The sequence below is a fragment of the uncultured Campylobacter sp. genome, from assembly GCF_944323605.1.
GTDB lineage: Bacteria > Campylobacterota > Campylobacteria > Campylobacterales > Campylobacteraceae > Campylobacter_D.
Window position 1 is genome coordinate 1 of the sequence record NZ_CALUTC010000011.1, and the last position, 54386, is coordinate 54386.

63 protein-coding genes and 4 pseudogenes are annotated in these 54386 nt (G+C 31.2%); 42 read left to right on the forward strand and 25 right to left on the reverse strand.

The window, feature by feature from the left end:
• The 4 genes and pseudogenes from Q0J35_RS06630 to Q0J35_RS06645 form a co-directional block, all read right to left on the reverse strand.
• Window positions 1-197 (reverse strand): annotated as a pseudogene (locus Q0J35_RS06630) (hypothetical protein); the annotation flags it as partial.
• Window positions 198-246: 49 nt separating this feature from the next.
• The gene (locus Q0J35_RS06635) at window positions 247-777 is read right to left on the reverse strand and encodes a hypothetical protein (RefSeq protein WP_297194376.1); all 531 of its coding nucleotides are present in this window, start codon (window positions 775-777) and stop codon (window positions 247-249) included.
• An 84-nt stretch (window positions 778-861) separates the two neighbouring features.
• Entirely contained in the window at window positions 862-1131 is a 270-nt protein-coding gene (locus tag Q0J35_RS06640) for a hypothetical protein (protein WP_297194378.1), read from the reverse strand.
• 10 nt (window positions 1132-1141) lie between these two features.
• Window positions 1142-1834, reverse strand: coding sequence for an AAA family ATPase (locus Q0J35_RS06645; RefSeq protein ID WP_297194381.1), 693 nt, complete (start codon window positions 1832-1834; stop codon window positions 1142-1144).
• Window positions 1835-2323: 489 nt separating this feature from the next.
• Here Q0J35_RS06645 and Q0J35_RS06650 point away from each other — a divergent pair, with 489 nt between their 5' ends.
• The 13 genes from Q0J35_RS06650 (at window position 2324) to Q0J35_RS06710 (ending at window position 10485) form a co-directional block, all read left to right on the forward strand.
• A complete protein-coding gene (locus tag Q0J35_RS06650; protein ID WP_297194383.1) occupies window positions 2324-2878 on the forward strand; it encodes a hypothetical protein in 555 nt (184 codons plus the stop codon).
• Window positions 2875-4023 carry a hypothetical protein gene (locus tag Q0J35_RS06655; protein ID WP_297194385.1) on the forward strand — a complete coding sequence of 383 codons (1149 nt, stop codon included), beginning with the start codon at window positions 2875-2877 and terminating at the stop codon, window positions 4021-4023. The genes Q0J35_RS06650 and Q0J35_RS06655 overlap by 4 nt, the downstream gene beginning before the upstream one ends.
• On the forward strand, window positions 4020-5195 hold the full coding sequence (locus tag Q0J35_RS06660) for a hypothetical protein (protein WP_297194387.1): 1176 nt from the start codon (window positions 4020-4022) through the stop codon (window positions 5193-5195). The genes Q0J35_RS06655 and Q0J35_RS06660 overlap by 4 nt, the downstream gene beginning before the upstream one ends.
• A 32-nt stretch (window positions 5196-5227) precedes the next feature.
• A complete protein-coding gene (locus Q0J35_RS06665) occupies window positions 5228-5377 on the forward strand; it encodes a hypothetical protein (RefSeq protein WP_297194389.1) in 150 nt (49 codons plus the stop codon).
• 60 nt (window positions 5378-5437) lie between these two features.
• Window positions 5438-5770 (forward strand): hypothetical protein, encoded by a 333-nt coding sequence (locus tag Q0J35_RS06670; RefSeq protein WP_297194391.1) that lies wholly within the window; start codon window positions 5438-5440, stop codon window positions 5768-5770.
• A gap of 10 nt (window positions 5771-5780) precedes the next feature.
• Complete coding sequence (locus tag Q0J35_RS06675; protein ID WP_297194393.1) at window positions 5781-7631, forward strand: TraM recognition domain-containing protein; 1851 nt, start codon at window positions 5781-5783, stop codon at window positions 7629-7631.
• A 73-nt stretch (window positions 7632-7704) separates the two neighbouring features.
• Window positions 7705-8361, forward strand: a complete 657-nt coding sequence (locus tag Q0J35_RS06680) for a PBECR2 nuclease fold domain-containing protein (protein ID WP_297194395.1) — start codon at window positions 7705-7707, stop codon at window positions 8359-8361.
• Window positions 8358-8627: a hypothetical protein gene (locus Q0J35_RS06685; RefSeq protein WP_297194397.1), complete on the forward strand. Its 270-nt coding sequence runs from the start codon at window positions 8358-8360 to the stop codon at window positions 8625-8627. Before Q0J35_RS06680 ends, Q0J35_RS06685 begins: the two co-directional genes overlap by 4 nt.
• Window positions 8624-8809, forward strand: coding sequence for a hypothetical protein (locus Q0J35_RS06690; RefSeq protein WP_273403735.1), 186 nt, complete (start codon window positions 8624-8626; stop codon window positions 8807-8809). Before Q0J35_RS06685 ends, Q0J35_RS06690 begins: the two co-directional genes overlap by 4 nt.
• 3 nt (window positions 8810-8812) lie before the next feature.
• Complete coding sequence (locus Q0J35_RS06695) at window positions 8813-9076, forward strand: hypothetical protein (RefSeq protein ID WP_297194402.1); 264 nt, start codon at window positions 8813-8815, stop codon at window positions 9074-9076.
• A gap of 16 nt (window positions 9077-9092) precedes the next feature.
• On the forward strand, window positions 9093-9518 hold the full coding sequence (locus Q0J35_RS06700) for a hypothetical protein (protein WP_297194404.1): 426 nt from the start codon (window positions 9093-9095) through the stop codon (window positions 9516-9518).
• Window positions 9515-9820, forward strand: a complete 306-nt coding sequence (locus Q0J35_RS06705; RefSeq protein ID WP_297194406.1) for a hypothetical protein — start codon at window positions 9515-9517, stop codon at window positions 9818-9820. The genes Q0J35_RS06700 and Q0J35_RS06705 overlap by 4 nt, the downstream gene beginning before the upstream one ends.
• On the forward strand, window positions 9817-10485 hold the full coding sequence (locus tag Q0J35_RS06710; protein WP_297194408.1) for a hypothetical protein: 669 nt from the start codon (window positions 9817-9819) through the stop codon (window positions 10483-10485). Before Q0J35_RS06705 ends, Q0J35_RS06710 begins: the two co-directional genes overlap by 4 nt.
• 16 nt (window positions 10486-10501) lie before the next feature.
• Here the strand turns inward: Q0J35_RS06710 and Q0J35_RS06715 are convergent, their stop codons facing one another.
• The 3 genes from Q0J35_RS06715 to Q0J35_RS06725 form a co-directional block, all read right to left on the reverse strand.
• The gene (locus Q0J35_RS06715) at window positions 10502-11752 is read right to left on the reverse strand and encodes a transposase (protein ID WP_297194501.1); all 1251 of its coding nucleotides are present in this window, start codon (window positions 11750-11752) and stop codon (window positions 10502-10504) included.
• 12 nt (window positions 11753-11764) lie between these two features.
• Window positions 11765-12220, reverse strand: a complete 456-nt coding sequence (gene tnpA / locus Q0J35_RS06720; protein WP_297194504.1) for an IS200/IS605 family transposase — start codon at window positions 12218-12220, stop codon at window positions 11765-11767.
• A 139-nt stretch (window positions 12221-12359) separates the two neighbouring features.
• Window positions 12360-12932 carry an arginase family protein gene (locus Q0J35_RS06725; protein WP_297194409.1) on the reverse strand — a complete coding sequence of 191 codons (573 nt, stop codon included), beginning with the start codon at window positions 12930-12932 and terminating at the stop codon, window positions 12360-12362.
• An 83-nt stretch (window positions 12933-13015) separates the two neighbouring features.
• On the opposite strand from Q0J35_RS06725, the gene Q0J35_RS06730 reads away from it, so the two are divergent.
• The 5 genes from Q0J35_RS06730 (at window position 13016) to Q0J35_RS06750 (ending at window position 16318) form a co-directional block, all read left to right on the forward strand.
• Complete coding sequence (locus Q0J35_RS06730) at window positions 13016-13147, forward strand: hypothetical protein (protein WP_297194411.1); 132 nt, start codon at window positions 13016-13018, stop codon at window positions 13145-13147.
• Window positions 13148-13369: 222 nt separating this feature from the next.
• On the forward strand, window positions 13370-13855 hold the full coding sequence (locus tag Q0J35_RS06735) for a DUF2147 domain-containing protein (protein ID WP_297194413.1): 486 nt from the start codon (window positions 13370-13372) through the stop codon (window positions 13853-13855).
• A gap of 3 nt (window positions 13856-13858) precedes the next feature.
• On the forward strand, window positions 13859-15511 hold the full coding sequence (locus Q0J35_RS06740; RefSeq protein ID WP_297194415.1) for an NAD(P)/FAD-dependent oxidoreductase: 1653 nt from the start codon (window positions 13859-13861) through the stop codon (window positions 15509-15511).
• A 61-nt stretch (window positions 15512-15572) separates the two neighbouring features.
• Window positions 15573-15974: a hypothetical protein gene (locus Q0J35_RS06745; protein ID WP_297194417.1), complete on the forward strand. Its 402-nt coding sequence runs from the start codon at window positions 15573-15575 to the stop codon at window positions 15972-15974.
• 86 nt (window positions 15975-16060) lie between these two features.
• Complete coding sequence (locus tag Q0J35_RS06750) at window positions 16061-16318, forward strand: hypothetical protein (RefSeq protein ID WP_297194419.1); 258 nt, start codon at window positions 16061-16063, stop codon at window positions 16316-16318.
• 98 nt (window positions 16319-16416) lie between these two features.
• On the opposite strand, the gene Q0J35_RS06755 is transcribed toward Q0J35_RS06750, so the two are convergent.
• Window positions 16417-17130, reverse strand: a complete 714-nt coding sequence (locus Q0J35_RS06755) for a toxin-antitoxin system YwqK family antitoxin (RefSeq protein WP_297194421.1) — start codon at window positions 17128-17130, stop codon at window positions 16417-16419.
• A 269-nt stretch (window positions 17131-17399) separates the two neighbouring features.
• On the opposite strand from Q0J35_RS06755, the gene Q0J35_RS06760 reads away from it, so the two are divergent.
• On the forward strand, window positions 17400-18908 hold the full coding sequence (locus tag Q0J35_RS06760; protein ID WP_297194423.1) for an ABC transporter substrate-binding protein: 1509 nt from the start codon (window positions 17400-17402) through the stop codon (window positions 18906-18908).
• Here the strand turns inward: Q0J35_RS06760 and ybeY are convergent.
• Window positions 18905-19300 (reverse strand): rRNA maturation RNase YbeY, encoded by a 396-nt coding sequence (gene ybeY / locus Q0J35_RS06765; RefSeq protein ID WP_297194425.1) that lies wholly within the window; start codon window positions 19298-19300, stop codon window positions 18905-18907. The two genes, Q0J35_RS06760 and ybeY, sit on opposite strands and share 4 nt — an antisense overlap.
• A gap of 308 nt (window positions 19301-19608) precedes the next feature.
• Between ybeY and Q0J35_RS06770 the strand changes: the two genes are divergently transcribed.
• Together Q0J35_RS06770 and metA are read left to right on the forward strand one after the other, a co-directional pair.
• Window positions 19609-20886, forward strand: a complete 1278-nt coding sequence (locus tag Q0J35_RS06770; RefSeq protein ID WP_297194427.1) for an aminotransferase class I/II-fold pyridoxal phosphate-dependent enzyme — start codon at window positions 19609-19611, stop codon at window positions 20884-20886.
• A 34-nt stretch (window positions 20887-20920) separates the two neighbouring features.
• The gene (gene metA / locus Q0J35_RS06775; RefSeq protein ID WP_297194429.1) at window positions 20921-21823 is read left to right on the forward strand and encodes a homoserine O-succinyltransferase; all 903 of its coding nucleotides are present in this window, start codon (window positions 20921-20923) and stop codon (window positions 21821-21823) included.
• A 32-nt stretch (window positions 21824-21855) separates the two neighbouring features.
• On the opposite strand, the gene Q0J35_RS06780 is transcribed toward metA, so the two are convergent.
• From Q0J35_RS06780 to Q0J35_RS06805, 6 genes and pseudogenes are all read right to left on the reverse strand, one after another.
• Complete coding sequence (locus Q0J35_RS06780) at window positions 21856-23202, reverse strand: anaerobic C4-dicarboxylate transporter (RefSeq protein WP_297194431.1); 1347 nt, start codon at window positions 23200-23202, stop codon at window positions 21856-21858.
• Window positions 23203-23211: 9 nt separating this feature from the next.
• Window positions 23212-24198: pseudogene (locus Q0J35_RS06785) on the reverse strand (aspartate ammonia-lyase); the annotation flags it as partial.
• Window positions 24191-24325: a hypothetical protein gene (locus tag Q0J35_RS06790; RefSeq protein ID WP_297194433.1), complete on the reverse strand. Its 135-nt coding sequence runs from the start codon at window positions 24323-24325 to the stop codon at window positions 24191-24193. The gene Q0J35_RS06790 and the pseudogene Q0J35_RS06785, both read right to left, overlap by 8 nt.
• Window positions 24326-24448: 123 nt before the next feature.
• Complete coding sequence (locus tag Q0J35_RS06795; protein ID WP_297194435.1) at window positions 24449-25795, reverse strand: anaerobic C4-dicarboxylate transporter; 1347 nt, start codon at window positions 25793-25795, stop codon at window positions 24449-24451.
• Between the two features lie 9 nt (window positions 25796-25804).
• A complete protein-coding gene (gene aspA / locus Q0J35_RS06800; protein ID WP_297194437.1) occupies window positions 25805-27211 on the reverse strand; it encodes an aspartate ammonia-lyase in 1407 nt (468 codons plus the stop codon).
• 217 nt (window positions 27212-27428) lie between these two features.
• Window positions 27429-27908, reverse strand: a complete 480-nt coding sequence (locus tag Q0J35_RS06805; RefSeq protein WP_297194439.1) for a hypothetical protein — start codon at window positions 27906-27908, stop codon at window positions 27429-27431.
• Between the two features lie 139 nt (window positions 27909-28047).
• Between Q0J35_RS06805 and Q0J35_RS06810 the strand changes: the two genes are divergently transcribed.
• Window positions 28048-28668: a TIGR00730 family Rossman fold protein gene (locus tag Q0J35_RS06810; protein ID WP_297194441.1), complete on the forward strand. Its 621-nt coding sequence runs from the start codon at window positions 28048-28050 to the stop codon at window positions 28666-28668.
• Complete coding sequence (mnmA, locus tag Q0J35_RS06815) at window positions 28665-29681, forward strand: tRNA 2-thiouridine(34) synthase MnmA (RefSeq protein WP_297194443.1); 1017 nt, start codon at window positions 28665-28667, stop codon at window positions 29679-29681. Before Q0J35_RS06810 ends, mnmA begins: the two co-directional genes overlap by 4 nt.
• Here the strand turns inward: mnmA and Q0J35_RS06820 are convergent.
• From Q0J35_RS06820 to Q0J35_RS06835, 4 genes are read right to left on the reverse strand one after another with little or no spacing between them, the layout of a single operon-like run.
• Window positions 29678-30169: a phosphatidylglycerophosphatase A gene (locus tag Q0J35_RS06820; RefSeq protein ID WP_297194445.1), complete on the reverse strand. Its 492-nt coding sequence runs from the start codon at window positions 30167-30169 to the stop codon at window positions 29678-29680. The two genes, mnmA and Q0J35_RS06820, sit on opposite strands and share 4 nt — an antisense overlap.
• A gap of 4 nt (window positions 30170-30173) precedes the next feature.
• Window positions 30174-31328, reverse strand: a complete 1155-nt coding sequence (locus Q0J35_RS06825) for a sulfate adenylyltransferase (RefSeq protein WP_297194447.1) — start codon at window positions 31326-31328, stop codon at window positions 30174-30176.
• The gene (locus Q0J35_RS06830; protein WP_297194449.1) at window positions 31306-32190 is read right to left on the reverse strand and encodes a response regulator; all 885 of its coding nucleotides are present in this window, start codon (window positions 32188-32190) and stop codon (window positions 31306-31308) included. The genes Q0J35_RS06825 and Q0J35_RS06830 overlap by 23 nt, the downstream gene beginning before the upstream one ends.
• Window positions 32187-33302, reverse strand: a complete 1116-nt coding sequence (locus Q0J35_RS06835; RefSeq protein WP_297194451.1) for a bifunctional 2-C-methyl-D-erythritol 4-phosphate cytidylyltransferase/2-C-methyl-D-erythritol 2,4-cyclodiphosphate synthase — start codon at window positions 33300-33302, stop codon at window positions 32187-32189. The genes Q0J35_RS06830 and Q0J35_RS06835 overlap by 4 nt, the downstream gene beginning before the upstream one ends.
• A 100-nt stretch (window positions 33303-33402) precedes the next feature.
• Here Q0J35_RS06835 and Q0J35_RS06840 point away from each other — a divergent pair, with 100 nt between their 5' ends.
• The 4 genes from Q0J35_RS06840 (at window position 33403) to Q0J35_RS06855 (ending at window position 37093) form a co-directional block, all read left to right on the forward strand.
• Window positions 33403-34497 (forward strand): Mrp/NBP35 family ATP-binding protein, encoded by a 1095-nt coding sequence (locus Q0J35_RS06840; protein WP_297194453.1) that lies wholly within the window; start codon window positions 33403-33405, stop codon window positions 34495-34497.
• Window positions 34475-35668 (forward strand): tetrahydrodipicolinate N-succinyltransferase N-terminal domain-containing protein, encoded by a 1194-nt coding sequence (locus tag Q0J35_RS06845; RefSeq protein ID WP_297194456.1) that lies wholly within the window; start codon window positions 34475-34477, stop codon window positions 35666-35668. Before Q0J35_RS06840 ends, Q0J35_RS06845 begins: the two co-directional genes overlap by 23 nt.
• A 100-nt stretch (window positions 35669-35768) precedes the next feature.
• Entirely contained in the window at window positions 35769-36617 is an 849-nt protein-coding gene (locus Q0J35_RS06850) for an HDOD domain-containing protein (protein ID WP_297194506.1), read from the forward strand.
• On the forward strand, window positions 36617-37093 hold the full coding sequence (locus Q0J35_RS06855; protein ID WP_297194458.1) for a cysteine permease: 477 nt from the start codon (window positions 36617-36619) through the stop codon (window positions 37091-37093). Before Q0J35_RS06850 ends, Q0J35_RS06855 begins: the two co-directional genes overlap by 1 nt.
• On the opposite strand, the gene Q0J35_RS06860 is transcribed toward Q0J35_RS06855, so the two are convergent.
• The gene (locus Q0J35_RS06860) at window positions 37068-38285 is read right to left on the reverse strand and encodes a multidrug effflux MFS transporter (RefSeq protein WP_297194460.1); all 1218 of its coding nucleotides are present in this window, start codon (window positions 38283-38285) and stop codon (window positions 37068-37070) included. The genes Q0J35_RS06855 and Q0J35_RS06860 overlap by 26 nt on opposite strands.
• Window positions 38286-38409: 124 nt before the next feature.
• Here Q0J35_RS06860 and Q0J35_RS06865 point away from each other — a divergent pair, with 124 nt between their 5' ends.
• Genes Q0J35_RS06865 through Q0J35_RS06920 form a run of 12 tightly spaced genes read left to right on the forward strand, consistent with a single transcriptional unit; the run spans window position 38410 to window position 48485 of the window.
• Window positions 38410-38682: a NifU family protein gene (locus Q0J35_RS06865; protein ID WP_297194462.1), complete on the forward strand. Its 273-nt coding sequence runs from the start codon at window positions 38410-38412 to the stop codon at window positions 38680-38682.
• Window positions 38663-39211, forward strand: a complete 549-nt coding sequence (locus tag Q0J35_RS06870) for a histidine kinase (RefSeq protein ID WP_297194464.1) — start codon at window positions 38663-38665, stop codon at window positions 39209-39211. Before Q0J35_RS06865 ends, Q0J35_RS06870 begins: the two co-directional genes overlap by 20 nt.
• Window positions 39195-40472 carry a UDP-N-acetylmuramoyl-L-alanyl-D-glutamate--2,6-diaminopimelate ligase gene (locus Q0J35_RS06875; RefSeq protein WP_297194466.1) on the forward strand — a complete coding sequence of 426 codons (1278 nt, stop codon included), beginning with the start codon at window positions 39195-39197 and terminating at the stop codon, window positions 40470-40472. The genes Q0J35_RS06870 and Q0J35_RS06875 overlap by 17 nt, the downstream gene beginning before the upstream one ends.
• Window positions 40473-40514: 42 nt before the next feature.
• Window positions 40515-40814: a YbaB/EbfC family nucleoid-associated protein gene (locus Q0J35_RS06880; protein ID WP_297194468.1), complete on the forward strand. Its 300-nt coding sequence runs from the start codon at window positions 40515-40517 to the stop codon at window positions 40812-40814.
• Window positions 40811-41917: a PDZ domain-containing protein gene (locus tag Q0J35_RS06885; protein WP_297194470.1), complete on the forward strand. Its 1107-nt coding sequence runs from the start codon at window positions 40811-40813 to the stop codon at window positions 41915-41917. The genes Q0J35_RS06880 and Q0J35_RS06885 overlap by 4 nt, the downstream gene beginning before the upstream one ends.
• Entirely contained in the window at window positions 41914-42765 is an 852-nt protein-coding gene (locus tag Q0J35_RS06890) for a polyprenyl synthetase family protein (protein ID WP_297194472.1), read from the forward strand. The genes Q0J35_RS06885 and Q0J35_RS06890 overlap by 4 nt, the downstream gene beginning before the upstream one ends.
• Window positions 42766-42767: 2 nt before the next feature.
• Entirely contained in the window at window positions 42768-44657 is a 1890-nt protein-coding gene (gene tkt / locus Q0J35_RS06895; RefSeq protein ID WP_297194474.1) for a transketolase, read from the forward strand.
• On the forward strand, window positions 44658-45761 hold the full coding sequence (locus Q0J35_RS06900; RefSeq protein WP_297194476.1) for an ABC transporter permease: 1104 nt from the start codon (window positions 44658-44660) through the stop codon (window positions 45759-45761).
• Window positions 45758-46483 carry an ATP-binding cassette domain-containing protein gene (locus tag Q0J35_RS06905; protein WP_297194479.1) on the forward strand — a complete coding sequence of 242 codons (726 nt, stop codon included), beginning with the start codon at window positions 45758-45760 and terminating at the stop codon, window positions 46481-46483. The genes Q0J35_RS06900 and Q0J35_RS06905 overlap by 4 nt, the downstream gene beginning before the upstream one ends.
• 3 nt (window positions 46484-46486) lie before the next feature.
• Window positions 46487-47302: an MlaD family protein gene (locus tag Q0J35_RS06910; RefSeq protein ID WP_297194481.1), complete on the forward strand. Its 816-nt coding sequence runs from the start codon at window positions 46487-46489 to the stop codon at window positions 47300-47302.
• Window positions 47303-47947, forward strand: a complete 645-nt coding sequence (locus Q0J35_RS06915; RefSeq protein WP_297194484.1) for an ABC-type transport auxiliary lipoprotein family protein — start codon at window positions 47303-47305, stop codon at window positions 47945-47947.
• A 40-nt stretch (window positions 47948-47987) separates the two neighbouring features.
• A complete protein-coding gene (locus Q0J35_RS06920) occupies window positions 47988-48485 on the forward strand; it encodes a flagellar FLiS export co-chaperone (protein WP_363315712.1) in 498 nt (165 codons plus the stop codon).
• Here Q0J35_RS06920 and Q0J35_RS06925 read toward each other — a convergent pair.
• The 5 genes and pseudogenes from Q0J35_RS06925 to Q0J35_RS06945 form a co-directional block, all read right to left on the reverse strand.
• Window positions 48477-49357, reverse strand: a pseudogene (locus Q0J35_RS06925) (ATP-binding cassette domain-containing protein); the annotation flags it as partial. The gene Q0J35_RS06920 and the pseudogene Q0J35_RS06925 overlap by 9 nt on opposite strands.
• The gene (gene modB / locus Q0J35_RS06930) at window positions 49357-50031 is read right to left on the reverse strand and encodes a molybdate ABC transporter permease subunit (protein ID WP_297194488.1); all 675 of its coding nucleotides are present in this window, start codon (window positions 50029-50031) and stop codon (window positions 49357-49359) included. The gene modB and the pseudogene Q0J35_RS06925, both read right to left, overlap by 1 nt.
• Window positions 50032-50075: 44 nt before the next feature.
• Complete coding sequence (gene modA, locus Q0J35_RS06935) at window positions 50076-50825, reverse strand: molybdate ABC transporter substrate-binding protein (protein WP_297194490.1); 750 nt, start codon at window positions 50823-50825, stop codon at window positions 50076-50078.
• Window positions 50826-50924: 99 nt separating this feature from the next.
• A complete protein-coding gene (locus Q0J35_RS06940; protein ID WP_297194493.1) occupies window positions 50925-51521 on the reverse strand; it encodes a cysteine peptidase family C39 domain-containing protein in 597 nt (198 codons plus the stop codon).
• Window positions 51506-52363 carry a hypothetical protein gene (locus tag Q0J35_RS06945; protein ID WP_297194495.1) on the reverse strand — a complete coding sequence of 286 codons (858 nt, stop codon included), beginning with the start codon at window positions 52361-52363 and terminating at the stop codon, window positions 51506-51508. The genes Q0J35_RS06940 and Q0J35_RS06945 overlap by 16 nt, the downstream gene beginning before the upstream one ends.
• Before the next feature lie 107 nt (window positions 52364-52470).
• On the opposite strand from Q0J35_RS06945, the gene Q0J35_RS06950 reads away from it, so the two are divergent.
• The 3 genes and pseudogenes from Q0J35_RS06950 to Q0J35_RS06960 form a co-directional block, all read left to right on the forward strand.
• A complete protein-coding gene (locus Q0J35_RS06950) occupies window positions 52471-53061 on the forward strand; it encodes a hypothetical protein (protein WP_297194497.1) in 591 nt (196 codons plus the stop codon).
• A 1-nt stretch (window position 53062) separates the two neighbouring features.
• Window positions 53063-54052, forward strand: a complete 990-nt coding sequence (locus tag Q0J35_RS06955) for a Cj0814 family flagellar-dependent secreted protein (RefSeq protein WP_297194499.1) — start codon at window positions 53063-53065, stop codon at window positions 54050-54052.
• A gap of 98 nt (window positions 54053-54150) precedes the next feature.
• A pseudogene (locus tag Q0J35_RS06960) lies at window positions 54151-54386 on the forward strand (hypothetical protein); the annotation flags it as partial.

Consider the following 54386-nt stretch of genomic DNA (forward strand, 5'->3'; position numbering starts at 1 on the left):
CTTTGCATAGTGCTTGAATGAATTTTTATATCAGTAGGAATATTTGCAGCCTTGTTAAAATCAGATGTAAAATATCCTTCTTTATCAACCTTATAGCCTAATACTTCGTTTGTATTGTTTGTGGCATAACTTTTTGTATTTATTTTGTTGGATATATAATAATTATTATGTTGATTTGCTACATTTTTTATATACATAAAATATCCTTAACTTTCTTATACCTTTAGAGCATATTTTACAATCTTTTCACACTTTCAAATCCACCTTACTCTCACCCACCTTAAATAACTTTTCTAATAATTCTAATACATCAGTCCCCTTTTTTCTTTCATTCTCTAAGAAAGTTAAAAAGAAATTCTTAGCTATATCATCATAAGTAAAAGTTTCACTTTTACTTTCAGCTTGTATGGGGGTGAAAGCTTTTTTCTCATCATTTAAATCTTTTTGAATTTTTATATTTAAATTTCCATTATTATCTTTATCTATACTTATCTTAGCTCCATTTAATGCTTCTTTATATAAAGCTACAAAGCCGTCATGTCTTTGTTTAAAATCAAGATATTTTTCTTTAAATTCATCTAAGCTTATATTTGAATTTACTAAGCTTACATACTCATCTCTTAAGCTTTGAGCTAGATTTATTATATCAGAGCCTAGGTTGTGAGTTTGAGAGGATTTTGCATAAAGAGCTAAGCTAAAATTGTCAAGCATAAAATGCCCATCCCAAGTCCAAGTTTCGTTTAGCGATGATATACTTTGCAATTTATTTGCTTCCATAAAATTTGCAAAGTCTTTTATCTCTTTTTTATTAAAAAGTACAAGTATATAGTATTGTAATTTTAATACTATATACCAACTATATTATTTTTCAAAACCTTTATTATCTAGCCACATATTTATAGCCTCATTTGTTATATAAGCTTTACTTTCTATTCTTCTCGCTTCTGTTTCTATATATCTTGTTAATCTTTTATGTGTTTCTTCTCTTATAATTACATGTAAAACCTTGCCATTTTTTGTGATTTTTCTGCTGTCATTATCTGTTTCGCCTCTTCCACCGTTTATAAAGTCTTCATTGATATTATTATTTCTTTTTTTTGTATTTTGTTTTGGTTTTGCAAATCCACCCATATTTTATCCTTTATATATTTTGTATCATTTTATTTCCTATGCTTATTAATTCTTTATAGAACACCTCAAAATCCTGTGCAGGTTTATTATCTCCTTTTTGTGCAAATTCTTTTAAACTTTTACCCTCCTGTATGCTTTTTTTACAAGCTCTCCTATCATATATCAAAGAATTTAGTATATAAACATCTTGCATTTGTCTTTCTTGCAATGAACTTTCTACATACTGCTTTAAGTCATCTATATCTTTTTTGAGAAATTGATTAGGAGATATTTTGTTAAATAATATTAATGTTTTTAATTTTTGGTTACTATCTTTTGCAAAATCGATTAAATCTAGCATTCTATCAAAAACAGAAATATCTAATTGGCTTGGTATGGTAGGTATTATGGTTATATCAGATTTTACTAAGGATATACGCATTTCTTTTGTATCTCTACCACCTGTATCGATTATAATTACATCGCTTTTGTTCTTTTGAATATCTATCTCCTCTCTCAAAGATTGTCCTGTTTTTGAAATATTAGAAAATAAAGGTTCTATATTATTTTCACTCCTTATGTTTGTAAAAACTGATGTGGAATTTTGTGGGTCGGCATCAATTAATACAACTTTTTCCCCATCTTCTGCCAACCTGCAAGATAGGTTTATAGCTATGGTGCTTTTTCCAACTCCGCCCTTTTCATTTACAATAGATATAATCATCTTTATTCCTTTAACTTTTTGTTAAAATTAATTATATCAAATAATAGTTAATACTATTATATAATATTTAATACTATTTTATAGTACTATATTATATACTATAATATAGTATAATACTATATAATATTTTATAAATACATACACTATAATACAACATATATTTACATCTAAATTTATTATAAAAAAATGGCACAAACATTTTTATAAAACTTCCTATATATACATACTTTGTAAGAAATACACTTTGCCATATTAAGCATTTTTTAAATAAAAACTATGACAAATGTCATATATTAAGCAAAGTTTTATTTTTAAGCTTTTTTTCTTTGTTAGAGTTTTTAGAAAAAGATGGGAGAAAGAAATATGTCTTTTGATTTTGTAAATTTTAATGATATGCCTGATTCTGTTAAAGCAATAGAAGAGTTTGCAACTAAGCATAATTGTGAAGTTAATGAATGAGATTTTTGGGAAGAATTAAGACGATATGAAGTGCCTGATTTTGCAGATTCTACTAATTTATATCTAGGTATGCTTTTTGAAAATGTGAAGCAAGAGCTTGTAAATCAACGGCTTGATGAAGATAACATATCCTACTATACAAACTGCCTTGATAGCCATTTTTATATAAACGATATAGAAATAAAAGAATACGAGCATATTGAGAAAGCACTAAAAGATTCTTTTAAAGTCGAAATTGAAGTTTTAGATTACAAAATTTTAGATGACTTAGAAAATGGTGCGGACTATGATAAGACTATGGGTGGAAATGATTATTTTTTTGAGAAACTTAAAAATAAAATGGAAGAGGAATTTTTTCAAGTTAATAACATAAGAGCTGTATATCAACCTAGCATAGACTTTCCTGATGAATATGATAATGATGCTCTATACTTCATCTTTTATCCTGAAGAAAAGATGAGCGAAGATGAGGTTGAATTACTAGAAGAATATATAAATAAAGAAATTAAGCCTATGTTTATAGAAAATATAAATAAGGCAAAGCAAGAATCTAAAGAAATATCACAGAGGAGATTAAAAAGATGAATTTTTATGATATAGATGAATATGATTTTATAACAAATATGAGTCCTAAAGAGCTTGATAGGTTTGAAGATTTTTTATATAAAGAAGATGATAGAGAAGAATATTTAAAATTTTTGTATAACTTTAAACAATTACCCTACGGCGAAGATTCTTTGTCTTATTTTAAAGAAAAAGAAATAACAGAGATTCAGAAAGAATATTTCATATTTTACTTATCCACCATAAAAGATTTTTATTCCGGTGGACTAAAGGATGTTACAACCTATTTGCATCACTTAGAGGAATGTGGTCTTGATGTAGATAAGATATTTGATGAAAATTTTTCTATGCTTTATGAATGGCTTGAAAATGAGGCTTTTGAATTAGGGCATGACACCATATATGATTTACTTTATGAAACGGCAAAGATAGATTTAGATAAAGATTTTTTCATAAAAAGTGCCTTACAGCCAAATTCAGTTGATAAAGATGATAGAAAGTATTTACAAAACTTTATAGTGAGTGCATATCTGTATAGTAATTCTCATATAATAAGTGAGCTTGATAGCGAAGAATTTTTTGAATATTCAAACAATAAAAATTTACAAGAACAGACAGATTTGTTTTTAGAAAATCTAAGACAAGATAACCTTAGCGAGAAAGATTTTTATTGCAAAGAAGCTATTGAAAACGCTTTAAAGCTAGGTATAGAATCGGCTCTTTTTAGAAAAGAAGAAGCTTGTGATGGATTGCTAAAAATTGTTTATGATGAGCTAGAAAATTTTGATTGCGATTATACTGAGGGCATTCCTAGAGAGATAGATTTAAATTTCATAATAAAAAATAAAATACTAGATGAAGCTAGGGGAGAGTTAAAGTCTTTACAAGCTTTAGGAGATGTTTATTTTTCTTCTAGTGAAATATATGAAGATACAATAATAAATAATTTTGAAGCAAATGATATAGTTTGCGATGCTTTAGATAAGGAAATAAAAGAAAACATTCTTAACAACCAAGATTCTTATAGCAAACCCACTCTGTCATTTTTAAATCTATATCTTAGCAGATATAAAGGATGGGCTTCTTACGAGGAATATAAAGAGGGAATATTAACTAATGCACAAAATGATGAAAACAAAAATATTAATCTAAGGAAGCAAAGATGAATATAGATTGGGACAATATCACATATCAAGAAGCTTTGGAAAAATTAGATAAGTCTTTTATATTTTTAGAAGATAGACTGCTTATAAAGCTTACTGATAATTTAAAATCATTTTTTGATTATTATGGGATAAAAAATGAAGCAGATTATATGGAAAAATTTGATAGAGATGATTTAAGAAATTTTGCTATCCCAATCATAACATATTTTGATACTAACAATAATACAGATAGTTACATATATGAACCATATAGAACTGTCGTCTTTGATAGCCTAAAAAATGATGGTAATACTATTTTAGATTACGATTTATATTTTCAAGAAGAATATATAAAAGAACTGTTAAACGCTAATGTATCATTAAAAAATATCTTTGATAAAATAGAAAGTGAATTTTGTGCTGAAAATACTGCCAAGTCTTATTTTGGTCGTCCTAATCAAGATATTATCACAAGTCTTTTAAAGGATAAGGAAATATGTCTTGCAAGAGAAGATAAAACGCTAGAGTTAAGAGAAACTCTCAAAGGAATAGCTTTAAATTTAAACGAAGCAAAGAATGCACTTGACAGTAAAGTCCGTAGCAGAGAACTTTCATATGAGGAAAAGCTTTTTGAAGAAGCTTTGGTTAATGTAGAAAGTTGCGAATATAATTGTGTGTCGTTAGATTTTAAGAGAACTATTATAAATTCTCAAAATCACCCTAACGCATACAAAATTTATCCTGAAGATAATTTTAGGAGAACAGATAAACTAGATTCTATATATCTTGAGCCTTATCCCGTGCATTTTATTGCAGAAGAATTTAGAACAGATTATGAAGTTTGTTCTTACATTACATATAAGGATAAAGAATATTTTATTGGTGCAAGTATAACAGAATTTATGAATTTGATTATGGAGCAAGATTATGGAAGTATTACTTATAATATAGATAAATACATTATAGAGCAAGATTTTTTTGTCGAAACAGGAGTGATAAATGTTTATGATAAAGAGCTTGGAGAACATATTTACAGTGGATACTACAGTGATGATAATTGCCCTAAGATAGTAAAAGATGCTTTAGATGATTACTATTCAAATAAAATAACCATAAATGCAAACGGAGATTTATTAACAGATTCACAACACAAAAAAGAGTATAGGTATAAACTTAAGACAAATAAAAAATGAAAGAAAATAAAAAAATGTGAAAAAGGTTTAAAATGTTATATTTTCTTATGAGCATAGTGCCTTATATACTTATCATTCTTGTTTGTCTCATATATACCGCATTCGGTATTATGGTGTTATATATGATACAGTTGTTAATAATAAACTTTTATAAAGAAGATGAGGAGACTAACAATGATTAATGCTTTAAGTGTAGCGATTGAAAAGAAGCTTGAGTTTTTACGAAAACAAAGGAATAAGTTATGAGTTTAATGACAAGATATTTTTTTATTTTTTCTTTTTTTCTAAGTTTTGGATACTCCTGCACTGGTTGCATGGATTCTTTTTTATCTGATGTATATGCTCAACAAGCAATTCAACAATTTAAAAATGTCGAAAATAATACAGCAGATTACATGAGTAATACTTTAGCTATGTTAATTTCTGTTGCTCCCATAGAAGCACATAATACAAAACACATTGAGGAGAATAATTCTTTACAATATTATATATTGCTTAAAGAAAAAGAATTGGTTTTTTTAAATGAAATAAGTTCTAAATTGCAATCAAATGTAAATCAAATAATTTCTAAATAAGGACATTAAAGTGGAAAATTCGTATTCTGTAAAAAACTCAAGAGTTGTTTTGCATAGACCAAATTTTTACACCACAAAAGAATTTATTGAAAAAGATTTAGGTTTTGCTTATGGTATTAAAACATTGATATATATAAATATATTTTTATGCTTTTTGTCTTGTTTTTCTTTTGGTATAAACATGAGTGTTTTTATGAATACTTCTTTAGCCTTTTTGGCTGTGTTGATGTTTATGATACTTTTAAGCAATGACAAACAAGATAATAATAAAGAAGTTATTATAAAAAATAATGAAAAAGAAGAATATATGCTTTGTTTAGGCAATGAGGTTAAAAAATTTTATGGAGATGCCGTAAAATCCTCTAGAGTAAAAGGCAATCAAACTAGACCAATTTTGGTTAATGCAGAGACAGTAAAAAGGCATTTTTTATGTATGGCTACCATAGGTGCCGGTAAATCTGTCTTAATGAAAGGTTTAATAGAACAGCACGCATTACTTGGTGGAGGTTGCTTAATAGTAGATGGAAAAGGCACTGATGAATTTGCTAAGGAAATTTATGGACTTGTAGCTTCTTTGGGTAGAGAAGATGACTTTATACATTTAAATTTCTTAGATATGGATAATACACATACCATTAATCCTCTTTTAAGTGGTTCTGCACTTTCTATATATGAAATTTTAATAGCTCTTTTGATTGGCGAGGAGAATGAATGGAAAGCAAAACAAAAAGAATTCATGAAAAACATACTTAAATTAATGGTATATAAAAGAGATAATGAAAAAGATTTCTTATTTAATTTTTCATCTTTGACAAGTATGATGAATTTAAGCACCTTAGTGAAAGAAGCCATAGAATATAAACATTTAGCACTTGAAAATTCAGGTATCAGAGACTTTGTTCTTTTTGTAAGCTCTAGTATAGGCGAAGATTATAATGACTTTTTAAAAGGCAATAAAGACGATAAGGAATGGGTAGCTAAGATGATGAAAGCTTCTCAAAATACAGACTTACAAGGAGTATATGATGCTTCTATGAGTGCTGGTGCTTGGAGGGGCGTTATAACTAATTTATCTAGTGATTATGGTAAGGTCTTTAATGTTGCTAATCCAAGCATATCACTTTGGGAAGCTACACAAAAAAATAAAATTATTTTTGTAACTTTACCAACAATGGATAGTGATACCACACCAAAAGAACTTGGTAGATTAATATTAGGACTTATAAAAGGTGTTGCTGCACAAAAGGCTAAGTATGCAAGAGAACCTAAAATACCTTTTATTTGTTTTTTAGATGAGCTTGGTTCTTATGTGGTTGAAGGATTTGGAAGACTTGAGAGCAAATCTAGGTCATTAGGAATGTCTATTTTTCCATTTTTTCAATCTCCAGCTCAAATCGATGTTTTGTCAAAAAATGACTATGAAAGAAAAGAAATTATAGATGTTACAGGTGTTCATATACTTATGAAAAATATGCACCCTGAAACAACTGAATTTTATGCAAAAATGATAGAAAAAGAAACTGTAATATCAAAGGATTATACTCAAAAAGTAGATTTTCATTCGGGACAAGGCTCTGCTGAAGCTAATTTTAAAACAGAGGAAAAAGATGCCATTATGCACAATGAGGTAGTAAATATGAATAATGGAGAAATGATAGTCTTTGCTAATGGCAAAATGCACAAAGCTGTGGCTAGAGCCGAGAGCTCCTTGCTTAATGAGGGCAAAAAGACTACCTATATGGCAAAGAGCTCTGATAAAATACCACTTACTCAATATATTTCTAAACAATATTTTTTTACAGAAGTAGCTAAATATATGAATAATCCTATAATGAAAGATATATTTAAAGAGGCTATTTAATTGCATATAAATGTTTCAAAAGATATAATTAATATAACTAAAAAAGCATTACGAAATGTATATAGGCTATATAATGTTAAAAGATGAAATTTTTCTGGACCAAAAAAACAAAAAACATATACTTACAAAAGAAACACAAGAACAATGGCTAAAGACGTTTAGCTTAGAAAATTTAGAGCAAAGCTATATACCTAAGCACAATGAAGCGATAAAAGAGGCTTTAGGTGGTAAAAAGATAAGGCTACAAAAAGGAAGCTTATTAAAATTAGTTTCGCAAGGTAGGCAAGAATTTATCCCACATATTAAAGCTGTGCTTGATGAGCCTGATGTAATTTTTTATGATATAGATGATGGATATTTGCTTACAAAACACATAAAAGGAGATGATTACTTTGTAAATGTTAGCTATGATAAAGGAGAATATTTAGTAAGTGTTTCAAATGGAATCAAAGAGAGAAGAAATTTACAAAACAAGATGAATTTAGGAGCTAAAATACTTTATCAATCTCCAAGCTTCAGATCATCTCGTAACAAGCTTTTACAGGCTTCACAATTCTCCGCCAACAAGATTGATATGTTAGATTATAATGAAAAAAATATGAAAAGTCAAGCCATACAAGGAGAACAAGCTATGGATATGTTAAGGCAGGAGTATAAGGAAAAAGATATAGACAAAGAAAAAGAATTTAATAGGGATAAAATAAACAGATTTGGAGGCAAGAAGAAATGATTAAAGCTATTATTTTTATATTATTTACTACTTTGCTTGTATATGCCAATTCTGCTTCAGTTTTAAGTTCTATGTCTAAAACACAAGCACAGCTAGTTCTAACATATGAAGCACAAATAAAAGAATTAAATAAAACTGCACTCATGCAATCACAAAATTTTGTAGAGGAAAGAAATAATATATTTTTAACCTTGCGTAAAAACAAGTTATTGTTAAATAATGCTTTAATCAAATCTAATGAGAATGATGAGGAGAATATAAAATGAACAATAAGGCACTTGAAATTTTAAAACTTTACGATGAGCTAGGTAAATTACTAAAAGATGATGAGACTATTGCTGATTTGAAACGACTTTATAAGCATAATCCTGAAATGTTTAAAAATATGAAAAAGGTATTAAGGATTATCAAAGAGCTTGAAAATAAAAACATACTTAAAAAAGGTTAAACCATGAGTGAAAAAGAGCAATTAAAAGCAAAAATAACAGAACTTGAAAACTATGTAAAAGAAGCTAAGGAAAACATGCAAAAGTGTGAACAAGTTATTGAAGCTTTAAAAGATATAGTTTGGGATAGGCAAAGCAAAAAGGAAAGTTCACAGATGTATAAGGTTTTAAAAGATGATAAAGCTCATACTCAAGTAAAAAGTAATATAGGAGATATAAAGATAGATAAGGACTTTATGCAAAAGGAGATTAAAAAAGCATTTAGATAATCCTAAGTTAAGAGGAATGATAAGCACAAAAGAAATGCTTTCTTTTCCAAAGGTGGCTAAGAATGTGAGGGCTAAATATAACACAGAACACAAAGATTTTACTTGGAGAGTAAAAGCTAATGATGGAAATATTCTCATATATGGAAGTAGAGAGTATATACAAAATATCAAAAAAATTAATAGGCTTTTAACAGCTCATAGTAAAACGGAATACGGAGAAAGAAGAGAAAAAGGTGGAGATGGGCAGACAAAGTCAGCTCTGCCTCCATTGTTTAATGACTCCGATTTTCGCAAATCCACCGATGATGTGATTGTAGCAAATTCAAAGCTTCAAAGTCAAGCCGCACAAGGAGAAAAAGCTATGGATATGTTAAGGCAGGAGTATGAGGAAAATTCTAGCAACAAAGATAAAATAAATAAAACAAGAAAGGATAAAAAATGAACGGAATAGAGGTAAAAGTATCAAAAACATCTTATGAAAATTTGAATATAAATACTTTGAGTTGTATCCCAGTTCTTTCAGCTTTAAAAGCTTTTTGGCAAGGAAGCGATGAGGAATTTGAAGAATATATGTTATCTATCAACATAGATATAAATCAAAAACATTATGAAAGCTTAATGCACTTACATAACGAGGCTAATAAAAACATAGATAAGATACAGGAAGCCTTTAATAATAAAAATGTTGGAAAATTTGATTTTAGATTAGCATCTGTTATAAAACCTAGATTTTTAGACATTTGAGCGAGGATGAGTATTCTTGTATAGAATTTTCTTTAAGAGAATATACTAGCGATATTGAGAAAAACAAAATTAAAGATTTCTTCTTCAAGATAAAAACTAGAAGTTTAATTGATTTTAGAAGTATAGAAAATGATACATTAAAAATATTTTACAATAAAAGAGCTTTAGGCTTAGAAGATGGAAGAATTGTCTTAGCTAATGCTAGAGACAAAATAAGTTTAGCTGAAAATTTTAAAGTAGCTAAGGATAATAATTTTATTTCAAGTCATATATGCACTCAATTTGCAAATTTTATGCTAGAAAGCGATATGAAAGAGGACTTTTTCTTTTACAGATATATGCTTAGCAATGGAGCCATAAACGAAAAAAAGATGAGTATGAGAGAGATTATTCAGATAGACAAGATGACTTCAGAACAAAAAGATGAGGCTAAAAGAAAAGATGAGATTAGAAATATGGCTAATGAAGAAGTTAAGCAAGAACTCTCATTAAATAGAGCATCATTAAATCCTGAGGAAAATGAAACACAAATACTAAAACCATCTTCTAGCACTGTAAAATTTGATTCTGCTATCTTAAAAAATGATACAGATTTAAATACCCTTGTAAAATCATTATTTGATGAATGTGAACCACTCCTACTTAAAGAAGTAGGAGCTTCCTAACTAAAGCCAAGCAATCTCAGCTAATAAGAAAGGCTTTTTGTTTATAGTCTAATAGGCTAATTCCTAACCCAAACGACTTTAATCCACGCTCTAAGATATTATTAGCCGCATTTATATCTCTGTGTATTTCATTTCCACATTCATCACAGATATATACTCTATCTTTTAGCGTTAGATTTGTTTTTATACTCCCACATTTATTGCAAGTTTTGCTTGTATATTGCGGATTGATTTTAGTAAATAGTTTGCCGTTATGCAAAGCTTTATATTCTAAAAAGCTTAAAAATTGATAGAATGAAGTATCTAAGATAGATTTATTTAAGCCACTTTTTACTTTTACATTTTTTAGTTTGGCTCGTTTGGTCATATTTTTGGTTTTTAGATTTTCAACTACTATCAAATCAAATTTATCTACTATCTCTTTTGAAATCTTATGATGTAAATCTTTTTTGATATTACTAGCTTTCTCGTAAATTTTATTAAGCCTAGTTTGCGTCTTTTTAAAATTTACACCTAATTTAATTTTTTCTTTTTTTGCTTTTAAAATTCTTTTAGATTGTTTTCTTTGAAGTCTTTTAAAAGCTTTATCGTATTTGGCTTTGGCTAATAGTTTTGAGTTTGTCTTTATAAGCTCACCACTACTTAAAGCGTATTCGTTAATATTTAAATCAACTCCTACTGCTTTTTTAATATCTAAATTTGAAGTAGATATTAAAGAAACATTAGGCTTAGTATAAGTTACGCTAAAAGAAACAAAATATTTATTGTGTGATTTTGAGATAGTTATTTGATTTATTTTATAATTATTTGGTAAATCTCTATGATAACGCATTTTTAAAGGCATTTTCATAAGATGGAATATTTTAAATTTAGAGTTATCGCTATCTTTGATTTGATAGCCTTGATTATTCCAATTAAAGCTTTGTTTAGCCATTTTTGAGTTTTTAAATTTAGGGAAGCCTTTATTTTTATCTTTTATAGCTTGTTCTAAGGCACGATTAGCATTAATCCTTGCTTGTTGAGCTACTACTGATTTAAAAGGGAGTTCTCTTTGATTTAAAGCTAATTTTACTTTTAAATCAATTTCACTTGCTTTTAAATAAGTCTTATCTTTTTTATCTTTGTCTTTGTTTTGTTCATAAGTTTCTTTTTGTAAATCTAAAATAATATTATAGGCTTGATTGTAGATAAAACACTGATGATTTAAGAGCTTTTGTTGTTCTTTGTTTGGATATATTCTATATTTAAAGCCTTTTGTAATTAAAATTTCAGCCATTATTTAAGAGCCTCTTTTTCTTATAGTTATACTCTTTTTTACACGATTATCTTCTAAGCCTTGATTTTGCACATATTGTTTTAAAATTTCAAGCGTTACTCCGCCTGTTGTAGCTAAGAAATAACTACCACTCCAAAAATACTCTTTCCAAAGATATTTTTTAATTTCAGGGAATTCTTTTTTAATCAATCTACTACTTGCTGATTTATAGGCATTTATGAATTTTAAAAGTTCGCTTTTAGGTTTAGCCTTAAAAAGTATATGTAAATGGTCTAAATCGTGATTAAATTCTATAATTTTTAATTGATAAGTCTGACCTTTTGCAATATTTTCAAAAATATCTTTCAGCCTATCGCAAATTTTGTTATTAATAACTTTCTTGCGATATTTCACTACTAAAATGAAGTGATACTGTAACAAAAATACTGAATGTAAATTTTTATCGTATTCTATATTCATAGCGTTATTATAGTAAATTTTACTGGTTATATTTTTAATCTCATTTAAAAATATAACCAAAAATTTTTTAGATTTAAAAATACCACCTAAACGGCGGTAGCAATTCATCTCCTACTTAAAGAAGTAGGAGTTTTCTTGCTTAGATTTTGGATAAAGGCAACTCCCTCATCATATTGCGTAGCTTTATTGCCACCCTTGGCATATGCTCGGCTATGGTCAGCCCTACTAAATCGTAGTTTGTGTTTATGGCATTGATGAGATTTACTACCTCGGCTATCTTTAGCCCATTTTCTACTACGCCAACCGCCATTACTAGTTCGCTAGGATCTAGCACATCTAAGTCAAAATGCACCACCACCTTAGATTTACCCCTGCTTTTAAGCCATTCTAAGAGCTTTGTAGAATCTCTAGCTTCCTCTGGGCTTAAGACTTTCACGCCTATTTCCTCACATCGCTCTTTTTTACCCTCAAAGTCTCGCACACCCACAATGATAGAATCTTTAGGGCTAAAATGAGCGGGTAAAATCCTAGCTATGCCCTCTTTATCGATAAGCCCAAAGGTAGCCGCTAATGCCATAGCGTGGTAGCCCTGATATTTATCTCCTTGCAAATTCAAATCCTTATGCGCATCTATCCACACGATAGCCACATCATCTTTGTATTTGTTCGCTAGATAGCTAAAAGGCACGACAGAGACAGAGCACGCCCCCAAGTGTTAGAATCTTATCAGGCTTATGCGTGTTTAAAATCTCTAATGCCGCCTTGCTTTGCTTTACAATCTAATCATAGTTTAAAATGCCATTTTTAGATTCTCGCACGCCAGATTTTGGATATTCAAGCGAGATAGGCACTTTGGCGGTTTTGCTAGTTACATTTTTAGGGGCTAAAAACTCCAAAAGCTCCGCACCCAAAAATAGCCCAAGCTAGAATCCTTTTTACTTAGCTCCGGCACAAGGGCTGCTATATCACCGGCCTGCCATTGCGGATAGAGTAGTCGTAAGGTCTTAGAATTTGTAGAATGATGTTGCATTGGTATCCTCTCTATATTTTGCGTAATTATAGCTTTGTTTTCATTTATTATATGTCACGCACTTTTAGCTATAATTATACACGATTTATTTAAATTAAAAACTTATAAAAAGGACTTTGATGTTGCAAAAAAGATTTATAATATTGTGTTTTTTAAGCATAGTAAGCATAAGTGCAAATGCAGCAATGCCGGGGGTTTATTTATTGCCAAAAGATAATAAAGGCAAAGAAAGCCTTGTAGAAATCTTTGAGAAAAGTGGTAAATTTTATGGTGTAGGCTTTGCGACAAAAAATGGTAGTATAGATAATGATGTGGATTCTAAAAATCCCTATAAGACGATGAAAAATCGTCCTATTAGGGGCTCTGTATTCTTAGAGATGAGTTGTAAAGAGAATGATACTTGCGTAGGTAAAATATATAGCTTTGATAAAGGCAAAGTGTATCCGATAAAAACGACACTTAAAAACAATGTCTTGCAAATCAAAATTGATGTGCTTTTTGCTCCTACGCTAGAATGGAAAAAGCTTAGCGATACAGAATCTGCTCCCTTTAATGATAAAAGACTTGATACAAGCACGCTTGATACTACAATGCCTAAAGATTAATGTATGAATTCAAACAATTATGATGCCATAATCATTGGCTCTGGACTAGGTGGGCTTACTTGTGGTGCGACTTTAGCAAAAGCTGGTAAAAAAATTTTGGTGCTAGAACAACACGACTTAATAGGCGGTTGTGCTACTTGCTTTAAACGCAAGGGAATGCTTGTAGATGCAGGATTGCACGAGCTTGATTGGGGTAGCACAAAAACCGATATGAAGCACATTATCTTTAAAGAAATTGGCTTATTAGATAAAGTTAAATTTGTGCCTTTGCCAACTGCGTGGAGTATCATAGAAAGTGATGATAAAAATAATCCAATCACAATCCCTCACAGTAGCACACAAGCTAATGCTACCAAATCTACACTTATCAAACTTTTTCCACAAGAAAAAAAGGGTATAGAAAAATATTTCAAAAAGATAGCATTTCAAGCCTATCTTAATAGAAAATTTCCATTTATGATGGGATTTTTTGAATTTTTCTTTGCACCTCTTACAACGCTTATATTTTTAACCATAAGTGCGATAAAAAACCGCAATGTGGGTGATATGCTAGATTCTATGATACAAGATTCTAAGCTAAAAAGAATTTTAAATATCAATCTTGCTTACTATCACAATAATCCTTATAAATTTGATTGGAATTACCACGCCATAGCTCAAACAAACTACTATCATCAAGGTATGTATGTCAAAGGTGGCTCACAAAGTCTATCAGATGGTTTAGCAAAAATCATTACAGAAAATGGTGGAGAAGTAAGAATACACACTGATGCTACGCAAATTTTGCTTGATGAAAACGACAACACAAAGGCTGTTGGTGTGCTCTATCAAGACAAAAAAAGCAAGGAAGAACATACAATATATGCTGATAAAATCATCGCAAATTGTGATCCATACATTGTGTATAATAAGCTTTTAAGCACATTACCACAAAGTGCATATGAGGTAGATTCTAAGCTTACGCAAAATTTTGAGATAGAAACCTCACTTTTATCAGTGTATATGATCTTTGATGCAGATTTAAGCAAAAAATTTCCTAATATGGATTATTCAACTTTCTTTGTAGATTCTAAGGAATTTAATAAGCCTTTTAATAGACAAAATACAAAACAACTAGAAATTCCAATCACCCAGCGAGACTTTGTTTTTGTGAATTATTCCAAGATTGATAGTGGGCTATCTCAAAGAGAGGATAGATTTTTAGGAGTTATAACAACAGTTAGCTCTTATGCAGAATGGGATAATCTGGATAAAGAATCATATAAAACTAAAAAACAAGAAGTAAAAGAAGCATTTGAAAGACGGTTAGAGGAGTTTTTCCCCAGTATTATGAAAACTTGCATTCACTCAGAGCTTGCCACGCCAAAGACGATAGAAAGATACACTCGCACACGCAAAGGCACACCTTATGGCTATGATCAAAGTCAAGAAGGATTTTTTGGCAGAGAGCGATTTAAATCCAAAAGTATCAAAAACCTCTATTTTGCCTCTGTGTTTGGATTTCCTGGCAGTGGTTTCACAGGGGCTATCCTTGCAGGATATCGCACAGCTAAAAAGATCTTAGATCCTTATTTTTACCCGCGTCGCCTTAGTCTTTGTGTGCTATTTGGTATAATAATAAGCATAGTGCTAATAGAAGCAGTAAGCTTATTGTAAGATTTTATTTATACAATAAGTCTTAAATTTATAGGTATTAGGGGGATGTATGTTTAAGTAAGTGTTTGTATTAACTATACCACTACTCTTATATGTGGGCTGTTCTCTACCAGAGTGCAAAAATGATGAGGATAAAATAAAAGGCCGTGTGTCAAGGAAGCATTATACTAGTGGGAATCTAAAAGAAGAAATTCCTTACAAAAATGGCAAAGTAGATGGCATTGTGAAAAAATACTCTGATGGCAAAAATACAAAGCTTTATGAGGAGATTCCCTTAAAAAAAGTCAATATTAACGACGATTTTATACTACAAAGAGAAACACCTTTTGTAGAGGATAAAAGAAAGGAATATATAACAAAAAATGAAAAACTTGAAGAGGAAAACTCTTATAAAAATGATAAACAAGAGGGAGTACTCATAAGCCAAACTCCTTATCTCGAGGGTAAAAAAACACGGGATTGAACAAAGATATCATAGAAAAAATGGCAAACTCATTAGAGAACTATCCTATAAAAATGACGTGCTAGAGGGCGTAGGGAAGTGGTATTATGATGAGAATGGTAAGGTTTTGTGGGAAGTGCCATATAAAAACAACAAAAAAAGAGGGAGATGGAAAAATCTATGAGGACAGTGGCAAACTCCTAGCAAGTGTAACTTGGCAAGATAATAAGGCAATAAGTGGCAAATGTGCTAATGGCAGGGCATTTAGCAGTGAGAATCTCGCTATAATCGATAAGGATAGTGGTTCTAGTGTCCGCCCTGAACTCCTAACGCCACTTTTTAAAGTGCAAGAAATTTGTAAGTAGAAAACCTGTAAATAGCAAATCTGCGAGCCGTGAATCTCGCTATAAAAGCTCTCAAAATTTGCATAAGCTCTAAAGAGATTTACGCAAAAAGGCTAAGGCTAATCACAAATTTGGGCTATATCCTTATCATTCTTTGGTGGCACAAAATATTTAAGCATATCGTCAATGCGTTGTAATTGCTCCTCATTAAGGACTTTGCCATTACTACATTTAACGCTTATGGTTTTGTCTCTTAAAGCTTTGTGATATGGGATAGCGACGAGTAATTTGGCATTTGGCTTATAAAGTTTCACAATACCTTCTTTGTATTTTTTATGTGGGATCTCGGCTGCAAGCTTCCCATTTTTATAATACCATTTTAACATACCTTCTATTACTGTATATGGATAGAAAGCCTCATATCTTTTAAATGGAGCCTCATATTTAAGCTTTCCATTGTCATAATAAGCTTTTTCCATACCATCTTTAAGATTTTCTTTATATAGAATTTCTGCTTGAAGCTTCCCGTTTTCATAGTATTTTTTCACAATACCTTCTATATCACCATTTTTATAGGGAACTTCTCTTTCTAAATTCCCATTTTCATAATACTGTTTCGCGATGCCTTCTATGTTACAAATTGTATTATAAGGAATCTCTTTCTTAAGCTTTCCATTGTCATAGTATTCTTTTTTCACATAGTCAATGCATACTTCTGTTACCGCCTCAACTTTTATCTTATCTGCCTCGCTTTTGTATTCGGGTAAATTCTCTGCCATAAGCACACAAGGCAGTGCAACTATCCCACATAACATTACAATTTTTCGTAGCATACGCTTCCTTAGCGATAATCGCTTTTTATACCGTTATTTAAAGTGATAGTTTGCATATTTGCTCCTTAATAATCTTTTAAATTTTTACTTGATAAATTCTAAAAACATCAAATTTATAATCAAAGATAAAAGCTAAAATCGTATAAAAGCTTACATAAAAATCATAAACGAACTAGGATTTTAATTTTAAAAAAGCAGCCCTAAGGGGGCTTAAAATTTTGAAAAATTAATTTTAAAATTTAAATCATAATTCATAAAAGGGAAATGCTATGAAAAAAATATTGCTTATCTTATTTATCCTTTTGCCGCTAATAGCAAAAGATAGCATAGTAATAGCGGTTGAAAATGAGCCTACTAGGCTAAATCCTGTCTTTAGCGAGGATCATGATAGTGTTTTAGCTCTTATATTTTCGGGTCTTACACGTTTTAATGATGATATGAGTTTAGAACCTGATTTAGCAAAATCTTGGACGATAAGTAAGGATGGGCTTGTTTATGAATTTGAACTTAGAAATGATGTGTTTTGGCACGACGGCGTTAAATTTAGTGCAAAAGATGTGGAATTTACTTTAAATACCTTGCTTGATAAAAAACTTTTAGCTCCTAGCAAAGATAATTTTAAAGATATAAAAAAAGTAGAGGTTTTAAGTGATACAAAGGTAAGAATTACGCTTTCAAAACCATTCCCACCTTTGCTTGATGCACTTAGTTTGGGTATGCTTCCTAAGCATATATTGCAAAAAGAGGATATAAATAAGGCTAAATTTAATCAAAAGCCTATAGGAACAGGTCCGTATAAATTAAAAATATGGAAAAAAGGATATTTTACAGAGCTAGAAGCAAATGATAAATTTTACCTTGGCAAAGTTAAGACAAAAAAACTCATATTAAAACACATAAAAGACCCAAAAATAGCGGCTACAGAACTAAAAAGCAATCTTGTTGATGTGGCTTTAATAGATTATGAAGTTCTTAAAGATTTTCAAAATGATAAAAATTTTAAAGTAAATATAGAAAAATCTGCTGATTACAGAGCCTTGATGTTTAATTTTAATAACAAATTCTTAAAAGATATAAATGTAAGAAAGGCTTTAAATTATGCGGTAGATAAAGAAAGTATAGTGAATAATTTATTGCATAATTTAGGTTTTGTAGCAAACCACCCTCTTGAAAATTCGTGGGCTGTTGGAAAACAATTTAAAAGCACTTACGAATACGATTTAAATAAAGCTGATGAATTTTTACAAAAAGCAGGATTTAAGAAAAATAAAAATGGAATTTATGAAAAGAATGGCGAAATTTTAGAATTTGAAATCTACACTATGAGTAATGATCCTTTGCGTGTTGCACTAACCCAAGTAATACTAAGCGAATTTAAAAAACTTGGAGTCGTGGCAAAAGGCATAGCTAAACCGGCTGGAAGCTTTGACTACACAAGGATAGATAGTTTTTTAGTAGGCTGGGGAAGTCCTTATGATCCAGATTTTCATACTTATAGGGTATTTGCAAGTGAAAAAGACTGGAATTTTGGGCATTATAGTGATAAAGAGGTAGATAAAAGTTTAAATTTAGCTAGAAATACTTTAGATAAAGAAGAAAGAAAAAAAGAATATCTAAATTTTGTAAAAGCTCTTGATGAAAACCCAGCTTTTATATTTATAGCATACATTGACTATCCTGTCGTGTTTAGAAAAGGTATAAACGGAGTAAAAAACTATATACTAGGCCATCACGGTGTTGGCTTTGCATACAATGCGTGGGAATGGAGTATAGATTAAGCCCTTAAAATCAAGCTTTTTGGTAAATTAAATTTATCAATTAGCTCTATTTCCTTGTTTCTCATTTCTCCATTATCACATTCATGATCAAATCCCAAAAGATGCAAAATGCCGTGTATAAACAAAATGCTAAGCTCCTCTTCAAAACTGTGCCCTAATTTCTTAGACATCCTTAAAGCTTCATCTTCATTTATAACTATGCTTCCAAGTATGGCATTTGGGACATCTTCTAAAGGAAAAGAAAGAACATCGGTGCTTTTATCGATATTTCTGTGTTTTAAATTCAATGCTCTCATTTCATCATCATTTACAAAGACAAGCTCTAAGTCTTTTTCACTCAAACTTTTAGCTATATCTTCTAAAATTTTAATTTCTCTATCGCAAAAAACCATAACTCCTCCATAAGATTAATATACTAAATTTTAGTAAAAAAACAAATATTATTTTTTTTGTATTGACTTTTTATCTTATTTTAGATATGATAAAAAAATTTAATTTTAGGGAAAGGGGCTTTATATGTTTAGTTTTTATATTGATAGCCGTTTTGCCCTTAATTTTATTTCTATGATGTATATGCACACGCTCGTGTGCAAGTAATTAATCTCCCCCGTATAAACACATATATACACAAAAGTAAAATCCAAAGTTTGAATGTTTTTTAACGTTCTATATTTTTATAAAAATTTTTAGGAGAAATAAAATGTCAAATTATACACAAAACACATTAGCACTACACGCAGGATATGATTACGATACTCAAAGAACTATAAGTGTTCCAATATACCAAAATACAGCTTACAGCTTTGAAAATTTAGAGCAAGCTGCTGCTAGATTTTCCTTGCAAGAGCTTGGCAATATATACTCTCGCCTTACAAATCCAACAAATGACGTCTTAGCTAGACGTTTAGCAGCTATTGAAGGTGGAACTTTTGCAAATGTTACTTCAAGCGGTTCGGCAGCAGTTTTTTACTCTCTTTTAAATTCTGCTCATAGCACGGATAATATCCTTTATTCTAATAAAATTTACGGTGGTTCGCAAACCCTACTTTCTTATGTCTTGCCAAAAAGATTTGGCATACAAGCAAAAAGTTTTGATATAGATAATCCAGCAAGTTTGGAAAAATTGATAGATGATAAAACTAAGGCTATATTTTTTGAAAGTCTTTCAAATCCTCAAATTTCCATAGCAGATACAAAAGCCATTACCGATATAGCTAAAAAATACGGCATTATAACAATATGTGATAATACCGTTGCGACTGCATTTTTGCATAAACCTTTTGATTTTGGGGTTGATATAGTGGTGTATAGTTTAAGTAAATACGTAAATGGTCAAGGTTCTACCCTAGGAGGAGCTATCATAGAAAGGGAAAATTTAAATGAGCTAATCAAAAACAATCCTAGATACGAAAGTTTTAATACCCCTGATGAAAGCTATCACGGTCTTGTTTATGCTGATTTACCTTTGCCTATATTTTCTATAAGAATAATAACAGAATGGCTAAGAAATATAGGTGCAACTCTTAGTGCTCAAAGTGCGTGGAATTTGATACAAGGGCTTGAAACTTTAGAGCTTAGAATTCAAAAACATAGTCAAAATGCACTAGAAGTAGCTAAATTTTTAGAAAGCCACCCTAAAATAAATTCTGTGTTTTATCCAGCACTTCAAAGCAATAAATACAACAATCTTCTTAAAAAATACTTCATAAATTCTCAAGCAAGTGGGCTTTTAAGCTTTGAAGCACAAAGTTATGAAGAGGCAAAGAAAATTTGTAACGAGGTAAAACTATTTACAATAGCTGCAAATTTAGGAGATTCTAAGTCTTTATTAATACACCCAGCATCAACTACTCATTCTCAACTTAGTAAAGAAGAGCTAGAAATAGCGGGGATTACGCCAAATACAGTAAGGCTTAGCATAGGCTTGGAAAGCACTTCTGATTTGATAGATGATTTAAAACAAGCCATAGAAAAATAATCCTGCTTAATGCAGGATTTTAGAAAGGAATTTTATGCCTGTTATAATACCAAAGGACATTCCAGCATTTAAAAAACTTGAAAAAAGCGTTTTTGTTATGGATACAAAAAGGGCAAATACACAAGATATAAGAGCTTTAGAGATCTTAATACTAAATTTAATGCCTATAAAAATTCAAACAGAAAATCAACTTTTAAGTTTGCTTGCAAATTCTCCTTTACAAGTAAATATAACTTTTTTATCTACACAAAGTTATATTGGAAAAAATACCTCAGCTATGCATCTTGACAAATTTTACAAAGGTATTGAGGATATAAGACAAAAGCATTTTGATGGAGCCATAGTAACAGGAGCTCCTGTAGAGCTTTTAAAATATGAAGAGGTAAAGTATTGGAATGAATTTAAAGATATACTTAACTTCTTAAAAAATAATGTAACAAGCACTATGTATATATGCTGGGGTGCTATGGCAGCGTTATATCACTTTTATGGGATAGACAAAACACTTCATAAGAAAAAAATTTCTGGAGTATATAAATGCAAGATAGTGAAAAATGATCTTGTGCTTACAAACTTAGACGATGAAATTTTAATACCAAATTCAAGATATGCAAGTATAGACGAAAACAAGGTAAAAAAATGCAAAGAGCTTAGAATTTTGCTTAAATCAAAAAAAGCTGGATTGGTCCTTGCAAGAGATAGAAATTCTTTATTTATGTTAGGACACCCTGAATACACTAAAAACACACTTGATTTAGAATATAAAAGAGATATAAAAGCAGGACTAAGGATAAAAAAACCTGTAAATTATTATGATAAAAAAGGAAATATTATGTATTCTTGGCGTTGCGAAGCAAATACTATTTTTGGAAATTGGCTAAATTATGATGTGTATCAAGCAACTCCATTTAAGCTTGACATAGAGCAAAAATCATAATCTAATCCGCAAAAAAGCGGATTAGATATAAATTACATAGCAAATGGTGCTACTAAAAAGCCAAGAGCCACAGATATAGCTATAGCCATAACTCCCGGTAAAAAAAAGGCGTGATTAAAGATAAATTTGCCTATGCGAGTTGTGCCTGTATCATCCATTTGCACCGCACCAAGCAAGGTAGGATAAGTAGGAAGAACAAACAGTGCAGAAACTGCAGCAAAACAAGCAACAAGCATGTAAGAATCTGCCGGATTTGCAGCAGAAATTCCAAGTGCTGATATGATGATAGGCGTGATTGCCTTAGCAGTTGCGGCCTGAGAATACAAAAGCATGGAGGCAAAAAAGAAAGCAACAGCTAGCATAGCAGGGCTTTGTTTTACCCATTCACCAGCCACATCTTTAATGGCTTGTTCGTGTCCGCTTACAAAGGTATTTCCAAGCCAGGCCACACCAAAAACGCAAATGCAAGCAGTCATACCGGCCTTAAAAACGCTTGTATCTGTTATCTTGCTAACATCAACCTTGCAAAATATCACAATCAAACAAGCCGCACTCAATAAAAAGCTCATAATCGCCGCATCTCTTGTCACCACAGGATTTTCTATCAAAGCGACATTACTTGAAATAGCAGTTGCATAAAGCACAACCGCCAAAACTGTAAATAAAAATATAAGCACAGAAAGCTTTGCACCCGGTTTATCCTCAACTTGTAAAACCTCTTGTGCGTCCTTTACAAGCCCAGCCTTTAATCTAGCTTGATAAACAGGGTCTGTATCTAGACGGGTATTTGTAAAAAGTCCTATGATAAGAGAGATTAGCATACAAGCTAAGGTGGTAGTTATAAGCCAAATTCCAAGTAAGGTAGGGTAATTCCATCCAAGTGGCTCTAAAACACCGCTCATATAAACAACCGCAGCTGAAACAGGAGAAGCGGTAATTCCAATTTGCGATGACACGACAGAAACCGAAAGAGGCACTGAAGGCTTGATGTTTTGTGCTTTTGCCACATCGATAATAACAGGCATTAGCGAAAATACCGCATTACCTGTTCCAGCTAAGATAGTAAGCCAATAGCAGCAGCAAGGTCCAAGATAGTTTATATACTTAGGATTTGCACGCAAAAGCTTTTCTGTAAGCCTTACTAAATAATCAAGGCCTCCGGCTTGTTGCATAGCAGATATAGCACAAATCGCAGCAGCTATGATTAAAATCACGTCCCAAGGTATGTTTCCGGGTTTCATTCCAAGCACTATACCAAGCACAACAACGCCAAGCCCACCAGCATAGCCAATGCCAATACCACCTAAGCGAATTCCCAAGAATATAGCACCTAAGAATACGACAAGTTGTATGATGATTTCCATAACACTATAATCCATAATCTCTCCTTATTTTTTAGCCTCTAAGTGAGGGTTTAGCATATTTTCAGGCTTTAAAATTTCATCGATTTGTTCCTTGCTTAAGAGCCCACGTTCTAGTGCAAGTTCAGCTACAGGCTTGCCTGTTTGCATAGCTTCTTTTGCTATAGAGGCTGAGTTTTCATAGCCTATGTAAGGATTTAAGGCTGTTACAATGCCAACAGAATTATAAACGAAATCAGCACAGATTTTTTCATTTGCAGTAATTCCATCTATACATTTATCAGCTAAGGTATGCATAGCTTTTTCAAGCATTATTATGGAATTAAAAAGATTGTAAGCAGCAACCGGCTCAAAGACATTTAGTTGTAGCTGTCCTCCCTCGCAAGCCATAGTGATAGTAACATCAGAGCCAATTACTTGAAAGCATACTTGATTTACAACCTCAGGGATAACAGGATTTACTTTGCCCGGCATTATAGAGCTACCTGGTTGCATTTTTGGTAAATTTATTTCATTTAAACCACATCTTGGACCAGAGCTTAACAATCTTAAGTCATTACAAACCTTAGAAAGCTTCACAGCAACCCTTTTTAGCACACCGCTTATTTGCACGAAACCACCGGTATCTTGTGTAGCTTCTATAAGGTCTTCAGCCACAACAAAATCGTGTCCGGTTACTTCTCTTATCTTTTTTTCAACAATTTTTGGATAATTAGGGTGAGAGTTTATACCAGTTCCTATGGCGGTGCCTCCCAAATTTATCTCTAAAATAAGCTTTCTAGCTTCTAAAACTCTTTGTATATCTTCACCTATCATAACCGCAAAAGTTTTAAATTCGCGTCCCAAAGTCATAGGCACAGCATCTTGAAGCTGAGTTCTACCCATTTTAAGAACGTTTTTAAACTCTTCTGCTTTTCTTTCATAAGATTTTTTAAGATGCTCCATAGCCTTAGCTAAATCACTTAAATAATCGTGTAAAGCAAGTTTTATAGCTGTAGGATAAGCATCATTTGTGCAAGGTTCCGTCATAATCGCTGATATTATCATTTATCAGCGTGGTTCCAACTGTTTTTAGGGCTTTTGAACCCGCACTTTTAAGGTCAACATCGTATTTATAAGAATCCTCAACCTTATCAAACAAATAATTACTTCTATTAAAATCATCGCACTGCCTAGCTATATAGGCTGCATTTAAACCAACATATTATAAATTTATGGAAATTGTAATCTTAAAAGGTTAACAAATCCGCCATTAAGGCGGATATTAAAGAGCAAAAGGAGCTATTAAAAAGCCTAGAGCAACAGCTAAGGCTATGGCTAAAACGCCCGGTAGAAAAAAGGCGTGATTAAAGATAAATTTGCCTATGCGAGTTGTGCCTGTATCATCCATTTGCACCGCACCAAGCAAGGTAGGATAAGTAGGAAGAACAAACAGTGCAGAAACTGCAGCAAAACAAGCAACAAGCATGTAAGAATCTGCCGGATTTGCAGCAGAAATTCCAAGTGCTGATATGATGATAGGCGTGATTGCCTTAGCAGTTGCGGCCTGAGAATACAAAAGCATGGAGGCAAAAAAGAAAGCAACAGCTAGCATAGCAGGGCTTTGTTTTACCCATTCACCAGCCACATCTTTAATGGCTTGTTCGTGTCCGCTTACAAAGGTATTTCCAAGCCAGGCCACACCAAAAACGCAAATGCAAGCAGTCATACCGGCCTTAAAAACGCTTGTATCTGTTATCTTGCTAACATCAACCTTGCAAAATATCACAATCAAACAAGCCGCACTCAATAAAAAGCTCATAATCGCCGCATCTCTTGTCACCACAGGATTTTCTATCAAAGCGACATTACTTGAAATAGCAGTTGCATAAAGCACAACCGCCAAAACTGTAAATAAAAATATAAGCACAGAAAGCTTTGCACCCGGTTTATCCTCAACTTGTAAAACCTCTTGTGCGTCCTTTACAAGCCCAGCCTTTAATCTAGCTTGATAAACAGGGTCTGTATCTAGACGGGTATTTGTAAAAAGTCCTATGATAAGAGAGATTAGCATACAAGCTAAGGTGGTAGTTATAAGCCAAATTCCAAGTAAGGTAGGGTAATTCCATCCAAGTGGCTCTAAAACACCGCTCATATAAACAACCGCAGCTGAAACAGGAGAAGCGGTAATTCCAATTTGCGATGACACGACAGAAACCGAAAGAGGCACTGAAGGCTTGATGTTTTGTGCTTTTGCCACATCGATAATAACAGGCATTAGCGAAAATACCGCATTACCTGTTCCAGCTAAGATAGTAAGCCAATAGCAGCAGCAAGGTCCAAGATAGTTTATATACTTAGGATTTGCACGCAAAAGCTTTTCTGTAAGCCTTACTAAATAATCAAGGCCTCCGGCTTGTTGCATAGCAGATATAGCACAAATCGCAGCAGCTATGATTAAAATCACGTCCCAAGGTATGTTTCCGGGTTTCATTCCAAGCACTATACCAAGCACAACAACGCCAAGCCCACCAGCATAGCCAATGCCAATACCACCTAAGCGAATTCCCAAGAATATAGCACCTAAGAATACGACAAGTTGTATGATGATTTCCATAACACTATAATCCATAATCTCTCCTTATTTTTTAGCCTCTAAGTGAGGGTTTAGCATATTTTCAGGCTTTAAAATTTCATCGATTTGTTCCTTGCTTAAGAGCCCACGTTCTAGTGCAAGTTCAGCTACAGGCTTGCCTGTTTGCATAGCTTCTTTTGCTATAGAGGCTGAGTTTTCATAGCCTATGTAAGGATTTAAGGCTGTTACAATGCCAACAGAATTATAAACGAAATCAGCACAGATTTTTTCATTTGCAGTAATTCCATCTATACATTTATCAGCTAAGGTATGCATAGCTTTTTCAAGCATTATTATGGAATTAAAAAGATTGTAAGCAGCAACCGGCTCAAAGACATTTAGTTGTAGCTGTCCTCCCTCGCAAGCCATAGTGATAGTAACATCAGAGCCAATTACTTGAAAGCATACTTGATTTACAACCTCAGGGATAACAGGATTTACTTTGCCCGGCATTATAGAGCTACCTGGTTGCATTTTTGGTAAATTTATTTCATTTAAACCACATCTTGGACCAGAGCTTAACAATCTTAAGTCATTACAAACCTTAGAAAGCTTCACAGCAACCCTTTTTAGCACACCGCTTATTTGCACGAAACCACCGGTATCTTGTGTAGCTTCTATAAGGTCTTCAGCCACAACAAAATCGTGTCCGGTTACTTCTCTTATCTTTTTTTCAACAATTTTTGGATAATTAGGGTGAGAGTTTATACCAGTTCCTATGGCGGTGCCTCCCAAATTTATCTCTAAAATAAGCTTTCTAGCTTCTAAAACTCTTTGTATATCTTCACCTATCATAACCGCAAAAGTTTTAAATTCGCGTCCCAAAGTCATAGGCACAGCATCTTGAAGCTGAGTTCTACCCATTTTAAGAACGTTTTTAAACTCTTCTGCTTTTCTTTCATAAGATTTTTTAAGATGCTCCATAGCCTTAGCTAAATCACTTAAATAATCGTGTAAAGCAAGTTTTATAGCTGTAGGATAAGCATCATTTGTGCTTTGAGATAAATTTACATGGTCATTTGGATGAAGGTATTGGTATTCTCCCTTTTTATGTCCTAAAATTTCAAGTGCTATATTTGCTATTACTTCGTTAGCATTCATATTTGTGCTTGTTCCAGCACCACCTTGTATCATATCAACTACAAACTGATCGTAATAACCGCCCTCTAAAATTTTATCGCAAGCTTTTATAATGGCTTCTTCTTTTTCCTTGTCAAGTAAGCCAAGCTCATAATTAGACATAGCAGCAGCTTTCTTTACTCTAGCTAATGCTCTAACAAAGCGAGGAAAATCTTTTAATCTATCGTGAGAGATATTAAAATTCTCTACCGCTCTAAAGGTTTGCACACCATAATAAACATCATTAGAAATCTCTAACTCACCGATGAAATCGTGTTCTTTTCTAGTAGACATAAATAAGTCTCCTTAAAATATAATTTAAAATACCTACTTGGCATTTTGCAGATATTTTAACAAAAAATTAACGAAATGTAGAAAAAAAAATATATTTTTTTTGAAAATAATTAAAATTTAATAATCTTTAAAAAGCTTATTTAAAAAATTTATCGATGTTTTTATCCTCTTTTATAAAAAAGGATAAAAACAAAAGCATTTATTAACACAAGAAAAATTAAAAACTCAAGCCTATATTAAAGCTTACTCCGTCCATATTTGTCTTGTAGCCTGTGTATTTTGATTTTAAACTTTGATATTCATATTCAACAGAGGCAAAAAGAGGTAAAAAACCTAGCTTTAGCCTAAGTCCTCCATTATAAGCAAAAGAATTTTCAAAAGTTCTGCTAAAAGTGCTGTAATTTGCACCAACATAAGGGGTTAAGCTTAACAAACTAAGGTCAAATTTATACCCTACAGAAAGTCCGTATTGCTGTCTTGAAAAATCGTAAAATTCTCCACTTATGCTTTGGTATTTGTATTGAGGTGCAATGACAAAATTTGAAAAACCAAGCCATATCCTAGCATTTGCACCAAAAGAACTGTAAGAATTTCCATTTATGTTTATGTTTCCACCTGAAGCACCTATTTCTGGACTTATGCTTAAAGAAAAGGCAGCAGAGCTAAAGATTAATAAAGATAATATTATTTTTTTCATTAAATTTTTCCTATTAATTTTTTAAAAATTTTATCAAAAAATTATAAATTTAAGATAATTAATATGATTTAAGATAAACTAAGCCTTTTTTTATACAAATTTCGCTAAACTTTTGCCTTTTTACCTTAAAGGATTAAAAATGATTAAAGATATGAGTCAAGATTTAAACAATTTTAAAGAAATAGATATAAGCAAGATGAAAAATCCCATTACTTTTTTTGGGTCAGCTAGGCTAAAAGAAGATGATAAATATTACAAAATGGCTAAAAATCTAGCAAAACTTTGTGTTAAAGAGGGTTTTACCATAGTAAGTGGCGGAGGTGGTGGCATAATGCAAGCCTCTAATAAAGGTGCGTTTTTAGGCTCAAAAGAGCTAAATTTAGATGAATTAAGGTCTGTTGGCTTTAATATTTATCTTCCTTTCGAGCAAAGATTAAACGACTTTGTAGGGTATAATATGGTATTTGACAATCTAGCCATTAGAAAAATGGCTCTTATAGATAAAAGTCTTGCTTTTGTTATCTTTCCCGGGGGATTTGGCACGCTTGATGAATTTTTTGAAGTTCTTACACTAAAGCAACTTGGCTTTAAAGAAGTTCCTATATTTGTCATAGGAAGTGAATTTTGGGCTAAATTTGATGATTTTATAAAAAGTTCGCTACTTGAAGCTGGAGTTATCTCAAATGGAGATGAAAAACTTTACGAACTTAGCGATGATTTGGATTATGTAGCAAAAAATTTAGCAAGGATAATTTTATGAAAATTTTAGTAGCTATGAGTGGTGGTGTAGATAGCACTGTAACAGCTTATACATTATTAAAAGAGGGTTATGAAGTAGAGGGCTGCTATATGAAGCTGCACTCAAAACCTAATTACCACGAAGAAAATATAAAAAAAGTGCAAAAAGCAGCTGATTTTTTGGGTATAAAATATCATATATTAGACTTGCAAGATGATTTTAACAAAGCAGTTTATATGCCTTTTATAAATTCATACAAAGAGGGAAAAACACCAAATCCTTGTGCTTTGTGTAACCGCTTTATAAAATTTGGAAAGCTACTTGATTTTGCAAAACAACTTGGCTTTGAAAAGCTTGCTACCGGGCATTATGCTAGGATTGAAGATGGACTTTTAAAAACTGCCTTTGATGAAAAGAAAGATCAAAGCTATTTTTTAGCAAATGTAAAAAAAGAAGTTTTAAAGCATTTAATCTTACCGCTTGGAACAAAGAAAAAAGAAGATATAAAACACTTTGCTTCGACCATAAAAGAGCTTGAAAGCTTCGCTACTCAAAAAGAAAGTGCTGAAATTTGTTTTGTTGAAAATACCTATGTTGATGTGCTTAGCAAATTTATGAATACAGATTTAAAAGGAGAAGTTCTTAATAGCAAAGGCGATATTATCGGCAAACATAAAGGATATATGCATTATACCATAGGCAAAAGAAAAGGTTTTGAGCTTAAACAAGCCCACGAACCTCATTATGTCTTAGGCATAAATGCAAACAAAAATCAAATAATAGTCGGAAAAAAAGATGAACTTAAGGTTGATGAATTTAGCTTAAAAGATATAAATTTGTTTGTAGATGCAAAAACAATAAACTGTGCTGTAAAAATAAGATACAAAAGCAAGGCTAGCGACTGTGAGCTTGTGATAAATGATGATAATAGTGCAAATATAAAATTAAAAGAAAGTGTTTATGGGCTTGCAAAAGGTCAAATGGCTGTGTTTTATGATAAGGATACTGTTTTAGCTAGTGGTTTTATAGACTAAAATAGATCCTTAATGGCTATATCCCAAGTAAGAAGATTAAATTTTTGCAAAATTCCACAAACAATAGCACAGCAAAGCCCAGCCAAAGCACCTGCTAATATATCATCTAGCATTACTCCTAGCCCGCCTTTAACGTTCTCATCAACTCTTCTTATTATAGAGGGTTTTGTTATGTCAAAAATTCTAAAAAAAACAAAAGATAATATAAAACTAAAAACGGTAGAGCCATAAACACTAAGTGCTAAAAATACTCCTGCAACCTCATCTATAACTATGTGTTTATTATCGTGCTCTCCGCCTTCTTGCTCGTAAGCATTTACTGATGAAATTCCAGCTAAAAAGATAAGAATACAAAGTAAAAACAAGGTCTGCACTCCAAGATACTTAAGCACAAAAAAAGCAGGTATAAGTGCTGCTATAGTGCCAAAAGTGCCGGGTGCTACAGATACAGAACCAAAATAAAAAAAAGTTAAAAAAATCTTTCTCATTAAACTACACCGTATGCGTGATTTGATACAATTTTAAAAGCTGATTATAAAAATCCTCATCTTGTCTATTTTCAAGTATGCCTTCATTTGTAAAAAGGTCATTATACATTTGTTGCATATTTTTAAAGCGATTTGGAAAAAGATTTGAAAGTATGATGTTTGATGTCCTAGCCCTCATAAAAATAGTAGGCACGATTATACCAAGCCTTAAAAACCTTCTAAGTGCAGAACTATTAAATTTAACATGATGATGAGAACCGTGAGGACAAGATTTCATAGAAACTATACTTTTACATTTCTCACAAAAAACTTGTTCTGGTAACACGACAACTTCTATCCCGCATTCTTGTGAAAAACTATCAAACATTGTTTTTGTTCTATTTTCATCATAAAACATACTAAGACCGTAGTGGTTTTGCCCGACAACTAATTTAGTGCAACCTAAATTTTTAGATATTATGCCTTCTAGTAAAGGGTTTAAATGTGCTCTAAAAAGCTCGATATTTTTCAAAGGAAAAACAAATATTTTATCTCTTGGCAAATAATGCTTGATAAAATCATTAAAATACTTCAACTTAAGCTCAAAGTTAAAACCGCTATTATCAAAAGATTCTATCAAAAATACCACAAGCAAATCAGCCTTATCAATAGCCCAGCGAAAAATCCTTTCGTGTCCTTTGTGTAAGGGATCTAAGCTTGTTATTATACCGGTTATATTTTGTGCGTTTAAAATTCGCTTTCTTTTTTCAAATTCTTGTTTGATTTTTTTAATTTCTGAATTAAAAACCTCAAAAGGACCTGATACGCAAGTTTCTCCTATATCTCTTATATCGCAGTGATTTGGCGTAAAAATCCCGACTATGCTTTTATCGTTTTTGAACTTACTCTGAACTGATAACCTAGCCACAAGCTCATCATTACAAAATAAATCAAGCTCTTCATTTATCTTTGTATTTTTTAATACATTCTCGTATTCTACAGAATAAAAAGTAAAAGGGTAAGGAAAAGAATTCGCATCAACACCTTTTACTATACTATCTCTCTCATCTTTACCCATAAGATGAGTGCAAGAACCTAATAAACCTTCATTAATCAAGCAAAGAATTTGGTATTCATTTTCACTTATATTAATTTTTTTATTTCTTTTTTGTGAGCCCATATTTTTTCCTTTTTTCCCACAATGATTTTCGCGAAATACCAAGTTTTTTCGATAAATCAGTATCCGGAAATACATTTTGATAAGATGTAACTATGTATTTTACATATTCATCTATAGTTAAAATCTCGTTATCATTAAGGCTTTTTTCTCCTTGACCAAGATCTATAATCTTTATTCCACTATTTTTAGGTAAGCTTGTATGGATTATAACGGGTTTTTTGACAACTTCACTAAGAAGCAAATCTTGTTCTTGCTCTTTTAGGGACTGTAGATTAAACAAAAACAAAAAGTCAAAACTATTTAAAAGAGATATTATGTTATCTAGTTTTAAACCTAAAGAAAGATCTATGCAAGAAAAATTAGAATTATTCTTTTCAGCATATCTAAAAACAAAAGCATCAGCATTTATCTGCTTATGAGCCTTTATCATCAATGGAAGTTTAATCTTTTTATATTCAAAATCCCTTATATTTGCACGTTTTATATGAGATTCTATATAGCTTTTATATGTTTTATTCATAAGCTCTGAATTTTTATATCTTTGAAAATGCTCTATTTTTCTAATCAGCTCTTCTATCATAAAAGGCTTTTGAACGTAATCAAGAGCACCGGCTTTTAACGGATTTACAACGGTATCTATGCTTATGTAAGATGTTAGTAAGATAATAACACTATCCTTGAAAGAATGTATAAGTCTTTCAAAACCGTCTATACTCGTTGAAAGTAGTAAAACATCATAATGTGCATTTTTATCTACATTAGATACATCGTTAGCTACAAAACAAGTATAGTCCATAACACTAAGCTTATTGCTTATACTCTGAGCTAAATAAAGTTCATTTTCTACTATTAAAACTTTCATATCTTTGTCCAATCAAAATATTTTAAATTTACCGCACAAAGCACTGCTATACCTTCCTTTCTGCCAATGAAACCTAGTTTTTCAGTTGTGCTTGCTTTTACACTAATCTTAAAACTACCCACATTTAAACAATTTGCAATATTTTGCGATATTTCATCTTTAAATTTAAAAAGTTTTGGTTCTTCAGCCACTACCGTTATATCAGCATTTACTAGCTCGAATCCGTAAGATAAAACAAGCTCATAAACCTTTGCTAAAAGTTTCATAGAATCTGCATTTTTATACACTTTGCTAGTATTTGGAAAATGCTCTCCTATATCACCTAAGTTTGCAGCACCCAGCAAGGCATCGCTTAAGGAATGAGCCAAAACATCTCCATCAGAATGAGCTTTTAATCCCGTATGATAAGGTATCTTAACACCTCCTAGTAAAAGATCTCTATCTTCTCCAAATTCATGCACATCAAAACCTGTCCCACAAAAAAATTCTTTTTCTGGCGGTGGTAAAGACATAGTTTTTAAATCATTTTTATATGTTAATTTCTTTGTTTTTTCATCTCCAGCAACAAAGCCTAGCTTTCCACCAACATAAGCTATAGCGGAGCTATCATCGATAAATTCTTTTTCACTACCTAAAGCTTTTTTAAGCAAATTTGTTTTTGATAATTGTGGAGTTTGTATAAGTTTTATCTCTTCTCTTTTTAGCAATTTTTCACCATATAAACTAGTATCGCACACAGTTAAAAATGGGCTTACACAGTCATAATTATTAGCTTCATTTATAAGTCTTAAAAAAAGATCCTTTGAAACAAAAACCCTCGCCACATCACTAACCATAACAAAATTACTATCTACAAATTCTAAAGCTTTTTTTAAAGAAGAAGACCTGCTTTCTCCTCCATCTACTATATGAAAATCTTTAGTAAATTTTTTCATATAAGCACTGTTACTAGAGGTAACAATTATCTTTTTAAAATCATAAAAAGAAGCTAAATTTTTTGTAGCATAGAGCCAAAGTGGTTCATCTCCTAATCTTATAAACTGTTTTTTTACAGGTAAAGAAAAACGAGTAGAATCTCCAGCAGCAAGCATAATAAGGCTTATATCAAGCACACTTATCCCCTTAATGACATTTATTTTTCAAATTATATAAATAAAAAGCTAAATTTTACATTTTTATAGTAGAATCATTTTTTTTTATCAAGGAAAAACTATGCAAAACAATATAGATACCATAAAAAACAAACTAAAAGAGATTATATATCCCGGATTTCAAAAGGATATAGTTAGCTTTGGTTTTTTAAAAGAGCTGTCTTTGAATGAAGATAAAATTGATATAAAACTTGAAATTCCATCATCAAATCCACAAGTTTCAAAGGAATTAGAAAATAAAATACAAGAAGCATTGAAAGATTTTAAGCAAATAAATTTAGAAATAAAAACTCCTGACTTATCTTCTTTAAAACAAGAAACAAGCACTAAAAATTTATTGCCAAATGTGAAATATTTTTTGATGATTTCAAGTGGAAAAGGCGGGGTTGGAAAAAGCACAAGTGCCGTAAATTTAGCTATATCTTTTTCAAAAATGGGCAAAAAAGTAGGACTTTTAGACTGCGATATTTATGGACCAAATTTAGCTAGAATGTTGGGTATAAACGATGAAAAGCCTGAAGTAGTAGGGACTAAACTAAAACCTATCTATACGCACGGACTTTATGTTATGAGTATGGCACTTTTAATAAATGAAGGGCAAGGGCTTATTTGGCGTGGGGCTATGATTATGAAAGCTGTTGAACAGTTGCTAAGCGATGTTTTATGGCCTGAACTTGATATTTTGGTGCTTGATATGCCTCCTGGCACAGGAGATGCACAACTTACCGCTGCACAAAATATACCAATAAATGCTGGAATTTGCATTAGCACTCCTCAAATGGTTTCATTAGATGATAGTAAAAGATCTTTAGATATGTTTGCTAAGCTTCATATACCAATAGCAGGTATAATAGAAAATATGAGTGGTTTTTTATGTCCTGATAATGGCAAAGAATATGAAATTTTTGGAAAGGGAAATGCAGCTTTAATGGCTAAGGAATATAATTGCGAACTTTTAGCTCAAATTCCTATTGAAATTTCTATCAGAGAAGGCGGGGATAATGGAAAGCCTGTAAGTTTTTATGAGCCAAATTCACTAAGTTCGCAAAGATATTTACAAGCTTGTGATAAAATTTTAACTTTTTTAGAAAAACAAAAAAATGTGAGTAACGCTAGCATTCAACCGATTATGAATGGCAAAAGTGCTTGCTCTTAAAGGGGATAAGGTGTTAATAAATTCAAAAGATGATTTCAAAAATTTTGTAAAGGAAATAGAGTCAAAAGCCACTTACAAAAAACCTAAGGCTTTTGGTATAGCAAGGCTTGAAAAAGGGCAGTTAAACACAGAAAAAACCTTACAAGCTTCATTTGCTTTAGTAAATTACGAAGAAAATTTCGGCTCTTTTGCTGTTTTGTTTGAAGCTTTTTCTCAAAGAGGATTAGACATTGGCAAAGAAAGTGAAGCAGTGCTTGAGCTTGAAAAAGAAGATATAGACTTTGCCCTTGCTTGTTTTAAGCCTTTTTTAAACGAAGCAGGACACAAAAATATAGATGTATTAAAGTCGGTAAAGAAAAATTTTTCTAAAGGAAAATTTGCTTTTGTCGCTATTTTTGAAGATGAAAAACCAAAAACTGTTGAATGCGTTTATTTGAAACTTTATTTGCTCTCTAGCAAAAAAGTGGCTTTAAGAAGTATAAATTTAGACGGAGCATTTGCTGTGTTGCCAAATGTAGCTTGGAGCAATGATAAACCTATAGAACTAGAATATTTAAGACAAAATGAAATAGAATTAAAAATGAGTGCAGCATATCCAAAGATAGATTTTGTCGATAAATTTCCAAGATTCTTAGCTCACATAATACCTGAAGATAATACTAGAATTTTAGAAAGCTCTAAGGTTAGAATGGGTGCTGTCTTGGCAGCTGGAACAACGATAATGCCGGGTGCTGCTTATGTAAATTTCAACTCTGGAACTACCGGAGCTTGTATGGTTGAAGGTAGAGTTAGCTCAAGTGTTGTAGTTGGAGAAGGAACAGATATAGGAGGCGGTGCTTCTATACTTGGGGTTTTAAGCGGAACAAGCGGAAACGCTATAAGCATAGGAAAGAAATGCCTTCTTGGTGCAAATTCAGTAACAGGAATACCTTTAGGAGATAACTGCATAGTAGATGCAGGAATAGCAGTGCTTGAAGGGACTAAATTCTTTGTAAATGATAAAACAGAACTTGAGAATTTAAACAAAGGCTTTAAATTTAGCAAGGATATTTATAAAGGTATAGAATTAGCAGGTCTTAACGGACTTCATTTTAGAATGAATTCTCAAAGCGGACAAATGAGTGTTTCTTTAAACAAAAAAGCTGTAAAATTAAATGAGGCTTTGCATTAAATTTAAAAACAAAAAAATAAAAATTTATGCAAAAATTTGTTATAATCTTGTTTGTTATTTGTTTAAAATTAAAGGATTAATCTTGAGTTTTGATGTAGATATGAATGAACTTTTAGTAGATAGTGTTGAGCACCTACCTCCATTACCACAAACCGTTATGGCTTTACAAGAATACATAGCTAGAGCAGGATCTGAAGCAAGCGTAGATAAAGTAGCACAGATTGTATCAGCTGATCCGCTTATAACTGCTAGATTGCTGCAACTTGCGAATTCTCCATTTTATAGTTTTAAAAGCAAAATAACAACATTACAACAAGTAGTATCCTTGCTTGGAATAAGCAATGTAAAAAATATAATTATGGCAGATTCTGTAAATAACAACTTTAAAGTAGATGTGTCTCCTTACGGTTTAGATACAAATCAATTCTTACAAAAAAGAAACGAAGAAGCTGAATTTATCTCATCTTGGCTCTTAGATGAGGATAGACAGTTAGCTTATATGCTCGTTCCTTGTGCTATGCTTTTAAGACTTGGAATGATGGTTTTTTCTAATTTTTTAATACAAAACAAAAAAGATAAAGAATTTTTAGATTTACTAAAAAAATATAATTTTTCTAATGTATCCTTAGTTGAGGAAGAATTTTTAGGTGTTGATCACATATCCTTTTTGGGATTTTTATTTAATAAATGGAATTTTGATGAAGAGCTTATAGAAACAATTTGTTTTGTGAATACTCCACACGCAGCAGAAGGAAAAATAGTTAAGAGTGCTTATGCTCTAGCTATAGTAAGCTGTATATTTGCTCCACATAGTGGAGGGTCTGCTTTTATGGTAGAAAATGCTATATCTTTAATAAAAGAAGCTAAGCAAAAGAACATAAATTTTGACTTGAATAATTTTATATCAAAGCTTCCACCATTTGCAAGGGCTAATCTTAAACAAGCTTAATGACAAGCCTGATATTGCCTCCCAATACCTTTTTGGATAATTATGTATTAAATGCACAGTTTCATAAGGTAGCTGGGATTTCTAAAAATGCTTACAAATTCTGGAAAAATGCTATGGTAGCTAGGTATCAAGGCACCAGAGTTATTTTTTTAAATAAAGACTGTATTTTAAAAAAACACCAAAATAGTTTAAATTTATGTGATGATTTAAGTGGTTTTACATTGGCTTCTGCTTTTTGTTCTTTCACAACGCTTTCTCCATCTCATTTAGTAAAAAAAAATAATTCGCAAATTTACAAATTGCTAGAGATAAAAGAAGTTTGTGGGATAAAATTTGTAAATTTAAAAGCATTTTATGATTTTTTAGGACTTGACTACTATCATTATATATACATAGAAAAGTGCCATTTTTTTAGCCCAACTCCACTAGAAAAAAAGATAAAAATCACTCCTACGCTTTGTGTTGGTTATTATTAAGTAATTTAGAAAAACTAATATATACAAACATAGCTATAAAAGAACACAAAAGTATTACACAAGCTAATATTAAAGGTGTATTTGCTTCAAGTAAGCCTACTATAAAAGACACAGTCCCAGCTAAAGCAAATTGTATAGCTCCAAGAGTTGCTGAAGCTGTGCCTGAATGCTCCTTAAATTGAGACATAGCTAAACTTGTCGCGTTTGGCATTATAAATCCTAACATAGACAAGGTCACAAATAAAGATATTTCAAAAAGCAAAAAAGATTCCTTGCTAAAAGCCCCAAGACAAAGCACGAAAGCAAAAACAGTCATAGTGATAAAAGCTCTTTTAAGTATTGTTTGTGGGGTAAATTTTTTAAGTAAAAAACTGTTGATATTAGCAAAAATTGCAAAGCCAAGAGCATTTACAGCAAAAACTATAGAATAAGAAAATTCGCTTAAAGAAAAAAAGTTTATAAACACAAAGGCTGAACCGGTTATATAAGCAAATATAGTAGCTATAGCAAATGCTGCTGCTATGGTATAAACCATAAACATTTTATTGCTTAATACTAATTTATAGCTATGCAGAGTATCTTTAAATGAAAATATAGCTCTTTCATCAATTTTTACACTCTCTTTAAGATAAAAAATTATCATAAATAAAAGAAAAAAACCTACTAAAAAAAGCGTTACAAATATACTTTGCCAAGAAAAAAATTCAAGCAAAATTCCACCAAATACAGGAGAAAGCATAGGTGCAAGAGATGAAATAACCATCATTAAAGCAAAAACATTTATAGCCTCTTTTAGTTCAAATAAATCATTTACTATAGCTCTTGCTATAACGACTCCCGCACAGCCGCCCAAAGCTTCTAAAAAACGTAAGATTATAAAAAGATTTATATCATCAACCAAAATACAAGCTATGCTAGAGGATATAAAAAGGACTAAACCAGCTATGACTGGTTTCTTTCTGCCAAATATATCGCTTAATGGTCCATATATTAATTGTCCGAAAGCAAAACCTATAAAAAATGAAGCTATGCTAAGTTGAGTTAGGTAAGATGAAGTAGAAAAACTTGTTTTTACATTTTCAAGAGCTGGTAAATACATATCGGTAGATATTGGAGCAACGCTTGACATAAGTGCTAATATAAATACCAACTTAGCTTTTTCAAAGCCTTGAATTTTAGTCTTTGTTTGCATATTTTTCCTTAAAAAAATTGTAATTATTATTACAGAAATGTTAATTATATCAAATTATATAAAAATTTTTTACCTTTTTTTAAAGGCAATTTTTGTAAATTTAATAAAAAAATTAGGAAAAAAAATGATACCATTTAGCGATGACGAACTTATAGAACCTGTCAAACAAAGTCTTAGCAAACAGCTACACATCTTGCATAAGGATGGTGGAGATTTGGAGTTTTTAGGCATTAAATCAGGTATTGTTTATGTCCAACTAACGGGGGCTTGCAGCTCTTGCATAGCAAGCAATACAACTTTAAAACATAGTCTTGAAAAACATTTAAAGTTAGATATACACCCTGAACTTAGTATAGTAAATTTAAGAGGCGGAATAAATGAATTTAAAAAATTATAAAAAACTTGGTATAGAGCATTTTTACAAAAAGGATTATAAGAATGCAAAAACATTCTTTTCCTTAGCCTATGAAAAAAGAAAAAATAAAAAATTGCTTCATTTTATCAGCCTTTGCGACTTCGCTTTAAAAGCTGAAAAAGAAGCTATTGCTATATTTGAATTTTATATAAATCATTATCGATATGATAAAATTTATGACGATTTGGAAAAAATTTTAAGCATCAGTGAAGCAAAAGAAAATATGGATAAATTAAAAGAAGATGAGCATTTTGCTTTAAGTTATAAAGATTTTTTACAAAGTGAAAAAGAAATAGGCTTTAAGAAAAGTTTTGAAAATATTATTTTTTCAAGCAAGCTAATAATTAATGACAAAAATGATTTTTTAGACTTTTTAGAAAAATTATTAGAAAATGGCTATGATGAATTTATACTAAACTATATAGAATATATGACCTTGCATTTTGTTGGCAATGCAAGATTTGAAAAAATAGCTAAAAAATTGAGATTTGTAGATGATACTAAAATATAAAGATACTTTTATCACTGATAATTCACAAGAAGCTAAAGAAAATTCCTTTTTTCTCATAACAAAACAAAATGAAAAATTCGCCAAAGAAGCACAGAATAATGGTGCAAAACTCATAACAGTAGATCAATGCAAGCAAATGCTAAATATAGACAAAAATATAAAAATAATAGGCATAACAGGGACAAATGGAAAAACCACAGTTTCTACCCTACTCTACGAACTTTTACTAAAATTAGGATACAAATGCACCTTATGTGGAACTAGAGGTGTTTTTATAAATGGCAAAAATTTAGCCTCAAAATCTCTAACTACTCCACCGATATTAGCCTTGCTTTCTTTTTTACAGCAAAGCAGTCTAGAAAAAAATGATTTTTTTATAATGGAGGTAAGCTCTCACGCTATAGTGCAAGACCGTATAGAAGGCGTTAATTTTTTCGCTAAGATTTTTACGAATTTAAGTCAAGATCATTTGGATTTTCACAAAAATTTTAAAAACTACAAAGAAAGTAAAGAGCTTTTTTTAAAAGATGAAACCTTAAAAATAATAAACGCAGATGAGGATATAAAGTATAATGAAAAAAATAGCATAAGCTACGGTTTAAACAGTAGTGCTGATTATAAAATTCTTTCTTATGATTTAAAAGATGGGATAAAGGCTAAGATTAAACATAAAAATAATATTTTTGAAATAAAGTCAAGTCTTGTGGGATTATTTAATCTTTATAACATTCTAGCAGCATTAACTTTGCTAAAAGAACTTGGCATAGAAGATGAGAAAATTAGCAAAGCTTTATCTGAATTTAAAGGTGTTGCCGGTAGAATGGAGCTTGTGGCTAAAAATATCATAGTTGATTTTGCACACACTCCAGATGGTATAGAAAAAGTTTTGTCTTCTATGAAAGATAAAAATTTAATTGTCCTTTTTGGAGCAGGTGGAAACAGAGACAAAAGCAAAAGAGCTTTAATGGCAAAAGTAGCTAAAAAATACGCTTCTAAACTAATAATAACTAGCGATAATCCAAGAAATGAAGAACCTATGGATATAATAAATGATATACTAAGTGGCATAGAAAAAGATGAAACGGTATTCGTAGAAGCAGATAGAAAAAAAGCTATAAAAAAAGCTTTAGAGCTTAGAAAAAATGACGATTTTGTTCTAATACTTGGAAAGGGCGATGAAAACTATCAAGAGATAAAAAATGTAAAATACCCTTTCAATGATAAAGAAATTGTTTTGGAGATTTTGACTAAATTAGCTTAAAATGCTAATATTAGACTTTGATATTTTAAACTAGGATATAGTATGTTTGGAGATATTGATTTTTCTAAGATGTCAGAGATTTTAAATAAAGCCAAAGAACAAGCTAAAGAGTTAGAAGACAGGCTTTCTAGCAAAGAATTCTCAGCAAATTCTGGCGGAGGTTTAGTTAAGGTAAGTGCGAATGGAAAAGGCGAAATAATTGACATAAAAATAGACGATTCTTTACTAGAAGACAAAGAATCTATGCAAATCTTACTAATTTCTGCCATTAATGAAGTGTTAAATATGGTAAATCAAAACAGAGGTGTTGCATTTGGTGATATGCTTGGAGGATTTAGATGAGATTTTTTATTTTAAGCTTACTGTTTTTAAGCACAGTTTTTGCTGTAGAAAGACCAAAACTTGAAGATTTTGTAGCGTGTTTTAATAAAAACAAAGCAAGTGTTTTTGTTTATGAGGGAATGAATGCTTTCGCACTTAGTGAAAATTTATTAGCTGTAGTTAAAGCTCCAAATTCAAAATTAAATAAGTATGTAAAATACGATCCTTTTTTAAATTTATATCTTGTTAGGACGGAATTTAGCCTTATACCTACAAATATGTTTGATGAACAAAATCTAACCAGAAATGATTGGATTGGTATAATAGACCCAACAAATGCTTATATAGGACACCTAAAATATTTAGCACAAAATATAACAGAAAGAGATAGGCTTGACTTTGCTACAAAGGTAGGGCAACTTAGCACTCCTTGCTGCAATATGCTAGGCATAGCATTAGCAGATGGTTCTTTCATAGGAAATAGATATTTAAAACATTTTATGAAATATAACGATGTTTATTGGGGTGATATAGGCGTTGATTTTACAGTTAGAAACAATAAAATTTATGTAGAAAATGTAAGATCTTCAGGACAATTTTTAGTTAATGATGAGATAGTAAGCGTAGATGATATACCTGCTGATGATATTAGAAAACTTAATGAAAAAATACTATTTGCAGATAGAGATTCAACGCTTTATTTTAGAATTTTAAGAGATAATGTAGATACCAATATATCAGTAAGAGTGAGTCCTAAAGAATTTCCTAACTTTGATATGATTGGCAATGAGAAAGTTAAAGCCCCTACGGTTAAGACAACTGTAAATAAACAACCAAACCATTACAGATCAAATTTAGGATTTTCCTTAAATAATAATTTAGTCGTTAGCAAGGTAGAACCATATTCAAAAGCGGCTCAATCAGGACTAATGGTAGGAGATAAGATATTAAGAATCAATAATCAAATAGTAAGAGACAGCAATTCCGTGCAAAAAATATTAATTTCAGGCAATGAATTTAATTTACTAATATCAAGGTCAAGCAAAAATTTACCAACAGTAAAAAGTTCTGCTTCATCTGCTGGAGACGGGCAGTTTCAATTTTTTATAAGGCTTAATAAGTGAATATAAAGGAGCTATTTAACACACATCTTTTAAAATCATTACCAAAAATAGAAAGCTTTCACCCTTTTTTTGAGGAGGCAAGCTCTAGATTTTTAAAAGTTGGTGGAAAGCATTTTAGAGCACAGCTACTTTTAACTGTAGTCTTTTGTAAAGACAAGGAGCAAATTCAAAATGCCCTCGATGCTGCTTTAGCGGTAGAATTCATACATAGCTACTCTCTCATACACGATGATTTACCGGCTATGGATAATGCTGATTTAAGAAGAGGTGAGCAAACCTTACATAAAAGCTACGATGAGGCTACGGCTATATTGGTTGGAGATGGTTTGAATACCGAAGCTTTCTTAATACTTGCAAAGTCAAAACTAAAAGAAGCGGTAAAAATTTCACTGATTGAAACCTTAGCTTTTAACGCAGGTCTTAACGGAATGGTTTTAGGACAAGCTATAGACTGCTTTTTTGAAAATAAAAAGCTAAATTTAGAAGAATTAAAATTTTTACACACACATAAAACAGCTATGTTAATAGCAGCGTCTTTAAAAATGGGTGCAATAATATGTGAATTAAGCAAAGAAGAATGCGAAAAAATTTATAACATAGGCTTAAAAATAGGACTTGTTTTTCAGATAAATGATGATATTATAGATGAAACACTAGATGAAAAACAAAGCGGAAAGCCTAGTAAAAACGATATAAATAAAAATTCTTTTGTAAATTTACTAGGTTTAAGTAAGGCTAAAGATGCGAAACAAGAACTTTTAATAGAGATTGATAATGATCTAAATTTTATAGATAATCAACTTTGTCTAATGATAAAAGAACTGATAAAAAGATATTTACAAGGATAAAAATGTTAGAAAAACAAGCTAATACTTTGAGATTTTTAAGTGCTGATATGATAGAAAAAGCCAACAGCGGTCATCCAGGCGTTGCTTTAGGGCTTGCTGATATGCTTACTGTTTTATCATATCATTTAAAACATAATCCTAAGAATCCGCAATGGCTAAACAGAGATAGGCTTATTTTTTCTGGAGGACACGCTTCGGCATTGCTTTATAGCTTTTTGTATCTTTGTGGATATGATTTAAGTTTAGATGATTTGAAAAATTTTAGACAGCTACACTCAAAAACACCAGGACACCCAGAAATTTTTACAGATGGAGTTGAAATTGCCACAGGTCCATTGGGACAGGGGGTAGCAAATGCGGTTGGCTTTGCTATGGCTGCTAAAAAAGCTGCCTTGCTACTCTCAGATGATATTATAAATCATAAAATATACTGTTTTTGTGGAGATGGAGACTTGCAAGAAGGGATTTCTTATGAGGCTTGCTCTTTAGCATCTTTGCATAAACTTAACAACCTCATCTTAATCTACGATAGCAATGATATATCAATAGAAGGAAATGTAAATATAGCTTTCAATGAGAATGTAAAGTTACGTTTTCAAGCACAAGGTTTTGAAGTCTTTGAGATAGATGGACATAATTTTAAACAGATAGATGAAGCACTTACAAAGGCTAAAAATTCTTTAAAACCAAACCTAATAATAGCCAAAACAAAGATTGCAAAAAATGCCTTAGAGTTGGAAGGTAGCCACCATAGTCACGGGGCTCCTCTGGGTGAAGACTTGATAAAAAGAGCCAAAAAAGCTAACGGTTTTGATGAGAATTTACAGTTTATAGTAGATGAAGATGTAAAGTTACGTTTTGAAAGTGCTTTAGAACTAGGAGATTTAGAAGAGGCAAAATGGAAAGACTTGCTAGAAAAATCAGGAAAAAAAGAACTTTTAAATGAGTTATTAAATCCAAATTTTGATGATATAAAATACCCTGATTTTGATTTTTCAAAAGATGTAGCCACTAGAGATAGCAACTGCGAAATTTTAAATGCTATAGCAAAAAGTTTAAAAGGCTTTTTAGGAGGTTCTGCGGACTTAGCTCCTTCTAATAAAACAGAATTAAAAGGGCTTGGCGACTTTGTAGAGGGTAAAAATATACATTTTGGAGTAAGAGAACACGGTATGGCGGCTATAAACAATGCTTTTGCTAGATATGGTCTTTTTATACCATTTTCAGCTACTTTTTTTGTATTTAGCGAATACTTAAAACCAGCAGCAAGACTTGCAGCACTTATGAAATTAAAACATTTTTTTATATTTACACACGATAGCATAGGAGTTGGAGAAGATGGACCAACTCACCAACCTATAGAACAATTAAGCACTTTTAGGGCTATGCCGAATTTTCTAAATTTTAGGGTAGCAAATGCCTATGAAAATTTAAAAGCGTGGCAAATAGCTTTAAAAAGTGATTTACCGTGTGCTTTCATACTTTCAAGGCAAAAACTAAAAGCTATAAATAAACCTATTTTTGGGGATGTAGAAAATGGAGCATATATATTACACGAGGAAAAAGACCCTAGTTTTACATTGCTTGCAAGTGGTTCAGAAGTAGCATTATGCCTTGAAACAGCTAAAAAATTAAAAGAAAAAAACATAAAGTGCAATGTAGTCTCTATGCCTTGCTTTGAACTCTTTGATAAACAAGATTCTAAGTATAAGGCTAAAATTTTACAAGGAAAAGTTGTTGGTGTTGAAGCTTTAAGCTCTAATGAGCTTTATAAATTTTGCGATGAACTTTATAATATGCAAAGTTTTGGAGAAAGTGGAAAAGACAAAGATGTTTTTGCTTATTTTGGATTTACTGTGGATAAACTTTGCGAATTTTTGCTTAGGCTTTAGATGAAAAATGAGCTTATCTTAGAAGAAAAAGATTTTAAATCAATCTTTTTTGTAAGTGGAATTTGGGATAAGCTTACTGTTAGTGCTTATGAGCTTAAAGAAGTCAAATTTGATGAAGTTATTTTTGATTTTTCTAAACTAAAAGACATAGACACAGCCGGGGTTTGCTTCTTTTTATCCATTGAAAATAAGTTAAAAAAAACAAAAAAAGTTTCTTTCATAAATTTTGACAAAAAAACCAAAGCACTTTTTGAGCTTGTAAAAAAACACTACAAAACACAAAATTTAGATGATGATATTGAAAAAAAAGAAAATTTCTTTGTAGTTTTAGGTAAATTTCTTTATTCTTGTTTTTATAATTTAAAAGATTTTATAAGTTTTACAGGATTTGTTCTTTATGCTCTTTACAAGTCCTTAGTAAATCCTAAAAAAATTCGTTTCACTTCCTTTGTGTATCATATACAACACTGTGCCTTAAATGCAGCTGGTATAATAGCACTTACTTCTCTACTTGTTGGGGTTGTTTTAGCATATCAAGCTGCTTATCAACTAGGTCGTTTTGGGGCAAATATATTTATAGTGGATTTAGTTGGTATATCAGCCACAAGAGAAATAGCACCTTTAATAGCAGCTATCGTCATAGCTGGACGTAGTGCAAGTGCTTATACGGCTCAAATAGGCGTTATGAAAATAAATGATGAAATAAATGCTATGAGGACTATGGGTTTTCATCCTATATATTTTACGGTTTTACCGCGAGTTTTAGCTTTAACATTTTCTATGCCTTTAATAGTAGCTTTTGCTGATGCTGTTAGCATATTTGGTGGAATGGTTGTAGCTGATTTAAATTTAGGGATTAATTATTTTGAATTTATAAGACGTTTCAAAGAGGCGATAGACGCAAAACACATAATAATAGGCATAATCAAAGCCCCTATGTTTGGTTTTTTGATAGGATTAATCGCTTGTTATAGAGGGCTTGGTGTAAAAAATACAACCGAAAGTATAGGAATTTACACCACAAAAAGTGTTGTAAATGCGATATTTTGGGTCATAGCATTTGATGCGATTTTTTCTATATTTTTAACACAGGCTGGAATATGAAAGTGGTAGAAGCTATAAATATTAGCACAAAATTCGAGGATAAACTCATACACGATAAGCTAAATTTCTTTGTAAATGAAAATGAAATTTTTGGAATTTTAGGCGGAAGTGGGGCTGGAAAATCTGTGCTTTTAAGACAAATGTTAGCCTTAGATGAATGCCAAAGTGGAGAGTATATAATTTTAGGAAAAAATTTAAGAACTATGAGTGAAGCTGAAGCATTAGAGCTTAGACAAAGCTGGGGAGTAGTATTTCAGTTTGGTGCTCTATTTAGTTTTTTTACTGTGTTTGAAAATGTAGCCTTACCACTTAAAGAATACACCAAATTAAGCGAACTTAGCATAAAAGAGCTTGTTTATATGAAGCTTAATATGGTAGGGCTTGATGAAAATGTGGCAAAGCTTTACCCAAGCGAGTTAAGTGGGGGTATGGTAAAAAGAGTAGCTATAGCTAGAGCATTAGCACTTGATTCTAAGCTTTTATTTTTAGATGAACCTACATCAGGACTTGACCCAAAATCATCGCGAGATTTTGATGAGCTTGTGTTAAGTCTTAAAGAAGGCTTAAATTTAAGTATGATTATGGTAACACACGACAAGGATAGTATGAGAAATACGCTTGATAGATTTTTGATACTTAAAGATAAAAAAATAGCTTTTATAGGGAATCACGAAGAATTGCTAGCTACAAATAAAGCACTTTATGAACAGTTTATGGGGTAAGATATGGAAAACAAAGCTAAATATCTATGGGTAGGTGTTTTTGTATTTGGGGTGTTTTTTGCCTCTTTATTTGTGCTTATTTGGCTAAATGACTTTTCTTCTAAAGAAGAATTTAAATACTATCAAATTTATACTAGCGAATCTGTTGCTGGTCTGTCTCAAAAGTCTTCAGTCAGGCTTTTAGGTGTTGAAATTGGTTCTGTTGAGGAGCTATCTTTACACAAAAAAGACAAAGAAACCTTAGTAAGAATTTTAGTAAAAATAAATGAAGAAGCCCCGATATATACAACCACAGTAGCAAGCTTAGAACTTCAAGGCATAACAGGTCTTAAGTATGTAGATCTTAGTAATGAAGAAGGCGAAAGACAAGAACTCATATCCAAAAATGGTGAAATTCCAACTATAAAATCAAAATCTTCTTTGTTTTCATCTATAAACAAACAAGGTGATAAAATAGTAAATTTGTTAGATTTTGCAGATGAAAGAGCGAGATTACTCTTAAGTATGCAAAATGTTCAAAATTTTTCAGTATTGCTAAAAAATTTAAGTGATGCAAGCTACAACATAAACAAACTAGCACAAAGAATGACTCAAATGACTTATTCTATAGAAAAGGCTACCACAACTATACAAATTTTAGGTCAAAGTGGGGCTTCTACTTTGCAAAGTTACGATAAACTTAGCTCTTCATTGGCTGAAAATTTATCTATTTTGCAAAGATTATTAGTGGTAAGCACAGAACTTATAAAAACCCTAGAACAAAGTCCTTCTGACTTGTTTTTTAAGGGGACAAAACCTAACTTAGCACCGGGGGAATAAATGAGACTGTTTGTAATGATTTTAAGCATTTTTATATCCGCTTGTTCTTTAAAACCAGATCTTGTAGAAGAGCCTAAATCTTACAGTTTAGCTATTTTTGATAATGAATATTATAAAGATAAGATTCGGGCTGGCATTAAAACGCCTTATGATAAAATGCTTAAAATTAACAACAAAAAGAGCATACAAATTCTAAACATAGAATCGCCGTTTTATCTAAAAACTAACAAAATTTACTACTCAAATGGCGTAATCTTTGATTCATACAACAAGCATATATTTTCGGATTCGCCTGTAAATTTTTTTAAAAATAAACTTAAAAATAGTCTAGAAAATAGTAACACTTTTAATGCGGTTTTTGATTTTACTGTAAATGCAAATGCTGATTATTTTTTGGTTGCAGACTTTCAAAAATTTCAAAAGGTATTTTATGAAAATTCAAAATCTTACGTGGAATCTAAATTAACTGTATTTTTAATAGAAAGCAAGAGTAAAAAAGTGATATCTCATCAAAGCTTTATCATAATCGAAGTTTTAGCAAGCGAAGATATAAATGAGCTGATAACGACCTTTAATAATGTTCTTGAAAGTCTTGTGGATAGATCCACAGTATGGATAAATAAAGAAATAAAAAAAATGGAATAATTTTTGCTTGATTAAGCTAAATTAGTTTGAAGGGAAAATTATGAGCAAGGAACTTGAAATTCTAAAAAAACACCTTGGTGAGGTGCAAGGAAAAAGTAGTTTTGATGCAAAAACTTTTGGCTCACAAATAAGTGATGCAAATGATTTTATAGGTGCTTTACAAGTGCTTGATCTATCTTTAAAAAAGATTAGCAAAAATATAAAAGAAAGATGTTTAGACGGTATAGATGAAGAACAAAAAAGATTACTTGATGCTCAAAGTTCTCAACTCATTCAAAACTGCTCTTTTATGGGAGAAAATTTGTTTGACAACAATTTTTCTGTAAATTTAGCTTCCAAAATCTTTTCATTTGAGATACAAAATCCACTTTTAATACTTGAAAATAGTGATTATGAAGGCGTGTTAGCTTACATAGACGATAAAAGAGAAGAAATTAGTGCTTTACTTGATGATCTTGCTTTAGCTATAGAAGGCGACGCTCAAAGCATAAATCCTATAAATGATAGCAATTTCGACTTTAAAGCCTTGTTTAGATAGTTTTAATCCTCTAGCTAGAGGGTTAAATTTTTTAAATTTATTATCTGTCCGTTTTTTAATAACGGATATTTTCTTTGAAATTCGTATTTATCAATGATTATTTTAGATATATCACTTCCTATCAAAACAGTTAAAAACACTTTTTCATCATCGCTTTGTATATCTAAAATCATAGCTTTTATTTGATTTGAATTTAAGCTTGAAAAATAATCTTTTCTTAAACATTCCCTAACAACAGTGCCATTTTTAAGCTCTATTATCCTATTTGAAAGTTTATAAATTTCGGCTATATCGTGGCTTACTAAGATTGTTGTGAGTTTAAAATTTTCATAAAGCTTTAAAAGCTCGTCTTGTAAAACGAGCCTCATATTAGAATCAAGTGCGCATAAAGGCTCATCAAGCAACAACAAATCCGGTTCTTTCAGTATAGCCCTTGCCAAAGCAACTCTTTGAGACTGCCCTCCAGAAAGTGTGCTTGGATAAGCATTTGCCAGCTTTGTAAGAGATAGTAAGTTTAAAAATTCATCTATTTTTTTATCAGCATTTTTTTTATCTTTTATCCCATAAGCTAAATTTTGTCTAACGGTTAAATTTGGGAATAAAGCATAATCTTGAAAAACAAAGCCTATATTTCTTTTTTGAGGGCTTAAAATTATTTTTTTATCAGTATCTAACCAAATTTTATCATTGACTTTTATATAACCATAATCAGGTTTTATAAGACCGGCTATGATTTTTAATATAGTAGTTTTTCCAGCACCACTCTCCCCAAAAATAGATATAAAATCTCCTTCATCTAAGTCTTTTTCAAGAAGCAAATTCATCTTGCCAAAAGCAGAATTTAAAGAGTGTTGTATGCGAATTTGTATCATTATTTTTTTCTTTCTAAGTGCTTATTTATCAAAAACAAAAGAAAAAGTAAGGCAAAAGAAAAAACAAATAAAATAAAAGCATATTTATGTGCTAGATCATAATTCAAAGCATCAAGCTCATCATACACAGCTATACTTGCTACTAAAGTTTCTCCTTTTATATGACCGCCTATCATCATAACAACGCCAAATTCGCCGATTGTATGTGCAAAAGATACTATTATACCGCTTAAAATTCCTATCTTTGAATTTGGTATTATTATTCTTAAGAGTGTATAAAATTTACCTCTACCAAGCGTATAAGAGCATTCTATTAAATTCTTAGGAACAGCAGAAAAAGCACTCTGAATAGGGGTTAGCATAAAAGGCAAGGAAGCAATAATGGAGGCTAAAACAAGACCTTCAAAGCTAAATACTAATCTTAAATCAAAATACTTCTCTAAAAAAGCCCCAAAAGCATTTTGAGGAGAAAAAGCTACCAAAAGATAAAAGCCTAGCACAGAAGGCGGCAGAACAAGCGGCATAGAACTAATAAGCTGCAAGAGATCTTTAAATATAAAATTTGTAAAACTTAAAATATAAGCCAAAAAAATACATATAAAAAGCAAAATGACAGTGCTTACAAGAGCTAACTTGAAACTAAGAAGCAAGGTTTGTAAAAAATCAAAATCCATATTAAAATCTAATCACATAAATTAAAAAATAATTATAAAACATTTTACCTAACATCAAAACCGTATTTTTTTATAATTTTTTTGCCTTCATCGCAAAGCACGAATTCAGAAAATCTTTTAGCTAATTCCTCTTTTTTAGAATTTGTTTTTGCATATTTTGTTATAACAAAAGACTGTTCTAAAGGATTGTAAAATTTTTTATCTATCAAAAATGCTCTACCTTTTGGATTATTAACATCAGACACTAAAGAATACGCAACTATGCCAACTTCAGCCGCTGCTGTATCTACGTGCATAACAGGCTGAGATATATTTTCACCTAAGATTATCTTATCTTTTATCTTGTCATAAATTTTTATATTATTAAGAATTTCCATTGCTGCGACACCATAAGGTGCTACCTTTGGGTTTGCTATGCTTATACGTTTTATCTTTTTTTCACTTAAGCTATCTAAACCATTTTTAAGCAAATTTTCATCTAAGGTATAAAGTGCTACCACGCCAAGAGCATAAATTTGGGGATTGTCAAGAGCAATACCGTCGTTTTTTATTTGCTGCGGATATTTTGAATCAGCCGAAAAAAACATATCAAATTTTCTACCATTTTTTAATAAATGATAATGCTTTCCAGAAGCTCCAAAAACAAATTCTATTTCATCGTTTGTATTTTTTTTTAAAAACTCATCTTTTATCTCAATCATAGCCTTAGAAGCTGATGAGGCAACAAAAACGGTAATCTTTTCTGCTTGTAAATTTAATATCAAAAAAACTAAACAAAAAAATATTTTTTTCATACCAAGCTCCTGGTTTTATTATATCCAAAAAGAATAATAAATTTACATTTACAAAAAATAATTAAAGCTTAAAAATATCGATGTTGATTTAGTATAAAACTATTGCTTACCAAAGATTCTAAATTCCAAATTTAAGTTTTGAGGGAATTTTATTTTATAATCTTTTTTATCCTTCTTAGCCTTTACTAGCAAAGCGTATCCGCCCTTACCCTCTCTATCCCAAAGTCTTAAAAATTCTCTCTTAGAGCTTATATATCGTCCGTGGCTAGGGTCTAAAATCTCTAAAAAATCCCCCTTATAATTTATAATAAGCACAAAATGAGGAAATCTAGGATCATCTTCTATCTTTACAATCATTGGTATATTTATAAGCTTATCTAAATTTTCTTTGTTGATTTTATAAGACTTATTTTCATACCCTAGCTTTGAAAGCACGGTTTCTAAATCAGCAAAACTCACCATATCAGTCTGAAGCTCTTGTTCGCTCATAAGCTTTAAGACATCAAATTCGCTTAAATTTTCATCATCTATTAAATTTATCATAGTAGCTAGAGATGAAGCCCCACAAGATTGCTCGTAGTTTTGTCTTATCACCCTTTCATTTTTAAGCTCCTGATAAGATTTTACTACAAATTCAGCCTTTAAGCACAAGGGTGCAAAAATAAAAAGTAAAAATATTCTTAGAATTTTTTCCATATACTAAGTCCAAAGATACTATCAGGAGCAGCAGCACTTCCTCCAAAATTTGCATTTAAAGCTATGGCTGTATCGCTATCTATACTATAAGTAGAGCCTAGACTAAGCGTTGGTATGGATCTTAACTCTGAATTTTGGTAGCCATTTATCTTTTGCATAGTTTGAAACCTCTGTTCAGCCCCTAAATCAAGGCTTATCTTTGGACTTAGTATGATAGATAAATCCCCGCCAAAATATATACTATGCCCGTATTCTACCTCTAGCAAATCAAATTTTCTAGGTGCATTGTAGCCAAAGCCGGTGTATAAACTAAATACTACCGGATCGCTATATGATCTTACACTTAGCTGAATGCTTTGAGATTTTACATAAAAATTCTTTGTTTGATTTATCACCTTTTCTCTTTGCACCACAGCACTTTGAAAACTTATTTGCGGCACGAAATCATAAAAGCTATCGCCTGTATATATAAAACCAAGCCATAAAGAATCAAAGCCTATCCTTTCTTTAGCTTCAAATTCATTTGTAAAAAAATTTGTGTATTCGCGTCTTGCATAACTTCCACTTGCTGAAAATAATATATCAAATTTAGGGTGTAAGGTATATATAAAGCTTTGACTTAAAAAGCCTTGCTTAGTATCATTCCATATGGTAGGATCTCCTCCTACTGTTATATTTGGATAAAGATAGTATGAGTTTTCATTTCCTGTGCTAAGCAAAGAAAAAGTAGTGATACTTCTAAGACCAATTTGTTTTTTAAAAAGGCTATCTATACTTAGCTCATCACTTGCAAATAAATTTAAAGCTAGTAAAGGTATCAAAAAGAGTGAAATTTTTTTCAAAAAATTTTTCCTTTTTTACACAAAGTATAAATTTAATTTGCAAATTCTATCAAAAAATTTTTAAATACCATGTTATAATTTATATATAATTTTTTAAGGAGTTAAAAATGTTTAAAAAGATATTTGTCGCATTGAGTTTATCTGCTTTTCTTGCAAGTTTATCTTTTGCAGAGGATTTATTAGCTTATTATACCGATGGCAAACTTACAGAAAATTCCCCCGGTGTAAAGGTATTAAGTTTAGATGAGAAAAAACAAGTTAAGGGTGGGTATGTGGTTCAGGCTGTAAGCTTTCAAAATTATTCAAATTCTTATTTATCAGTAAAAGAATACGCTGTTGTAGCTTTATTTGGAGCTGGTGAACTTGATGGTGGCATATGTGCCTTGGGAAAAACAAGCTGCTATATAGACAATGCAACAAAAACACACTCTATAGTAAGCAAAGATAGATTTAAAGAATTTTCAAGAGAAGTTAAATGGCAAGAAAATGAAACCTTAAGTTTTTCTGTAACTAGAACCATAAGTTTTTTAGGTCCCTTTGTTGCACCAAAAATAAATTACAAAACATCAGCTTATGTCGTAGGCATAAATTCTCTAGGACAAGTTTATAAATTAAGAAGTGCTAATCCTTATAATTCTATGATAAGAGATATGAAAAGAGCTTATGAAAAAGATTTAAAAAATTTAATGGGTTTTTAATTTGATAAATACGCTTACACTAAATATCAACACTTCAAGAAAGTCTTATGAAAATTCTTTGATAGAGGAGAACTTATCCTATAAAAACAAGGCTATAAAAAGCCTTGAAAACTTTTCTGTGGATAAAGACGGCTTTTTGGGTGAGGATTTTAATAAACTTGCAAATATCCCAAAAGATATAAAAATTCATTATAAAACCGCTCTAGGTGTAGCTGAAGCTGCACTTAAAAGGTTTAACATAATAGCACCTGTTTTTAGCTCTATTGACATAGCTAAAAGCTTTGGCAATGCTTATCAAGTTTTATCTCAAGTGCTTGATAAGCTAGGTATGAGCGAGCTTAAAAGTTTTAGTAAAGAGGACATTGGCAAGTTACCAGAAGCAATAAGCTTTAATGAAAAAACTTTAGAGCTTGATTCCTTGTATGATTTTAAACAATACTCATCTAAACAGATAAGCACAAAGCAAGGTTTTACAATATCTTCAATGTTTATAAGCCCAGATTCTTCAGCAGAGCAAAAAGTGCCTTATGATAGAAATATATTAAATTCAAAGCTAGAAGCGATGAATTTTGACTTTGATAGAGGATATAGCATATATCAAAAAAATGCGGAAATAAGCATAGCAGGTGTTTTAACAGCTTTTTTACACTCTCATTCAAAAAGCTTTTTGGAGGGAGAAACTACTATATGGGGAAAGATTATGGGTTTTGGTAATGAGAGCCTAGAGCTAAGACAAAGTCTATACCAAAAAGCCTCAGAGCCTTTTTTAAACCCTGCTATTTTAAAGCCAAATATAATGAGTTTAAGCGATGAAAAAGACTTTTTGCGTGAGCTTTCAAAGCTAAGTCAAGAAAACTCAAAAGATGATGATATAAAGTATAATAAAATACTTAAATCCATACAAGAATTTTTTGATGAGGAATTTAAAAGAATGAAAAAACAGATAGAAGAAAATGCAAAAAGATGGCATGAGATTGATTTAAGGGTTTAGAATTTATTTTTTACAACACAAAACACGATTTAAAAAAAGCAAATTCTTTAAAGTTTTATCTAAATTTGGCGATTTACAAGGTGTAAGAAGGATAAATTATGATTAAGAACTTAAGTATTTCTTCTTTATCTCATAATCAAACATTACAGCACCTAAATAAGCTTGGAAAAACGCTTCAAAAATTAAGCTCATCTAACGAAAGCTTAGATGAGCTAGTAAAAGACAAAAGCCAAGCTGTTAGTGAAATTCTAGGTTATGGAGTGGATAAGGAAGGATATTTTACGGCTGATTTTAATGAGGCAGCGGCAATTCCAAAAGATTTTAGATTAAATGC

What these genes read in the sequence shown, in the direction of transcription:
- Q0J35_RS06735 (WP_297194413.1), top strand. Translation starts at nt 13,370, where the DNA reads ATGTTGCAAAAAAGATTTATAATATTGTGTTTTTTAAGCATAGTAAGC.
- metA (WP_297194429.1), top strand. Translation starts at nt 20,921, where the DNA reads ATGCCTGTTATAATACCAAAGGACATTCCAGCATTTAAAAAACTTGAA.
- Q0J35_RS06755 (WP_297194421.1), bottom strand. Translation starts at nt 17,130, where the DNA reads ATGCTACGAAAAATTGTAATGTTATGTGGGATAGTTGCACTGCCTTGT.
- Q0J35_RS06780 (WP_297194431.1), bottom strand. Translation starts at nt 23,202, where the DNA reads ATGGATTATAGTGTTATGGAAATCATCATACAACTTGTCGTATTCTTA.
- Q0J35_RS06805 (WP_297194439.1), bottom strand. Translation starts at nt 27,908, where the DNA reads ATGAAAAAAATAATATTATCTTTATTAATCTTTAGCTCTGCTGCCTTT.
- Q0J35_RS06660 (WP_297194387.1), top strand. Translation starts at nt 4,020, where the DNA reads ATGAATATAGATTGGGACAATATCACATATCAAGAAGCTTTGGAAAAA.
- Q0J35_RS06885 (WP_297194470.1), top strand. Translation starts at nt 40,811, where the DNA reads ATGAGATTTTTTATTTTAAGCTTACTGTTTTTAAGCACAGTTTTTGCT.
- Q0J35_RS06645 (WP_297194381.1), bottom strand. Translation starts at nt 1,834, where the DNA reads ATGATTATATCTATTGTAAATGAAAAGGGCGGAGTTGGAAAAAGCACC.
- Q0J35_RS06900 (WP_297194476.1), top strand. Translation starts at nt 44,658, where the DNA reads ATGAAAAATGAGCTTATCTTAGAAGAAAAAGATTTTAAATCAATCTTT.
- Q0J35_RS06830 (WP_297194449.1), bottom strand. Translation starts at nt 32,190, where the DNA reads ATGAAAGTTTTAATAGTAGAAAATGAACTTTATTTAGCTCAGAGTATA.
- Q0J35_RS06845 (WP_297194456.1), top strand. Translation starts at nt 34,475, where the DNA reads ATGGCAAAAGTGCTTGCTCTTAAAGGGGATAAGGTGTTAATAAATTCA.
- Q0J35_RS06705 (WP_297194406.1), top strand. Translation starts at nt 9,515, where the DNA reads ATGAACGGAATAGAGGTAAAAGTATCAAAAACATCTTATGAAAATTTG.
- Q0J35_RS06680 (WP_297194395.1), top strand. Translation starts at nt 7,705, where the DNA reads ATGTTAAAAGATGAAATTTTTCTGGACCAAAAAAACAAAAAACATATA.
- Q0J35_RS06665 (WP_297194389.1), top strand. Translation starts at nt 5,228, where the DNA reads ATGTTATATTTTCTTATGAGCATAGTGCCTTATATACTTATCATTCTT.
- Q0J35_RS06635 (WP_297194376.1), bottom strand. Translation starts at nt 777, where the DNA reads ATGGAAGCAAATAAATTGCAAAGTATATCATCGCTAAACGAAACTTGG.
- modA (WP_297194490.1), bottom strand. Translation starts at nt 50,825, where the DNA reads ATGAAAAAAATATTTTTTTGTTTAGTTTTTTTGATATTAAATTTACAA.
- Q0J35_RS06940 (WP_297194493.1), bottom strand. Translation starts at nt 51,521, where the DNA reads ATGGAAAAAATTCTAAGAATATTTTTACTTTTTATTTTTGCACCCTTG.
- Q0J35_RS06695 (WP_297194402.1), top strand. Translation starts at nt 8,813, where the DNA reads ATGAGTGAAAAAGAGCAATTAAAAGCAAAAATAACAGAACTTGAAAAC.
- Q0J35_RS06740 (WP_297194415.1), top strand. Translation starts at nt 13,859, where the DNA reads ATGAATTCAAACAATTATGATGCCATAATCATTGGCTCTGGACTAGGT.
- modB (WP_297194488.1), bottom strand. Translation starts at nt 50,031, where the DNA reads ATGGATTTTGATTTTTTACAAACCTTGCTTCTTAGTTTCAAGTTAGCT.
- Q0J35_RS06840 (WP_297194453.1), top strand. Translation starts at nt 33,403, where the DNA reads ATGCAAAACAATATAGATACCATAAAAAACAAACTAAAAGAGATTATA.
- Q0J35_RS06950 (WP_297194497.1), top strand. Translation starts at nt 52,471, where the DNA reads ATGTTTAAAAAGATATTTGTCGCATTGAGTTTATCTGCTTTTCTTGCA.
- Q0J35_RS06770 (WP_297194427.1), top strand. Translation starts at nt 19,609, where the DNA reads ATGTCAAATTATACACAAAACACATTAGCACTACACGCAGGATATGAT.
- Q0J35_RS06850 (WP_297194506.1), top strand. Translation starts at nt 35,769, where the DNA reads ATGAATGAACTTTTAGTAGATAGTGTTGAGCACCTACCTCCATTACCA.
- mnmA (WP_297194443.1), top strand. Translation starts at nt 28,665, where the DNA reads ATGAAAATTTTAGTAGCTATGAGTGGTGGTGTAGATAGCACTGTAACA.
- Q0J35_RS06860 (WP_297194460.1), bottom strand. Translation starts at nt 38,285, where the DNA reads ATGCAAACAAAGACTAAAATTCAAGGCTTTGAAAAAGCTAAGTTGGTA.
- Q0J35_RS06865 (WP_297194462.1), top strand. Translation starts at nt 38,410, where the DNA reads ATGATACCATTTAGCGATGACGAACTTATAGAACCTGTCAAACAAAGT.
- Q0J35_RS06760 (WP_297194423.1), top strand. Translation starts at nt 17,400, where the DNA reads ATGAAAAAAATATTGCTTATCTTATTTATCCTTTTGCCGCTAATAGCA.
- Q0J35_RS06690 (WP_273403735.1), top strand. Translation starts at nt 8,624, where the DNA reads ATGAACAATAAGGCACTTGAAATTTTAAAACTTTACGATGAGCTAGGT.
- Q0J35_RS06795 (WP_297194435.1), bottom strand. Translation starts at nt 25,795, where the DNA reads ATGGATTATAGTGTTATGGAAATCATCATACAACTTGTCGTATTCTTA.
- Q0J35_RS06750 (WP_297194419.1), top strand. Translation starts at nt 16,061, where the DNA reads ATGATGAGAATGGTAAGGTTTTGTGGGAAGTGCCATATAAAAACAACA.
- aspA (WP_297194437.1), bottom strand. Translation starts at nt 27,211, where the DNA reads ATGTCTACTAGAAAAGAACACGATTTCATCGGTGAGTTAGAGATTTCT.
- tkt (WP_297194474.1), top strand. Translation starts at nt 42,768, where the DNA reads ATGTTAGAAAAACAAGCTAATACTTTGAGATTTTTAAGTGCTGATATG.
- tnpA (WP_297194504.1), bottom strand. Translation starts at nt 12,220, where the DNA reads ATGAATATAGAATACGATAAAAATTTACATTCAGTATTTTTGTTACAG.
- Q0J35_RS06825 (WP_297194447.1), bottom strand. Translation starts at nt 31,328, where the DNA reads ATGGGCTCACAAAAAAGAAATAAAAAAATTAATATAAGTGAAAATGAA.
- Q0J35_RS06870 (WP_297194464.1), top strand. Translation starts at nt 38,663, where the DNA reads ATGAATTTAAAAAATTATAAAAAACTTGGTATAGAGCATTTTTACAAA.
- Q0J35_RS06905 (WP_297194479.1), top strand. Translation starts at nt 45,758, where the DNA reads ATGAAAGTGGTAGAAGCTATAAATATTAGCACAAAATTCGAGGATAAA.
- Q0J35_RS06820 (WP_297194445.1), bottom strand. Translation starts at nt 30,169, where the DNA reads ATGAGAAAGATTTTTTTAACTTTTTTTTATTTTGGTTCTGTATCTGTA.
- ybeY (WP_297194425.1), bottom strand. Translation starts at nt 19,300, where the DNA reads ATGGTTTTTTGCGATAGAGAAATTAAAATTTTAGAAGATATAGCTAAA.
- Q0J35_RS06640 (WP_297194378.1), bottom strand. Translation starts at nt 1,131, where the DNA reads ATGGGTGGATTTGCAAAACCAAAACAAAATACAAAAAAAAGAAATAAT.
- Q0J35_RS06730 (WP_297194411.1), top strand. Translation starts at nt 13,016, where the DNA reads ATGCCATTTTTAGATTCTCGCACGCCAGATTTTGGATATTCAAGCGAG.
- Q0J35_RS06810 (WP_297194441.1), top strand. Translation starts at nt 28,048, where the DNA reads ATGATTAAAGATATGAGTCAAGATTTAAACAATTTTAAAGAAATAGAT.
- Q0J35_RS06855 (WP_297194458.1), top strand. Translation starts at nt 36,617, where the DNA reads ATGACAAGCCTGATATTGCCTCCCAATACCTTTTTGGATAATTATGTA.
- Q0J35_RS06875 (WP_297194466.1), top strand. Translation starts at nt 39,195, where the DNA reads ATGATACTAAAATATAAAGATACTTTTATCACTGATAATTCACAAGAA.
- Q0J35_RS06685 (WP_297194397.1), top strand. Translation starts at nt 8,358, where the DNA reads ATGATTAAAGCTATTATTTTTATATTATTTACTACTTTGCTTGTATAT.
- Q0J35_RS06700 (WP_297194404.1), top strand. Translation starts at nt 9,093, where the DNA reads ATGATAAGCACAAAAGAAATGCTTTCTTTTCCAAAGGTGGCTAAGAAT.
- Q0J35_RS06880 (WP_297194468.1), top strand. Translation starts at nt 40,515, where the DNA reads ATGTTTGGAGATATTGATTTTTCTAAGATGTCAGAGATTTTAAATAAA.
- Q0J35_RS06655 (WP_297194385.1), top strand. Translation starts at nt 2,875, where the DNA reads ATGAATTTTTATGATATAGATGAATATGATTTTATAACAAATATGAGT.
- Q0J35_RS06915 (WP_297194484.1), top strand. Translation starts at nt 47,303, where the DNA reads ATGAGACTGTTTGTAATGATTTTAAGCATTTTTATATCCGCTTGTTCT.
- Q0J35_RS06910 (WP_297194481.1), top strand. Translation starts at nt 46,487, where the DNA reads ATGGAAAACAAAGCTAAATATCTATGGGTAGGTGTTTTTGTATTTGGG.
- Q0J35_RS06670 (WP_297194391.1), top strand. Translation starts at nt 5,438, where the DNA reads ATGAGTTTAATGACAAGATATTTTTTTATTTTTTCTTTTTTTCTAAGT.
- Q0J35_RS06920 (WP_363315712.1), top strand. Translation starts at nt 47,988, where the DNA reads ATGAGCAAGGAACTTGAAATTCTAAAAAAACACCTTGGTGAGGTGCAA.